Genomic DNA, 57671 nt, shown 5'->3' with positions numbered 1-57671 from the left:
AAATACGGCCGGGCCGCTTCAGCCGGAAGAGGAGAAACGGTCCGAAACGCCTGCTTTCGGCCAATTGCTGAAAGAGAAAATCGCAGAAATTCCCGATGACGGAAATCCGGCCCAGGTTGCGGACGGCGAAGCGTCCGCCGATAAAACCGGGGAACCGGCCTCATGGGTACCGCCCGTTGATCAGATCCGGGACAGCCTTGAGGAATCGCCCTTTTTTCAGGCTATGAAACTTCAGAAAAAAGGGTACACTGTCAATGAGATAGCCAAAAAAATGAACCGCGGGGCAGGGGAGATTGAGCTATTGTTAAAATTCGGCAATAAAGTGTCCCGCTGATCTTGTAACCCTATTCGGTTTGTGGTATAGTAACGATTGGTGTCAATCACACACGCAGACTGATTCATGTACGGGTGCTGAATAATTCAGCCGTACATGAAAAAGAGGCCGGCGGAGGAATAAAACCAACAGGAGGATTTAAAATGGCAGTTATTTCTATGAAACAGTTGCTGGAATCCGGTGTGCATTTCGGTCATCAGACACGGCGCTGGAATCCGAAAATGAAACCTTATATTTTTACGGAGAGAAACGGCATCTATATTATTGACCTGCAGAAGACGGTCAAAAAAGTTGAAGAAGCCTACCAGTTTGTCAGAAGTATTGCGGCGGACGGCGGAAAAATTCTTTTTGTCGGCACAAAGAAACAAGCGCAGGATTCGGTGAAGGCCGAAGCGGAACGCTCGGGCCAGTATTACATCAATCAGCGCTGGCTGGGCGGTACGCTGACCAACTTCGAAACGATCAGAAAGCGGATCAAGCGGCTGAAAGATATTGAGAAGATGCAGGAGGACGGTACATTTGATGTACTTCCTAAAAAAGAAGTCGTCGGCCTCAGAAAAGAATTGGCACGGCTTGAGAAATTCCTCGGAGGAATCAAGGAAATGGAAAGCCTGCCTCAGGCACTGTTCGTGATCGATCCCCGCAAGGAAAGAATCGCAATTACCGAAGCGCGCAAACTCAGCATCCCGATCATTGCGATTGTGGATACAAACTGTGATCCCGATGAAGTGGATGTTGTCATCCCGGGCAACGATGATGCGATCCGCGCTGTCAAGCTTCTGACAGGGAAAATGGCCGATGCGGTTCTCGAAGCAAACCAGGGCGAAGAGACCGAGGAAGCTGCGGCTGCGCCGGAACAGGCGCAGGCCCCTGCCGAAGAACCTGTAAAAGCAGAATAAGAAAAGACATGGAAAGATAACAGGGTGATAAGGGGAAAAGCCTTTTATCACTCTTTTAGTGAAAAAAGCAAAAGGATAAAATGATAGGAGGATGCGCATTGGCTGCAATTAGTGCAAAATTGGTTAAAGAACTGCGTGATCTTACCGGCGCCGGAATTATGGACTGCAAAAGGGCGCTCTCGGAAACGGAAGGCGACATTAAGAAAGCAATAGATGTACTGAGAGAAAAGGGAGTCGCCAAAGCAGCCAAAAAATCGGGGCGGATTGCTGCTGAAGGCCTGACGGAGATCAAGATCGCCGGCAACAAGGCGGTCGCACTCGAGGTCAACTCGGAAACGGATTTTGTTGCCAAGAACGCAGAGTTCAGACAGTTGATTGAAACGCTGGCCGGACATCTGCTTAATCACGAGCCGGCGGATGTTGAGGAAGCTTTGAAACAGCGCCTTGACACAGGGGAAACGGTTAATGAATATATTAACGCCGCTATCGCGAAAATCGGAGAGAAGCTGTCTCTGCGGCGTTTTACCGTTCTCCATAAAGCAGAGAATGAAATTTTCGGCGCGTATCTTCATATGGGAGGCCGCATCGCCGCGCTGACCAGGCTTTCCGGCGGGGATGCCGAAACGGCAAAAGATATCGCCATGCACGTTGCAGCCATTAAACCGCGTTATCTCACGGAGAAAGAGATTCCGGCAGACGTAGTCGCCCATGAAAAAGAAGTTTTGACTAAAGAAGCACTGGGAGAAGGGAAGCCGGCCAATATTGTCGAAAAAATGGTTGCCGGCCGCCTCAATAAATTTTTTAAGGAAATCTGTCTGGTCGATCAGCCGTTTGTTAAAGACGGCGACGTCACTGTTAAGAACTATTTGAAGAGCAAAAATGCTGAAATCGTCGCATTTGTCCGTTATGAAGTCGGCGAAGGCATCGAAAAGAAAGAAGAAAATTTTGCTGAAGAAGTCAAAGCTCAAATGAAACAATGATTGGCGCCCGCGGATGTGCTGCAGGAACGGAAGGCATAAGAAACAGTTCGCGTTCTGTTCAACAGCTTTGCAGCATCTCTGTGAGACATAGGATGAAAAAATGGGGCACGGATCACGTGTCCCATTTTTTAGAATTAAAATTAAATACGGCGAAGGGATAGATGAATGATGCCGGAGAAGGCAAAATATAAGCGGGTCATCCTTAAATTGAGCGGAGAAGCACTGGCAGGTGCAAGCGGATACGGGATCGATCCGAAAGTCATCCGTTCAATTACCGAGCAGGTAAAGGAAGTGGTCGACCTCGGCGTTGAAGTGGCGATCGTCGTCGGAGCCGGGAATATCTGGCGCGGGAAAACAGGCAGCGAAATGGGCATGGACCGTGCGCAGGCCGATTATATGGGGATGCTGGCAACCGTGCTCAACGCGCTTGCACTGCAGGACAGCCTGGAGGGGCTGGGCGTTGAAACAAGGGTGCAGACGTCAATCGATATGAGGCAGGTAGCGGAACCGTATATTCGCAGACGGGCAATCCGCCATCTTGAAAAGGGACGTGTCGTTATATTTGCCGCCGGAACGGGGAATCCATATTTTTCAACGGATACGACAGCGGCGCTGAGAGCGGCCGAGATCGAAGCCGACGTGATTTTAATGGCCAAAAACAATGTGGACGGTGTTTATTCGGCAGATCCGAAAGTCGATAAAAGTGCTAAGAAATATAAAGAAATTTCGTATCTGCGTGTTCTGAACGAAGGCCTTCAGGTAATGGATTCAACGGCCTCTTCACTGAGCATGGATAACGATATTCCGCTTGTCGTTTTCTCACTGGCCGCGGGAAATATTAAACGTGCCGTTCTGGGGGAAGACATCGGTACGGTTGTAAAGGGGAGATAATCAATGGCTCAGGACGATATTCTGAAAGAAACAAAGGAACGCATGGAGAAAGCGGTGAAATCGTTTCAGCGCGAATTGGTGACGATTCGTGCCGGACGCGCCAATCCCTCGATTTTAAATAAAGTGACCGTTGAGTATTACGGTGCGGAAACGCCGCTGAGACAAATTGCCGCCATTACTGCGCCGGAAGCCCGGCTGCTCGTTGTCCAGCCATACGATCGTACGGCCATGGCGGATATTGAACGGGGTATACTGAAATCGGACTTAGGTATTACGCCGACAAACGACGGGACGGTCATCCGCATTGCCATCCCTCTGCTTACGGAAGAAAGACGCGCGGAACTCGTAAAACTTGTTAAAAAGATTGCTGAAGAAGCCAAGGTTGCCGTCCGAAACGTGCGCCGCGATGCGAATGATCAATTGAAAAAGATGGAGAAGAACAATGAATTGACCAAGGACGATGTTCGTGACGCTGAAGAAAACGTTCAGAAGCTGACCGATGGGACAATAAAAAAAATCGACATGATTTCAGCCGATAAGGAAAAGGAAATAATGGATATTTAGACGGCGCTGCGAATCACGCGGATGTTCTCTTTCACACATCCGGGATTAGTGAAGAATCAGAATGATTGACTGCTGACTGATGCGCCGTAAGATCCTGCTGTCTTCATTCAGCATCGACAATGGGGGAAAGAGGATGTTTGAGAAATTTTCCTTAACTAGGACAGGGAAAGCGGGCAAACAGGAACAGCTTCCCGACAGCCTGCAAAAAATTCCGGCGCACGTTGCCATTATCATGGACGGAAACGGACGATGGGCTCAGAGAAGAGGCCTGCCGAGAATTGCCGGACACCGGGAAGCATTAAAAACTGTCAAGAAAGTGACAAATGAAGCGAACCGATTAGGCATTAAGGTGCTCACGCTTTTTGCTTTTTCCACTGAAAACTGGAAACGGCCGAAAACGGAAGTGGAATTTCTGATGAAGCTTCCCGAGCAATTTCTCAACTCTTACCTTGCTGAATTAGTTGAAAATAACGTACAGGTCCGCATGATGGGAGATATGTCGCGTATCCCGTCCCACACCATGAGAGCCGTCGACCGGGCTGTAAACGAGACAAGAAATAATGACGGGCTGATTTTGAACTTTGCTCTCAACTACGGCAGCCATTCGGAAATTGTCGGTGCAGTGAAGGCCCTGATTCGCGATGTTCAGCTGAACAAGCTGGATCGGGAAAATATCGACGAAGAAGTGCTGTCCGGCTATCTGCTGAGCCATTCTCTGCCCGACCCCGATCTGCTGATCCGAACGGGCGGCGAGGTCCGTCTCAGTAATTTCATGCTCTGGCAGCTTGCCTACACGGAGCTGTTTTTTACCGATGTTTATTGGCCGGATTTTGATGAAGAGAACCTCCAGGAAGCTGTTCGGGAATTTGCAACGAGACAGCGGCGATACGGGGGGATTGAGGAAAAAGGGAGCGAGAAGCGATGAAGCAGAGAGTGATTACGGCGATCCTGGGCGGTGGACTTTTTATTGCAATCCTGGCCGTCGGATCCGTCCCGTTTGCACTCCTGTCCGCTGTGATTGCCGTGATCTGCTATATGGAACTGGCGGCAATGGACAAGCTTTCCTTGTTCTCTCCGGAAGTCTTACTCGGAGCGGTTTGCGTGGCCGCGATCGTCCTTGCTACGTTTTTTCCCTCGGAAGATGCATTTAATCTTCTGCTCATTAAGTTACTGGCGGTTCTGATGCTGCTGCTGATCGGTGCAACTGTCTTTCTAAAAAATCGTTTTCATTTTCAACAGGCTGCCTATCTCCTGATGTCGGTTTTTTACATAGGATTTTCTTATCATTTGCTTGTCCGGGCGAGGCTCGGCAGCTTCGCCCTTTCTTTGTTTGTGCTGATCATCATCTGGGCATCGGACAGCGGCGCTTATTTTATCGGCAGAAAGTGGGGCAGGCGCAAGCTTGCTCCGGAAATCAGCCCGAACAAGACCAAAGAAGGAGCAGCCGGTGCGCTGATTACGGCTTTGATCGTCGCCGTCCTTTTCCGGCTCATCCTGCGTGAACCGATTTTTCCATCGTGGGGGTTATACCTTCTCGTCACTTTGCTTATATCGGCTTTCGGTCAGCTGGGCGATTTGGGAGAGTCCGCACTGAAACGCCATTTCGGCGTTAAAGATTCGGGAAAAATCCTTCCGGGCCATGGCGGATTGCTTGATCGATTCGACAGTCTGATTTTCGTTCTGCCGATTTTATATTTGATTGGAGTTATTAACTGAAAAGAGGGATCGGTGTTGAAGCGGATCAGTTTACTGGGGGCAACCGGATCGGTAGGGACGCAGACGCTTGCGGTGATTCGCGAGCATCCGGAACATTTTGCAGTGGCCGCCATGGCTTTTGGCGAGAATATTGAAAAAGCGCTGCCGCTGATCGATGAGTTCAAGCCCAGACTGGTTGCCGTGAAAAACAGGCAGATTGCCGAACGGCTGAAAGTTGAGCGCGGGGGCCGGGAAAAGATCGTTTACGGACCTGAAGGGATGATCGAGGCGGCGGCTTTCGCGGACAGCGACATGCTTGTCAATGCCGTGCTCGGCAGCATAGGACTTGAACCGACTCTCGCCGCAATCGAGGCGGGGAAAAAGATCGGGCTGGCCAATAAAGAGACACTGGTGACCGCGGGGCATCTTGTCATGGAGCAGGCTAAGAAAGCGGGTGTTTCCATCATTCCTATCGACAGTGAGCACTCCGCCATTTTCCAGTCGCTGCAGGGACAGGACCGTACGGCTCTTTCCCGGCTGATCCTGACAGCGTCGGGCGGCAGTTTCCGCGACAGGACGCGGGAAGAACTGAAGGACGTCACGGTCGCCGATGCACTAAAGCATCCGAACTGGTCGATGGGTGCAAAGATTACGGTCGATTCGGCGACGTTGCTGAATAAGGGCCTGGAAGTGATCGAGGCACACTGGCTTTTTCAAGTGCCGTACGATCGGATTGATATCGTCGTCCACAGAGAAAGTATTATTCATTCTCTGGTTGAATATGCTGATCACAGTGTCATTGCTCAGCTCGGGCTGCCGAGCATGCTCGTCCCGATCCAGTATGCGCTCACTTATCCTAAAAGACTTGAACTCAAACAGACAAAAAGGTTAAACTTATGGGAAATAGGAACGCTTCATTTTCAAAAGTTGGACAGACAAAGATTTCCCGCCGTTTCCCTGGCCTACGCCGCAGGAAAAGCCGGCGGAACGATGCCTGCCGTACTGAATGCAGCAAACGAAGTGGCCGTGCAGGCTTTCCTCAGCGGAGAAATTCCTTTTTTGGAGATTGAGCCGCTGGTTGAAGCGGCGCTTGAGCATCATCAGCCGGAGCGCGAGCCGGGTCTCGAAGCGATTGAAGAGGCAGACCGGCTTGCCCGCGCGTTTGTCCGTTCGCAGATCCGCAAAAAATAACCGCGAAAGAGGTGGAAGACATTGTGGAAACTTTGATCGTCGTTGTTCTGATTTTCGGACTGCTCGTTTCCATTCATGAACTCGGCCATTTGTTTGTTGCCAAGCGATCCGGCATTCTCTGCCGCGAATTTGCGATTGGTTTCGGGCCGAAAATTTTCGCGATAAAAAAGGGAGAAACGGTTTATACCGTGCGGCTTCTTCCGATCGGCGGCTATGTGCGGATGGCCGGAGAGGATCCCGAAATAGTTGAAATCAAGCCGGGACAAAGTGTCGGCCTGTTTTTTGATTCAAGGGGCCGGGTCACGAGAATCGTGACGAATCATCTTGAAAAATATGCAGACGCGCGATTTCTGACCGTGGAACATTGTGATCTGGAAAAGGATCTGTTTATTTCCGGTTACGAGGAAGAAGACGGACCGATCGTTCATTATGACCTGGATCGCCAGGCAACCTATGTAGTTGATGATCAGGATTTTCAGATTGCGCCGCTGGACAGACAGTTCGCCTCACAACCGCTTTTGGCACGCTTTCTTACCATTTTTGCCGGCCCGTTTATGAATCTTGTACTGGCCGTGATTATTTTCATTATCTACTTCAGCATTCAGGGGGTGCCTTCCAATTCCCCGCTTCTCGGGAATACGATTGCGGGCTATCCCGCACAAAAGGCCGGACTGCAGGCGAATGACCGGGTCCTTCAGATCAATCATCAGAAAATGGGCAGCTGGCAGTCGATCATGAACTACATCAGCGCCCACCCTAAAGAAAAGATGACATTTACCGTGGACCGGGCCGGGAAAATCCGCAACATCAGTGTTGTGTCCGATCAGCGTAAGGCGGAAAAGGGCATGGAAGGGTTTATCGGCGTATACGCGCCGACGCATCACTCCCTCGTTGCTTCTCTTGAGGGCGGCGTGACGCAGACGGTCTACTGGATCCAGATGGAACTGAGCGCGCTGAAAATGATGATCACCGGCGGATTTAATCTCAATCAGCTGGCCGGACCCGTCGGTATTTATAAAGCCACGGGGCAGGTCGTTTCCCAAGGGTTCCTTATCATTCTGAACTGGACGGCGTTTCTCAGCGTCAACCTGGCGGTTATTAACCTGCTGCCGCTTCCCGCTCTGGACGGCGGCCGGCTGCTGTTCCTGATCGTCGAGGCGCTTCGGGGGAAGCCGGTCGAACCGCAGAAAGAAGCGTTTGTTCACTTCATCGGTTTCGCTTTTTTAATGCTTTTGATGATACTTGTTACATGGAACGATATACAGAATTTATTTTTGCGTTAGACAGTTATCATACAGTATGGGGTGCGATACATGAGACAGAGCCGAATGTTTATCCCGACATTGAAGGAAGTGCCGGCAGATGCCGAATCCGCCAGCCATCGCCTGCTTTTGCGCGGCGGTTTCATCAGGCAGAATGCGGCGGGAGTCTATTCCTACCTGCCGCTCGGGTATAAAGTCATTAAAAAGATTGAGGCGATTGTCCGGGAAGAGATGGACCGGGCCGGCGCGCAGGAACTGCTGATGCCGGCGATGCAGCCTGCCGAACTCTGGCATGAATCCGGCCGCTGGGACGTCTACGGACCGGAACTGATGCGGCTGAAAGACCGGCACGGGCGTTATTTCGCTCTCGGGGCGACAGGAGAAGAGCTGATCACAAGCCTGGTGCGCGATACGCTTAATTCTTATAAGAAACTGCCTGTCATTCTTTATCAGATTCAGACAAAATACAGGGACGAAAAAAGGCCGCGCTTCGGTTTGCTGCGCGGAAGAGAATTTATTATGAAGGATGCCTATTCCTTTCATGCGACGGAAGAAAGCCTGGACGAAGCGTATCGGCTTATTTTCCAGGCCTACTGCCGCGTCTTTGACCGTTGCGGGCTGAAGTACAGAGCCGTCCTCGCCGATTCGGGAGCCATGGGCGGGAAGGACACGCATGAATTTCAGGCGCTCGCTGAAATCGGAGAGGACACCATTGCTTATTCGGACCGTTCGGATTACGCAGCCAATCTGGAAATGGCTCAAGTCGTCGACCGGGAGCAAAAAAGGGCTGCCGGCAGCCTGCCCCTTGAAAGAAAAGCGGGCAGGGCGGACGTAGACGACAATGATCGGATAAAGGCCGAATGGTTTAAGACCCGCTCGGCAACCGTTCTTGTTTTCTTGCGGATCGGCGATGAAGTCAACGATGTTAAGGTGAAGAATGCCCTGGGAACAGACTGGATCGAACCGCTCGATCCGCCGCACAAAGCGGACGCGCTTCATCCCGGAGCGAGCGTAAAAATTCTGGCCGACAATGGGCTGAAATCGCTGACTCGGGCTGTTTTGTACAGTGAAAAGGAAGATTGTTCCTATCTGCATATCGATCCCGAGCGCGACCTGAGCATTGAGAACTTTTTTGATCTCCGTTTCATTAAGGAGGGCGATCCTTCGCCGGACGGCAAAGGAACGATCAAATTCGCAAAGGGGATCGAAATCGGGCAGGTATTTAAACTCGGGACGAAATATTCCGAGTCGATGAATGCCCTGTTTCTTGATTCGGAAGGGAAGAATCAGCCGCTGATTATGGGATGCTACGGAATCGGCATTTCACGGACGCTTTCGGCGGTCTGCGAACAGTATCATGACGGGGACGGGCTGATCTGGCCGCAGTCGCTTGCCCCGTTTACGATCCACCTGATTACCGTTAATCCGAAGAACGGGGATCAGCTTTCCCTGTCGGACAAACTCTATCACGACCTTCAGGACAAAGGTTTTGACGTGCTCTGGGACGATCGGAAAGAGCGTGCGGGTGTCAAGTTTGCCGACAGCGATCTGATCGGCTGCCCTGTACAGGTCATTGTCGGCAAGAAAGCGGCTGACCGTATCGTCGAAGTTGCGGGCCGCAGGGAGAAGAAGCGGGTCGAAACAGACACGGACGGACTTGAACAGGCTGTTTCGGAGTTACTGAGTGAACGGAATTAATCGATGATTTATTTGGCAGAGGGAGCCCGGCAGCATACGCAGCTCCCTTTTCTTTTTTATGATTTCTCCGTTTCTGTCTCAAGTGGCCGATCAGCTGCGGCCGGATGTGCATTATAATAGAATCATAGCGAAAGGAGATCATGAAATGACTGAGTCTCTATCCAAATCGGCACGCTGGACCCTTCTGATGCAGCAAATCGAAGCTCCTGAAGACTGGATGAACAGCTATTTCAGCCGCGGGGAAATCGGAAAACTGACCGTATATAAGGAAGAACGCCGCTGGCACTTTGATTTCATTGTCGAGCGTGTGCTGCCCCGCCACATTTTTGAATGGCTCGGTACGCAGCTTGAAAAACATTTTCAATCTATCGTCAGCAGTGTCGGTTTTTCCGTACAGGCGCGGACTGAAGAAGGCATCGGGGAGTCGTTTGAAGAGTACTGGCCGGCGGTCTGCGCACATCTCCTGGCAGCTTTTCCTTCATTGAAGAGATGTCTCTCCGGACAAAACCCGCATTTAAACGGAAAGCAGCTCTGTTTTTCCGTTTCGAATGAAACGGAAGCGGGTTTGATCAAACGGAAATTGCCGCATGCGGTCAATGAACAGCTGCGCGGCTGCGGGTTTCCGCCGCTGACGCTTGACGCTAGAATCGATCAGGAGAATAAGGAAAAAACCTATGATTCTTTCGTGAAGAAGCGTGAAGAAGAAGACCGGCAGAAAGTCGTCCAGACAATGCTGGAAAGAAAAAAAGCGGAGGAAGCTGCGGACGACGGGCCGTCCGCGGGGCCGTTTAAGATCGGCTACGAGATACACGATGAGCCGGTTGCCATCGAGACGATACAGGATGAAGAGCGCCGGGTGACCATTCAAGGTTACATATTCGACGTAGAGACACGTGAACTGCGCAGCGGGCGAACGCTGCTGCTCTTTAAAATAACGGATTATACGGATTCGCTGATGATCAAAATCTTTTCCAGGGATAAAGAGGATGCCGGAAAATTTCAGGATCTGAAGAAAGGTATGTGGGTGAAGGTCAGAGGCGGCGTGCAGAATGACAGTTTTGCCCGCGATCTGGTCATGATTGCCAATGATGTAGAGGAAATTCCGCCTCATAAAAAGCTTGATACGGCGCCTGAAGGAAAGAAAAGAGTGGAACTTCACGCGCACACCGTGATGAGTCAGATGGATGCCGTGGTCACGGCCGGCTCACTGATCAAGCGGGCCGGGGAATGGGGCCATCGGGCTATCGCCATTACGGACCATGCCGTCGTCCAGTCTTTTCCAGAAGCATATTCCGCAGGGAAAAAGTACGGGATCAAAGTGCTGTACGGTGTCGAGGCCAACCTGATCGATGACGGCGTGCCGATTGCCTATAATACAGCACACCGGCTGCTGTCGGATGATACGTATGTCGTCTTCGATGTTGAAACAACGGGGCTGTCCGCCGTCTATGACACGATCATCGAATTTGCGGCGGTCAAGATGAAAAACGGTGAGGTACTTGAAAAATTCGATCAGTTCGCCAATCCGCATCATCCGCTCTCCAGAAAAATTACGGAACTGACGAGTATTACGGATGAGATGCTGAAAGACGCACCGGACGACGGTGAAGTGATCGAAGCCTTCCGAACGTTCGCGGGCGACAGCATCCTCGTTGCCCATAATGCGACTTTCGATATGGGATTTCTAAACAACGGCTATAAGAGACTCGGTCATGAAGAAGCGGCCAATCCGGTCATCGACACGCTTGAACTCGGGCGCTTCCTTTACCCGGGCTTTAAAAACCACAAACTGGACACGCTCTGCAAGGCATTCAACATTGAACTGACGCATCACCACCGGGCGATCTACGATACGGAGGCGACCGGCTATCTTGCATGGAAAATGCTTCGGGATGCCGCAGCAAAGGGCATGCTCTACCATGATCAGCTGAACGATAATCTGGGCAAGGGCAACATGGACCGCATTCGTCCGTCGCATGTCATCCTGCTCGTAAAAAACCAGACCGGACTGAAAAACCTTTATAAACTGGTTTCGCTGGCTCATGTGAAATATTTTTACCGTGTGCCGAGAATTCCCCGTTCGATTCTGGCCAAATACCGTGAAGGGCTGATCATCGGATCGGGCTGCGACAAGGGTGAATTGTTCGAAGCGATGATGCAGAAGTCGGCGGAGGCGGCCGAAAAAATCGCTGCATTTTATGACTACATCGAGATTCAGCCGCCCGCGAACTACATGCATCTTGTCGAGAAGGGGATCGTGCGCGACGAACTGGCCCTTAAAGACGTTATGATCAAGCTCGTGAAGCTTGGCGAAAAGATGAATAAACCGGTGGTAGCGACCGGTGATGTGCATTATCTGGATGAGCATGACAGAATCTACCGGAAAATCCTGATCGCTTCCCAGGCCGGCAATCCGCTCAATCGCCAGACACAGCCCGACGTCCATTTTCGGACGACCGATGAGATGCTTGAATGTATGAATTTTCTCGGCGAAGAGAACGCGAGAAAAGTTGTCGTCGACAATCCGAATGCGATTGCCGACGCGATCGGCGAGGTTATGCCGGTGAAGGACAAACTCTATACTCCGACAATCGACGGAGCGGAAGAGGAAGTCAAACAGAAGACTTACGGCCGGGCACATTTTCTGTACGGCGACCGGCTTCCCGAAATCGTCGAAAAAAGACTGGAGAAGGAATTGAAGAGTATCATCGGCCACGGATTTTCCGTTATCTATCTGATTGCCCATAAGCTCGTTAAAAAGTCGCTGTCCGACGGCTATCTGGTCGGTTCGAGAGGTTCGGTCGGATCGTCGCTTGTTGCGACGATGCTTGAGATTACCGAAGTGAACCCTTTGCCGCCCCACTATCTGTGCCCTAAATGCCATCATGTCGAATTTTTTACCGACGGATCGGTTGCCTGCGGGTTTGACCTTCCCGACCGGAATTGTCCCGAATGCGGAACGGCGATGAAAAAAGACGGGCACGACATTCCTTTTGAAACGTTTCTCGGGTTCAAGGGAGACAAAGTCCCGGACATTGACCTCAACTTTTCCGGAGATTACCAGCCGGTTGCCCATAATTATACAAAGGTGCTGTTTGGCGAAGATAAAGTCTATCGCGCCGGCACGATCGGCACGATCGCCGATAAAACGGCATACGGCTATGTTAAGGGCTACGAGGAGGAGACGGGCGACCGTTTCCGGGGGGCTGAACGCGACCGGCTCGCTGCGGGCTGTACCGGCGCCAAACGGACGACCGGCCAGCATCCGGGAGGCATTGTCGTCGTTCCCCGGGACATGGAAATCTATGATTTTACACCCGTTCAGTATCCGGCCGATGACCGGACGGCGGATTGGCAGACGACGCATTTTGATTTCCATTCGATTCATGATAATATTTTGAAACTGGACATTCTCGGTCATGATGATCCGACCGTCATCCGTATGCTGCAGGACCTGAGCGGCATCAATCCGAAAACAATTCCTACCGACGATCGGGAAGTCATGAAAATTTTCAGCACGACGGAATCACTCGGCGTGACGCCGGAGCAGATCCGCTGCAAAACCGGAACCCTCGGCATTCCCGAATTCGGCACCCGTTTTGTCCGGCAAATGCTTGAGGACACCAAACCGACAACGTTCGCCGAACTCGTCCAGATTTCCGGGCTGTCGCACGGGACCGATGTCTGGCTCGGCAATGCCCAGCCTCTGATCGATAACGGCACCTGCGTCCTTAAAGATGTCATCTCCTGCCGCGATGATATTATGATTGATCTGATGCATAAAGGGCTTGAACCGTCACATGCCTTTAAAATCATGGAATCCGTCCGCAAGGGCAAAGGCCTGAACGACGATTGGATCGCCGAAATGAAAGAAAATAACGTGCCGGACTGGTATATGGACTCTTGTCTGAAGATCAAATATATGTTTCCGAAGGCTCATGCGACAGCCTATGTATTGATGGCTTTTCGCATTGCCTACTTCAAGGTACATTATCCGATTCTCTTTTATGCGACCTATTTCTCCGTCAGAGCCGATGATTTTGATATCGATGTCATGAAACAGGGATCCGCGGCCATCAATGAAAAAATGGATGAAATCGGGAGGAAAGGAAACGATGCGCTGCCTAAAGAAAAAAGCCTGCTGACGGTTCTGGAAGTTGCACTTGAAATGTGCGAACGCGGATTCAGTTTTCAGTCTGTCGATCTTTACCGTTCGGATGCCACCCGTTTTCTCGTCGACGGCGGCACGCTGATCCCGCCTTTTAACGCGATTCCCGGCGTCGGAACAAACGCGGCAAAAGCAATTGCCAAAGCGCGCGATGAAGGGGAGTTTCTGTCGAAGGAAGACCTGCAGAAACGGGCTAAAATTTCAAAAACAGTATTGGAATATCTTGAAGGCCAGGGATGCCTTGAAGGGATGCCCGATGCCAATCAGCTCTCCCTCTTCTGAAAGCAATAACTGCCTCAGGACAACTTTTTCTGCTGTTCTTGCCTTAAAAAGACGGGTATGTTATAGTAGCTATGGAAATACTGGAAATAGTTCGTCTGCAAAGAGTGGGAATTTCCCACTCTTTCGTTTTCCAAAGGAGGCTGGACATGGCTGGTGCGATCGCGAAGATGACGGATGAATTGATCTCTCCGATTTTGCGTGAATTAGATCTTGAGCTCGTCGATATCGAGTACGTGAAAGAAGGGAAGAATCGGTTCCTGCGTGTCTTTATTGATTCTCCGCGAGGCGTCGATCTGGATACCTGCGCGGCTGTCAGCGAGAAATTAAGCCAGGCACTTGATGCGCGCGATCCGATCAAAGAGGCTTATTTCCTTGAAGTCTCGTCTGCCGGCGCAGAAAGACCGCTGAAAAAGTATGAGGATTATCTGAAATCCGTGGGCAAAGACGTGCATGTGACAACCTATGAGCCTCTGCATGGTTCAAAAGTCTTTGAGGGACGGCTGACAGAGGTAAACAGGGAATGCGTGACACTGATGATTAAAAATAAGACAAGAATGGATTCCATGACGCTTCCGTTTGACAAGATTGCGAGCGGCCGGCTTGCGATCATTTTTTAGACAGGTGATTTGCGGGTGTGAAAAGGGGGAGAAAAAATGAGCAGTGATTTGGTGGAAGCCATCACGGCACTGGAAAAAGATAAGGGTATCAGCAAAGAGGTCCTGCTTGAAGCGCTTGAGGCTGCACTCATTTCGGCGTATAAACGCAATTTCGATCAGGCTCAGAATGTCCGCGTCGACATTGATGAAGGACTCGGCCAGATCAAAGTATACGCACGAAAAGAAGTGGTCGAATCCGTAGAAAATAAAAATCTGCAGTTGTTGCTGGAGCAGGCGAAAAGTCTGAATCCGCACTATCAGCTCGGCGATACGGTGGAAATCGAAGTCACTCCGCGCAACTTCGGCAGGATTGCCGCACAGACGGCGAAGCAGGTTGTCACGCAGAGAGTGCGCGAAGCGGAGCGCGGTGTGATTTTTTCCGAGTTTATTGATCGCGAGGACGACATCATGACGGGCATTGTCCAGCGTCTTGATCATCGCTTCATTTATGTCGATCTGGGTCGCGTCGAAGCCCTTCTTCCCCAGTCGGAGCAGATGCCGAACGAAACCTACCGTCCGCACGATCGGATAAAAGTTTATATAACGAAAGTCGAAAATGCGAAAAAGGGCCCGATGATCACTGTATCGCGGACACATCCCGGTTTGCTGAAGCGCCTTTTTGAACTGGAAGTCCCGGAGATCTTTGACGGAACGGTTGAGATTAAATCAATCTCCCGCGAAGCGGGCGACCGCTCAAAAATTGCGGTCTATGCCGAAGATCCGACCGTTGATGCGGTCGGCGCCTGTGTCGGTCAGAAGGGCGCCAGGGTTCAGACGATCGTGAATGAACTGAAGGGTGAAAAGATCGATATTGTCCTCTGGTCCGAAGATCCGGTAACCTATGTTGCTAACGCGCTCAGCCCTTCTAAAGTCGTCAAAGTCATTGTGCATGAAGAAGAAAAAGCGACCACAGTTGTTGTGCCCGACTATCAGCTTTCCCTTGCAATCGGGAAAAAAGGGCAGAACGCGCGCCTTGCCGCGAAGCTGACCGGATGGAAAATCGATATAAAGAGCGAAACAGAAGCGGAAGAGGCCGGCCTTCTGGAGGACCTCGCGGACGAAAAGGCGGATGTTGATCCTGAGCATCCGGAAAGTGAGGCAGCAGGACAAGAAACAAAAAACGATGACGGTGAAACGCTGACAGAGGATCCTTCTGAAACGGAAGATAAATAAAGGGAGGGCTGATCAAATGCCGAAACAGCGGAAAATACCGATGCGAAAGTGCATTGCCTGCCAGGAATCGGCCGAAAAGAAAGGACTGTTCCGGATTGTGCGCTCGCCGGAAGGAACCGTCTTTCTCGATTCGACCGGAAAGAAAAACGGACGAGGCGCCTATCTGTCAAAGAAAGCGTCCTGCGTCAGCAAGGCAAAAGAGAAAAATCTTCTTTCCCGCCATTTGGGCGTGCCCGTTCCCGACACTGTTTTTGACGAAATGTTTGCTTATCTGGAGGATCATCCCGAGAATGCCGGAGAAGAATGATCCGTGGTACGCATTGCTGGGACTGGCAAAACGGGCGGGAAAGGTTGTTGCAGGGGAAGAAACGGTTCTGAAAGCAATCCGCGGGCACAAAGCCGGAGTCGTCATCATGTCGTCGGACGCCTCGGATCGCACCAAAAAGACCGTGAGCAATAAGTGCATTTTTTACAAAGTACCGATATTTGAAACATCGGAAAGGGTGACGCTCGGTCGGGCGATCGGTCAGCCGCCGCGTGTATTGATTGCGGTAACGGACAGCCGGTTTGCTGCAAGGCTGATTGAATGGCTCGGACCATCAACACGGGGGTGAATATATGACGAAAATGCGTGTTTATGAATATGCCAAGGAGCATAAACTAACGAGCAAGGAAATTATTTCGAATCTTGAAGGACTCGGCTATTCCGTCAAGAGCCACATGTCTATTATTGAAGATAATGCAATCAAACAATTGAATAAAAAATTAAAAATAAAAACAGTCACGGTCCATCAGGCAGAAACCGTAAAACCGAAAAAAAAGAATGAAGAGGGTCCAGTGAACCAAGCAAAGATCAAGAATACGCGAGCCAACCGTCCGACTAGGGAATTGAATGAAAAACAATCCGTTACGACAAAAGGAAGACAGGGAACCGGCCGGAAAAACACCGCTGCAAACGATGGCGGCGGCGAAGGAAATCATTTCGGCGGCAGACGAAGCGGCGGCAGACGAAACAGCCGTTTCAATTCGAAAAGGCGCGGGGGCCAGCAGCATGGGAACCGTCAGAGACAGGAAATCAAGCTTCCGGAAAAAATAATGCTGTCCGGAACGCTGACTGTCGGACAGTTTGCCGAAAAGCTCGGCCGTCCGTCGACCGACATTATTAAGAAGTTGATGGCGCTGGGCGTAATGGCGACGAAGAATCAGGATCTCGATAAAGATACAATCGGACTGCTCGCCGCTGATTACGGCGTTGCCGTTGAAGAAGAAGTTATCGTCGACGAAGCCAATTTTGAACAGGAAGGCCTCGGCATCGATGAAAAGACGGCCGTGGTCCGTCCTCCGGTTGTCACGATCATGGGCCATGTCGACCATGGGAAAACAACGTTGCTTGATTCGATACGCCATACGAAAATCACGGCCGGAGAAGCAGGCGGCATTACCCAGCATATCGGAGCTTACCAGGTTACACATGACGGGAAAAAGATTACTTTTCTGGATACGCCGGGCCACGCCGCTTTTACAACGATGCGGGCCAGAGGAGCGGAGATCACCGATATCACGGTGCTTGTGGTAGCGGCGGACGACGGAGTGATGCCGCAGACCATTGAGGCGATTCATCATGCCCGGGCGGCCAAAGTTCCGATCATCGTTGCCGTCAATAAAATCGACAAACCGAATGCCAATCCGGATCACGTCATGCAGGAACTGTCGGAACAGGGACTGGTGCCCGAAGATTGGGGCGGAGACACGATCTTCGTGAAGATATCCGCAAAAAAGGGTACGGGAATCGACGATCTCCTTGAAATGATCCTGCTTGTCGCGGAAATGGAAGAATGTAAAGCCAATCCTGAGAAAATGGCACGCGGCGCCGTCATCGAGGCACAGCTTGATAAAGGAAAAGGCCCGGTTGCCACGCTGCTCATTCAAAACGGGACATTGAAAATAGGCGACCCCATTGTGGTCGGCAATACGTTCGGACGGGTGCGGGCGATGGTCAACGATGTCGGCCGCCGCGTCAAGAAAGCCGGCCCCTCGATGCCGGTTGAAATCACCGGCCTGAATAATGTGCCTCAGGCGGGCGATCAGTTTATCGTTTTTGAAGATGAGAAAAAAGCGCGCCAGATCGGCGAAACCCGTGCCGAACGCGCACTGATCACGGAACGGAAGGAAACAACGAGCAAAGTCAGCCTGGATGATCTGTTTGAAAAGATAAAAGAAGGCGAAATGAAAGAAATCAATGTCGTCATTAAAGCAGACGTACAGGGATCTGTCGAAGCGCTTTCGGGATCGCTGAAGAAAATCGATGTGGACGGCGTAAAAATCAATATCATCCACGAGGGAGTCGGCGGCATCAGTGAATCGGATATTATCCTTGCCTCGGCTTCCAACGCGATCATCATCGGTTTTAATGTCCGTCCCGATAATCATGCGAAGAAAGTGGCGGAAGAGGAAAAGGTGGATATTCGCCTGTACCGTGTGATTTACGACGCGATCGATGAAATGGAAGCCGCCATGAAGGGAATGCTGGATCCGGAATATAAGGAAAAAGCGATCGGGCAGCTCGAAGTCCGTACAATTTTCAAAGTGTCGAAAATCGGCACTATAGCGGGATGCTATGTCACGGACGGAAAAATTGCCAAGGATGCCGGCATACGGCTCGTTCGAAACGGCGTCGTTATCTACGAGGGACATGTGGATACGCTGAAGCGTTTCAAAGATGATGCCAAAGAGGTCAAGTCAGGATTCGAATGCGGCGTAACGCTGGAGAATTTTAACGACATCAAGGAGGGCGATACAATGGAGGCTTATGTTATGGAGGAAGTTCAGCCGAAATGATGATCGGTCTTGTGCAGTGTGAATGCATACTGTACAGTGCACAGTCTTTGAAAGAAAAACGCACCGTGATCCTCAGTATCCTGCGTAAAGCAGTAAACGGGCACAATCTTGCGGCAAGCGAGACTGCGTATCAGGATAGCTGGCAACGCACCAAACTGGCATTCGTTTCCGTCGGGACTTCCAGAACTCATGTGGAACGCGAGTTGGCCCGGGCTCTGTCCCTCATTGACGGTCGCGTTGACATTGAACGCGCGGACACGGTTTATGAATGGCTTTGAGAAGGAGGGTGAACCCATGGCAAATTTACGGGTGCATCGCGTTGCCGAACAGATGAAGAAGGAAATGAGCGATATCATTGAACACCGGATCAAGGATCCCAGGGTCGGTTTTGTGACCGTGACGGGGGTTGACGTAACCGGCGATCTTCAGGATGCCACCGTATATATCAGCGTGCTCGGAGACGACCAAAAGAAAACCGCGACACTTGAAGGCCTGGCCAAAGCAAAGGGATTTATACGGAGTGAAATCGGCAAACGGATTCGTCTGAGAAAGACGCCGGAAATTCAATTCAAATTCGATCAATCGGTTGAATACGGAAATCATATCGATCAATTGATTGACGATCTGCACAGAAGAGAAAAAGAGTAAGGTGGACCTTTCATGAGCGAATATGACGGACTTCTGCCGCTCTACAAACCGCGCGGAATCACGTCTCACGATTGTGTTGCCCGTCTCCGGAGGCTTCTGGGCTTCAGAAAAATCGGGCACGCGGGGACGCTGGATCCGGATGTGGACGGCGTCCTGATTCTCTGCCTGGGAAGAGCTACAAAAGTGGCCCAGTACCTGCTTGAATACGGCAAAAGGTACAAGGGCGTGATCCGTCTCGGGACGGCGACAGCAACGGAGGACGCAGGCGGCGAAATCGTTGAAAGCAAAGAGATCGTTCGGCCGATTGCCCGATCGCGGATTGAACGGGTGTTCGGCTCTTTCAAAGGCGAGATCCGCCAGTGCCCGCCGATGTATTCTGCTGTGAAGGTAAACGGCAGAAAACTTTATGAGTATGCCAGAGAAGGGATAACGGTTGAACGTCCGGTCCGTCGTGTCCGTATTTTTAACTTAGTCATTGCCGGCGGCGAAGAGAACTTTTTGCCGGACATTCCCTTTGAAGTTTCATGCAGCAAGGGGACATACGTGAGGACGCTGGCGGCGGATATCGGGCGGGAGCTGGGCTATCCTGCCCATCTGCAGATGCTGACGCGGACAAAAGAGGGGCCTTTTGAATTAAAGGACTCTCTGACATTTGAACAAGTTGAAGATCTGATCGGCCATCGTCAATTTTCCGCATGTCTGAAGCCGCTGGAAGCAGGGCTCGGCATGCTGGACCGCTGGACCGTCGGCGACTTGCTGGAAAGAAAAATTATTCACGGAGCCGTTCTTCCCGCTCCTGAGGGATTCCGTAATCATGCTTATGCGGTTTATAATAACAAGGGAAACTGTTTGGCGGTTTACCGTCTCCACCCTGATAGACAGGGAATGGTCAAACCGGAAAAAGTGCTTGTGACCGGGGATTGCTGAATCAATGAGAAAGCGCCGACAGTATTTCAGTCTAGCGAGAGTAGAAGGTGCCTGCATTGGAAAGAATTTTTTTGGAAAAGATCCCTTTTATCGAAAAAATCGACAGCAATGAAAAAGTAATCGCATTGGGAAATTTTGACGGTGTACATCTAGGACACCAAAAAGTGATCCGAAAGGCCGTGGAAATTGCCCGGGAAAAGGGACTCGCATCCGCGGTCATGACTTTTTATCCTCATCCGTCGGTCGTTCTTAAACCGTCGGCCAAGCGGGCGGATTATCTTACGCCTCTGGAAATGAAAGCAGATTTAATTGAGAAACTAGGAGTCGATCTCCTTTTTTTCGTTCGCTTCGATATAGCGCTCAGCCGGCTGTCGCCGCAGGATTTCGTCGATAACTATCTGATCAGGCTGCACGCCAAACATGTGGTTGCCGGCTATGATTTTACATTCGGGCGTATGGCCGGCGGCAATATGGATAACATCGACGATTATTCGCGAAGCATGTTCAGCTATACGGTCGTCCCCAAAGTTGAGATGTTCGGCGAAAAAGTGAGCACTACCCATATCCGTGCTCTGGTCGCTGGAGGAGACGTTGATAATGCGTCACTGCTTCTCGGCCGGCCGTACCGGACGTCCGGCACGGTCGGACACGGAGACGGGCGGGGCCGGACGTTGGGCTTCCCGACGGCGAATGTTGAATCAAAAGACGTCTTTGTCATGCCGCCGAACGGTGTTTACGCCGTCCGGCTGATTGTTGACGGGGAAGCCATGGACAGCGTATGCAGCATCGGCACCCGTCCTACCTTCTATGATGAAACGGATGCGAAAACAACCGTTGAGGTCTATGTACTGAATTATGACGGTGATCTCTACGATAAAAAAGTGTCGATTGACTGGTATAAACGTCTCCGGACCGAGGAAAAGTTTCAGAGTGCGGATGCGCTGATTGACCAGATGGAAAAAGATAAAGCAGATGCCTTCGATTTTTTTGATTCGGAAAGAGCGAAAAGCAAATAAGACCGATGATCTGAATGATCTTGAATTTGCGGCGGAAAACGTGTATCATGATACGGTACGGATTTAATGTGTACAAGAACCTTTGCCCGGCTGCTCGTTCCACCGGCGGCGGCTGAGCTCGAGGGGATTCAGGACAGGGAGGTGAAAGCTGATGGCTTTAACGAAAGAACGCAAAACTCAGCTGATTCATGAGTACCAGACTCATGAGAACGACACCGGTTCACCGGAAGTTCAGGTTGCCGTTCTGACGGAGCAGATTAATGCACTGAACGAACATTTGAAGCTGCACAAGAAGGATCATCATTCTCGTCGCGGCCTCTTGAAAATGGTCGGGAAACGTCGTAATTTGCTGACTTATCTGCGCGGTGCGGATGTTAAAAGATACCGTGATTTAATTACCAGATTGGGACTGCGTCGATAAAAGAAGCGAAAAAGCGGGAGATTTCCCGCCTTTTTTATACTATACGGAAAGTACCAGATCCGGCGGCACCATGAACGCCTTAATAGAGTGTTGCGGCCTGTCCGGCAGCCGCAAATAACCGCCGGATCCACCGACCGGCAGATTTTCTTTATGGGCAGGGAGCCTGATCAAAGAGGAGGACAAAAAAGTCGGGAGGCGTTCCCCAGGCTTTTGTCCGGGCCGCCCGGCCTTCGCATAAAATTAGTTTTCGCTTATGGACGGAAAAACAGGTCCGCCGTTTCAAATAGGTGATGGGAGAAGCCCGGATCGGCGGGCTGTTTTGCTGTGTTTACAGAAAAGAGGTGTTACGGAGACATGGAGCAGTCGAAACGTGTTTTTGAAATGGAATGGGCCGGACGGCCGCTGCGTATCGAGATCGGAGAAATCGCCAAGCAGGCCAACGGTGCTGCACTTGTCTATTATGGCGATACGGCCGTTCTTTCTACGGCAACGGCATCGAAAGAGCCGAAAGAAGGATCTTTTTTTCCATTGACAGTCAATTATGAGGAACGGGCGTACGCGGTCGGCAAGATTCCGGGCGGCTTCATCAAAAGAGAAGGCCGGCCGAGCGATATGGCAACGCTTGCCGCCCGCCTGATTGACCGGCCGATCCGTCCGCTGTTCCCCGACGGGTTCCGCAATGAAGTACAGATTGTCAATATGGTGCTCAGCCTTGATCTGAACTGCAGCGCGCAGATGGCGGCCATGCTCGGATCGTCCGTCGCTTTATCGATTTCCGATATCCCCTTCGGCGGGCCGATCGCGGGCGTTGTCATTGGCCGGGTGGACGGAAAATTTGTCGTCAATCCGACTGTTGAACAGGCCGAAAAAAGTGATATGAGTCTGACCGTCGCAGGCACCAAAGAAGCCGTGAATATGGTCGAGGCGGGAGCGGATCAGATTCCGGAAGAAGTGATACTCGACGCGATTCTTCTGGCTCACGAACAGATCAGACAGCTGATTGCTTTTGAAGAACAGATTGTCGCTGCTGTCGGAAAAGACAAAATGGAGCCCGAGCTCTTCAGAGCGGACGCCGACTTGGAAATGCGTATTCGCGGCCTTGTAGGCGACCGTCTGGACAAAGCGATGCGGACGAAAGAAAAGCAGGCGCGTGACCGGGCAATCAATGCAGTGAAGCAATCAGTCATCTCGGTTTTTCAGGGAGAAAACGAAAATGGCGAAGAGCCGGTTGATCCGGCACTTGTGGAAGGGATTCTGCACGGTATCCTCAAAGAAGAAGTCAGACGGATGATCGTCGTTGAACATCTTCGTCCCGACGGACGGGCAATAGATGAAATCCGTCCGCTTGCCGCACGGGTCGGCCTTCTGCCGAGGGCACACGGTTCCGGGCTGTTCACCCGGGGACAGACACAGGCGCTCAGCGTCTGTACACTGGGACCGCTCAGTGATTTTCAGGCATTGGATGATTTTGCTGCCGAAGATTCCAAACGATTCATGCATCACTATAATTTTCCCGGGTTCTGCACCGGCGAAGCCCGGCCGATCCGATCGCCCGGCCGCCGGGAAATCGGACACGGAGCGCTCGGCGAACGCGCGCTGGCGCCGGTGATCCCTTCTGAAAAGGAATTCCCTTATACGATCCGCTGCGTCTCCGAAGTGCTGGAATCAAACGGATCGTCTTCTCAGGCAAGCATCTGCGGCAGCACGCTGGCGCTTATGGACGCCGGGGTTCCGATCAAGGCGCCGGTCGCGGGTATTGCCATGGGCCTCGTCAAACACGGCAACGATGTTGTTGTCCTGACGGATATCCAGGGCCTGGAAGATTCACTGGGGGATATGGATTTTAAATGTGCCGGAACGGAAAAAGGCGTGACAGCGCTTCAGATGGACATTAAGATTTCCGGGGTGACGCGCGATATCCTGTCCCGTGCTTTACGGCAGGCCAGGGAAGGCCGCATGAAGATCATGAAGACGATCCTGGCGGCAATACCCGGGCCGCGTCCGCATCTTTCCAAGTTTGCTCCGAAGATCCTGAAGATGTCGATCCATCCGGAAAAAATCCGCGATGTGATCGGAGCGGGAGGAAAAGTGATCAATAAGATCATTGATGAAACGGGTGTCAAGATCGACATCGAACAGGACGGCTCCGTTGTTATTTTCTCGGCCGATGAAACGGGAAGCCGTCGGGCAAAGCAGATGATTGAGGATCTGGTTCGCGAGGCGAAGGTCGGGGAAGTCTACATCGGAAAAGTCAAACGTATTGAGAAGTTCGGAGCATTTGTCGGCCTGTTCGGACATACAGACGGACTGATCCACATATCGGAATTGGACGACAAACGTGTCGATAAAGTGGAAGATGTCGTTAAAATCGGCGATGAAGTCCGGGTTAAGGTTATTGATATTGATCGTCAGGGCAGGATTAAACTTTCGCGCAAAGCGGCTCTTTCAGATTCGGGAGCCCGGAAGGAAACCAACGTGCGCTGAGAGCAGGAATCATAAATAATGGACAGGTCTTTTGGCTGAGTCGGTGCCGCAGGTCCGGCTTCTTTTTTTGGACCCTTTTGTTTTTTTATCCGATCCGCTGAGCGTTACTCATAATCTTAATGAAAAAGACATAAAAGAATATGAATCTATTTGTCTGCTATTTTTCATCGTGCTATAGTATATAGTAATTTAGAATGAGAATATCGAGTGAGAAGAAAAACGGGAGGATTTTTCGTGGTTATAAAACACAAATGTTCGAACGGCGTTCGCGTTTTACTGGAAAAGATGCCGTTTGTCCGTTCAGCGAGTATCGGTATCTGGATCGGAACAGGTTCAAGATACGAAAATGAATCAAACAACGGTATCTCGCATTTCATTGAACATATGCTGTTTAAGGGGACCGAGAAGCGAAGCGCGCGGGAGATTGCCGAGGCGTTTGACCGGATCGGGGGCCAGGTCAACGCGTTCACTTCAAAAGAGTGTACTTGTTTTTACGCCAAAGTCATGGACAGCGATGCATCCTACGCGGTTCATGTACTTGCCGATATGCTGTTTCACTCCCGCTTCGACAGTGCGGATCTTGAGAAGGAAAAGCAGGTCATCGGCGAAGAGATCAAGATGTACGAGGATACTCCGGACGATCTGGTCCATGATTTGCTCAGTGCCGCGAGTTTTGCCCATCATCCCCTCGGTTATCCGATTCTCGGAACCAAGCAGACGCTGGCGGATTTCAACCGGGACGATTTGAAATCGCATATGCATACGCATTATACGCCGGATAACATCGTCGTTTCTGCGGCCGGAAATCTTGACGAGTCGTTTACTGACGAGATCGACCGGATTTTTGCGGACTACAGAGTGCCGGAAAGCGAGGAACGCCAGCCGGCCCCTTCGTTCAGCCCCGGTAAAATAGCGCGTAAGAAGGAAACGGAACAGGCTCATATCTGTCTCGGCTATGCGGGGGTATCGAGCAGCGATGAGAAAATGGTGCCGCTGATGGTCATGAACAATGCCCTGGGCGGGAGCATGAGCAGCCGCCTTTTTCAGAACATCCGCGAGGATCGGGGCCTTGCCTATTCCGTCTTTTCATTTCACACGGCCTTTAAAGACAGCGGCCTTCTGACAGTGTACGCAGGCACGGGAGCCGATCAGATTGAAGAACTGGGACAGACAATCCTTGAAACAATCCGGACGATGACAAAAGAAGGCCTGACCAAGAAAGAACTGGACAGCAGCAAGGCACAGATCAAGGGGAATATCATCCTCGGGCTGGAAAGCACAAACAGCCGGATGAGCAGAAATGCAAAGAACGAGCTGATTCTCGGACACGACCGTCCGATCGATGAAATGATCAATCAGATTGATGCCGTGACTCTGGACGATGTGCACGATGTGGCGGAATCGATCTTTGATAAACCGTACTCCTGTTCCATCGTCAGCCCGACCGGAAAAATGCCGGCCGCCCTTTAATGCACTTCCGAGCCGGCAAATGTCGGAAAACTCGGCTTCACCCCAAATCTCCGGCAGATGAGGCCTTTGCTGCGGGGACTTGGGCGATTCATGCCGGACCGGCCGCAGGACACGGCGCCGATGTCCGGCCGCTTAAGAGATCATCCTGAAAAATTTTTGCTTCTTATTTGCAAAATAAAGTCCCGGAAAAATTCTGATCATTTTTCCGGGACTTTTTCTATGCTCTCAGCCCAATCATTTTCACAACAGCGGGCATTCGTCATACCATAAAGTGTTGAAAGAAAATCAGGCTATATAGTGAAAGACAGCCATGCGGAGGGAAAGTCGATGCTGACAAACAGGCACATCGTAATCTTGGGAGGGGACGCTCGGCAGATTGAAGTGATAAGCAAACTGACCGCACTGGATGCGCATCTGTCGCTGATCGGTTTTGATCAGCTGAACCGGAATTTCAACGGGGCCATTAAAAAAAATATGGAAGAGATCCGGGCGAAAGAAGTAGACAGCCTGATTCTTCCGGTCAGCGGAACGGATGAAGAAGGGAATGTCGAGACGACATTTTCCAACGAAACGATCAAATTGACCAAAGGCTGGCTTCAGGAAACTCCGACGCACTGCGCTATCTATTCGGGGATCTCGACGCCTTTTCTTGATAAAGTCTCACGCGAAACGGGACGTGAGGTCGTTAAATTATTTGAGCGTGACGATGTCGCTATCTATAACTCTATCCCGACGGTTGAGGGAACGATCATGATGGTGATCCAGCATACGGATATCACCATCCATCATGCGAATGTGATCATTCTCGGACTGGGCCGGACGGGAATGAGTCTGGCCAGGGCCTTTTCGGCGCTCGGCGCCCATGTCAAAGTGGGCGCCCGCCGTCCGGAACATATTGCCCGTGCGGTGGAGATGGGGCTCAAAGCATTTTACCTGAAGGATCTGGCGGATCAGGTGCAGGATAACGAAATATGCATCAATACGATTCCGGCCATGGTGCTGACCAGTAAAGTGCTGTCCCGCATGCCGGCCAGCAGTTTTATTATGGACATCGCTTCGCTTCCCGGGGGGACGGATTTCCGCTATGCAAAAAAGAGGGGCATCAAGGCCATTATTACACCGGGGCTTCCCGGACTTGTTGCTCCGAAAACAGCAGGCCAGATTATTGCCAATGTGCTGACGGAATTGTTGCTGGATAAATTTTCAGGGGAGGCGGAATAAGATGAGCCTTGAAGGGAAACATATCGGATTCGGAATCACCGGGTCGCACTGCACCTACAGCCAGGTCGTTCCGGAAGTTGAAAAACTGATGGAAGCGGGATGTAAAGTAACGGCTTTTGTCACCTATACGGTAAAGCAGACGGTGACTCGTTTTGGAAGCGGGGCAGACTGGGTCGGGAAAGTCGAGACGATTACAGGACATGAGGTTGTCGATTCAATTGTCAAGGCCGAACCCTACGGGCCGAAAAAACCGCTTGACTGTATGATCATCGCGCCTCTTACCGGAAACTCATTGAGCAAATTCGCCAATGCCCAGACAGACAGTCCCGTCCTGATGGCGGCCAAGGCGACATTAAGAAACGGCCGTCCTGTCGTGCTCGGTGTTTCAACAAACGACGGGCTCGGGCTTAATCTGCAGAATATTGCAAAATTAATCGTTGCAAAAAATATTTATTTTATTCCGTTCGGCCAGGATGATCCTGTGCACAAGCCGAATTCGCTGGTCGGCCGGATGGATTTGATGATTAATACGGTAGAATCGGCCCTGCTGGGGGAACAGCTTCAGCCGCTACTTGTCGATAAAACAAAGCAAGATTGACGTTTCATGTTTTTTCCCGGGCTGAATATGATAAAATAGAACTGGATTTCTAAGGGAGAGAGCTGTTTTCTGCAATTCTCCCTTTCTTTCGACTATCGGTAATTATATAATAGATGAAATGAGATGTCTATTGAACAGGAAGATCGGCCTGTCACAAACGGAGGACTGAACGCAGCTGTGGGGGACCGCGGGAGCCATTGCTCTGAAACGCTTGAAGGCTCACCGCTTCCGCTGAAAACCCGCTTCCGCCGATTGAAACCTGACGAAAAAGGCGAACGGATCGATTTGCAGCATTCTCCCAAGGTGGAAAGGATGATAGCGATTTGAAGATCATTGTACAGAAATTCGGCGGGACATCCGTCCAGACTCAGGAAATGAGAGATCATGCAGTTCAGCATGTGATGAAAGCCGTAAGCGAAGGCTATAAAGTGATTGTTGTCGTTTCCGCGATGGGCCGTGCGGGGGATCCTTATGCCACCGACACACTGCTCGGCCTCGTCGATGAATATGACAGCTCGGCGCGCGAGAGGGACATTCTGATGTCCTGCGGAGAAACGATTTCGATGGTTGTTTTTTCGAACATGCTGAAAAAGGCGGGCATCCGGTCCGAAGCCATGACAGGTGCACAGGCGGGCTTTCGGACAAACCGGACGTTTAACGAGGCGAAGATCATTGAGATGAAAGTCGGCCCTCTGCTCAAGAAGCTTGAAGGCCTTGATACGGTCGTCGTTGCCGGTTTTCAGGGACAGACAGCGGACGGCGAAATAACGACTCTCGGGCGCGGGGGCAGCGATACATCGGCCGCGGCGCTGGGGGCGGCTGTCGATGCGGAATGGATCGATATTTTTACGGATGTAAATGGTGTCATGACGGCAGATCCGCGCATTGTCAGCGATGCACGCAGACTTTCGGTCCTTACGTACAATGAGGTTTGCAACCTCGCTTATCAGGGGGCCAAAGTGATCCATCCGCGGGCGGTTGAAATTGCCATGACGGCGAAAATTCCGATACACATCCGGTCGACGATGTCGGAAGGGCTTGGCACGCTCGTCACGACGATGAACCGGGCGGGCCGCGGACAGGATATTCGGGAACGGCCGGTAACCGGGATCACCTATGTCAAGGGAGTCACGCAGATCCGCGTCCGCGCCGGCAAAGAAGAGTACGACCTTCAGGCGAAAGTGTTCAAAGCGATGGCGGAACAGGGAATCAGTGTCGATCTGATCAATATCAGTCCGAACGGCGTTGTTTACACAGTGATGGAAAAGGTGACTGATCTGGCCGTCGCAACGCTGAAAAAATTGGGCTACGCACCGGATGTGCTGAGCGGATGCGCTAAGGTTTCGGCTGTAGGAGCGGGAATGGCCGGTGTGCCCGGAGTTGCTTCGCGGATTGTGAACGCGCTTACGGAACAGGGAATCCGTATCCTGCAATCCGCCGATTCCCATAATACAATCTGGGTCCTGGTTGAACAGGCGAGGATGAAGGATGCCGTGAACGCACTGCACCATGCTTTCCACCTGGAAAGGGAACAGGAAGAAGCCGATTTGGAACAACCAAAACAGGAGTGAGAAAAATGGATTTTGGCAGATTATTGACTGCAATGGCCACACCGTTTGATGAAAACGGAGACCTCAGTCTGGAACGTACGACCGACCTTCTGGAGCATTTGATACAAAACGGTTCGGAAGGCGTTGTTGTTGCCGGGACAACAGGAGAATCGCCGACACTGACGAACGAAGAAAAACTGGTGCTTTTTGAACATGTTGTAAAAGTGGCAGACGGGCGTCTGAAAGTCATCGTAGGGACCGGAGGAAATAATACAAAACAGTCCGTTGCGTTTTCGGAAGAAGCTTCGAAGCTTGGCGTCGATGCCGTTATGGCTGTGGCACCCTATTATAACAAACCGAACCAGGAAGGACTTTACGAGCATTACAAGGCAATTGCCGAACATGTGGAGGTACCGGTTGTCATCTATAATATCCCCGGCCGTTCAAAAGTAAATATATCCGCCGGAACAATCATTCGGCTCTCTGAGATCGATAATATCGTTGCCGTCAAAGAAGCAAGCGGAGATCTGGATCAGATGGCGGCGATTATCGCCGGAACGGACGATGATTTTCATCTGTATAGCGGCGACGACGGCCTGACGCTGCCCGTTCTTGCGATCGGCGGCCAGGGTGTGATCTCTGTTTCGTCGCACGTCATCGGTCCTGAGATGAAAGACATGGTCGCGGCTTTTCTGGACGGAAACATCAAAAAGGCGGCATGTCTGCACCGGGCGATGCTTCCGCTCATGCGGGAGCTTTTTGCGGCACCCAGCCCTGCACCGATCAAGACGCTGCTTAATCACCTGGGCATTGCAGTCGGAGGCGTCCGTCTGCCGATGGTCGGATTGACGGATGAGGAGAAAGACTCGCTGTTCGATGTATATAATCGTTTTAAAAACTTTTCTGAACAGGAAATCAGAAACAGCTGAATAGGGAAATAAAGGGTGGATAGGGATGCGGGTTCCTTATTCACCCTTTTCATTCATCCAAAATAAATGATAGTCAGGGGGCGATCGGCATGAGAGTCTTGTTGAGCGGATTCGCGCCGTACGGCGAGGATCATATCAACCCTTCCTGGGAAGCGGTACGGCGGTTGGACGGCATGCGGGCTGTTGGTAATGTAACACTCTTTGCAACGAGGCTGCCTGTCGTTTATGGAGAAGCGATAGAAAGATTGATTTCATCGATCCATGTGATCAAGCCGGATGTGACGATCGCTGTCGGACAGGCCGGTGGAAGAATGCAAATCACTCCCGAACGCATTGCGATCAATGTGAGCGATGCAGCGGTACCTGATAACGCGGGCCGGATGCTGACCGATCAGGCGATCGTTTCAGACGGACCGGCCGCGTACTGGTCGACTCTGCCGATCCGTAAGATTGTTCATGCGATCAAAGGTCTCGGCATTCCCGCAGGGCTCTCCAATACGGCGGGCACTTTCGTCTGCAACCAGGTTTTCTATGGATTGATGCACGAGCTGAGCCATTCCGAGCAGACGAGAATCGGCGGCTTTATTCACGTTCCTTATATGCCTGAGCAGACTCTGGACAAACTGACGCCCTGTCTCTCGCTCGATATGATCACGAAGGCACTGAAGTGTGCCGCCGTTGTTTCTGCCAAAGCACTGATGCCGGATCACAAATTAACGGAAATTAATTAGGAAAGCATTCTTTTTCTTCGGACTCCCTGGGGCGAACATGTTTTTTATTTAAAATTGTACTTTGCATAAGGCTTTGGGTATAATAAAGTCAGTGATTAGTTCGGGTCAAAAGCGATGACTGCTCAATTTAATAGGAGGAATGCCCATTGACACATTCGAAGCAGGACAATGTGCGAATCTATGCAATGGGCGGCGTTGGCGAAATTGGAAATAATATGACAGTCATTGAGGTCAGTCATGACATTTATATTATTGATGCGGGACTGATGCACCCGCATGAAGATATGCTCGGAGTCGATACCGTGATTCCCGATGTGTCCTACCTGACTGAAAACAGGGAACGGATTAAAGCTGTGCTGTTGACGCACGGGCATCAGGCCAATATCGGCGCTCTCCCTTATTTGCTGAGGGAACTGGATGTGCCGGTTTACGGGACGGAGCTGACTCTGGCTCTTGTCAGAGAAAGCCTGAAGGAATCGGGTGAAAATGTACGCAAAGATGCTCTTGTTATCATCGATCCCGATAAGGATCTGAAAATCGGCCATTGCAATTTTTCTTTTTTTCGTACCTACCACAGCGTTCCCGATGCGATCGGCATTGCCATTCAGACGACGCAGGGAATGATTGTCCATACAGGCGACTATAAATTTGATTTTACGCCGGTCGGTGGAGTACGGACCGATGTCAGCAAGATTGCGGCGATCGGCGATAAAGGGGTGCTTTGTCTGCTTTCCGACAGCAAACATGCGGAAATCCCGGGAAAGGCGCCTTCAGATTCTGTGATCGGCGATCAATTCAGCCATTTGCTTTACTCAGCGTCCGGCCGGGTCATTATGACGGTCCACGCGACCAATATTCACCGCATCCAGCAATTTGTTGATGCCTGCATGCAGCATCACCGGAAAGTGACCATTGACGGGCGCCTTCTGGAAAGAATTATTTCAATAGCCGTTAAAGAAGGATTCCTTAATGTCCCCAGGAATACTTTCCTTTCCTGGGAAAAGGCACTGAAGTGTCCGAAGGAAGAACTGGCCGTCATTACGAGCGGTCCTGACGGTGATCCGCTTACTTCTCTGACCGGCATGGCTAATCATTTGCACAAAAAATTGAAGCTGCAGGAAAACGATCTGATTATTTACGCGGCGTCATTGACCCCGAGCAATGAAAAAACGGTCACGAATGCCATCGACCAGTTAATGAGTGAAGGAGCCCAGGTAATCTTCGGAAAGAGCGTGCACGTTTCCGGGCATGGTTCCGCCGAAGATATAAAGCTGATGCTTCAGCTGACCCGTCCGAAATATTTAATTCCGATTGACGGAGAATTTAAAATGATGAAGGCTCATCAGGCAATTGCCGAATCGATGGGGCTTCCGCCGCATCATGTCTTTCTCCTCGACAAGGGGGATGTGGTCGAATTTACAGACGGGGAAGCCAAACAGGCCGAAGCGGTGCCTGCGGGCCGGCTGCTCGTTGACGGACTTGGGGTCGGCGATGTCGGAAACATTGTATTAAGGGACCGGCGGATGCTTTCACAGGACGGCACAGTCATTGTTGTTGTCACCCTGGGGAGGCGGACGAAACGGATCCTCGCCGGGCCGGAACTCATTACACGCGGTTTTGTGTACGTCCGAGAATCAGAAGATCTACTGGAAGAAGCTAATCATATTGTTTCCGAAGTGCTTTCAAAGGCACTCACGCAGCATGTATCCGAGTGGTCATCGCTTAAAAGCGGAATACGTGACGCCTTAAGCCGTTACTTTTTTGACAAAACCAAACGCCGTCCAATGATATTGCCAATTATCATGGAATATTAAAAGGGTGAGCCGTGACCGCGGCTCACCCTTTTAAATAAGACGATGCCCAATTGCGCTGCCGCCATCGGCTCAATTGATGACTCGCAACATTCGAAAATCATATGGCTGACAGCTGCTTTTTCGATAAGTGCCCGTCACAAATAGAAAATATCAAGCCCCATTGAAAACTTTGCGAAATACGGATTAATAGAGTAAATTAAGGACAGTGGCTTACTGAAGCCTTCTGAAGAGCCGTCAGGAATTCCTGACCGATACATTTGTGGCAAGCCTTATCATTAAAGAGACGGCTGCCTTCATTTTTTTCATTGAATCGAGGTAGAATTATGGCCAATAAAAAGCGGAAGAGGGTCCGGACCAGGAAGGGATGGAAAGAAACGCTGATCTATGAAGTCGGCGGTCTTGCCATGTTTGCAATGACCTGCATCGGGATCAGCAGCCTTGGGGCGGCAGGAGAGGTGCTTAAAGAAGCCTGCCGCTTTTTAGCCGGAGACTGGTGGAACATTCTTCTTCTTTTTTCTCTGGCTCTGTCAATCTATTATATTGTGATGCGGAAGCAGCCCGTCTTTTTTACAAGAAAACTGACTGGTATGTATTTGCTCACTTTTTCGGTGCTTCTTTTCAGTCATGTGAGACTGTTTGAGATACTCTCCGCAACGAATGTGTGGCAGAACCGATCCGTTATATTCAACACGTTTGTTTTATTTCAGGGCGATTTATCGGGAAACGTTCCGAGCCAGGGGCTGGGGGGAGGCATGATCGGTGCAGTCGGCTTTGCGTTTTTCCATTATCTTTTTTCAACCACGGGAACGTTATTCATGGCCGCCTTTCTCTCTCTTGTTTCTCTGATCCTGATTACGGGCCTTTCTCTCCGGGACACCGCGAAGAAATTATTCGGAGGCCTGTTCGCCGGGGCGGCAAAAAACCTTAAAGAAGGTGCCGGCCGCCTGAAACCCCTTCTGAAAAGGAAAGAAAAGAAGAAGGAACGGCCGGATTCCGCCGATCTGAACGGAAAGCAGGAGAATATTTCTGCGGTGAGCCCGGTTCAGGAACCGGAGATTCATGATTTTAATGAACGGGTGACTGCGCCCGCCGACTCGGCGGCCGATCTGTCCAAAATAGAAGCGAAACGCGAACCTGAAGAAGAGCGGGCTGCCGGAGGGCCGGATTTTGCACAGGAAGCGCCTGAAAATGAAGATTATCAGCTGCCTCAGCTCGATCTGCTTCATCATCCGAGAAAGAATGCGCAAAATAACGAACGGAAACATATCGCTGAAAACGTGCGCACGCTTGAGCGAACATTTGAAAGCTTCGGAGTGAGGGCCGCCGTCCGCGAAGTGCATCTCGGCCCTGCCGTGACGCGTTACGAAGTTTATCCCGAAGCCGGCGTCAAGGTCAGCCGCATCCTCGGTTTAAGCGATGATCTTGCTCTCGCGCTCGCCGCCAAGGATATTCGCATAGAGGCGCCGATACCGGGAAAATCGGCCGTCGGCATTGAAGTGCCTAACCGCGAAGTGGCTATGGTCGGACTCCGGGAGGTCCTGGAGTCAAAAAATGCCAAACGTGCGACTTCGAAACTGACCGTCGGCCTCGGCCGCGATATTTCGGGCGAGCCGATTCTGGCCGATCTGAATAAAATGCCCCACCTGCTTGTCGCCGGAGCAACAGGCAGCGGGAAAAGCGTCTGCATCAACAGTATTATTATCACGCTGCTGATGCGCACCAAGCCGAGCGAAGTGAAACTTTTCATGATTGACCCTAAAATGGTTGAACTGAATGTGTATAACGGCATTCCCCATCTGCTGACGCCGGTCGTCACCGATCCGGCAAAAGCGGCTCAGGGGCTGAAAAATGTCGTCGGCGAAATGGAAAGACGCTACGAACTTTTCTCGGAAAGCGGCACGCGGAACCTCGAGAGCTACAATGAAACGGTCAGAAAGTTTAATGAAAAGCATGAAGAAAAGCAACCGCTGATGCCTTATATTGTCGTCATTATCGATGAGCTCGCCGATCTGATGATGGTCGCCTCCAAGGATGTCGAAGAGACGGTTACGCGTCTGGCACAGATGGCGAGAGCGGCCGGCATTCATTTAATCATTGCGACTCAGCGCCCTTCGGTCGATATTATCACCGGAGTGATTAAGGCGAATATCCCGTCCAGAATCGCTTTCAGTGTTTCGTCAATGATGGACTCGCGGACGATTCTCGATTCCGGAGGCGCCGAAAAGCTTCTTGGAAAAGGGGACATGCTGTTTCTGCCGATCGGAGCCTCCAAACCGACACGTATACAGGGCGCTTTTCTTTCAGATGATGAAGTTGAAAATGTGGTTCAGTATGTAATCGGACAGCAAAAGGCCAACTACAGAAAAGATATGATGCCGGCCGACCAGCCGGAAAGCGGCCGGGAAAAAGTGGATGACGAACTGTTCGACGATGCTGTGCAGCTGGTGGTCGGCATGCAGACCGCCAGTGTTTCGATGCTGCAGCGCCGGTTCCGCATCGGCTATACGCGTGCCGCCCGTCTGATTGATGCGATGGAGGAGCGCCATATTGTCGGCCCTTATGAAGGAAGCAAGCCCAGGGCCGTGCTGATTACGAAACAGGACGACGAAGCTTCGACACGCTGACGGCCGAGTATCCGGCTGCCGGCCTGCCGGGTATAATAAATACAGAACAAAAAAGGAAGGACAGCAGGTGATGCATGTGGGCAGAACGCTGATTACCGGGGCAAGCGGAGCCATAGGAAGGGCAACGGCGAAAAAACTGGCCGCTGCCGGGAAATCTTTGTTTCTCCACTACAATAAGGGAGAGGAAGCGGCTTTCCGGCTTGCAGCCGAACTTGCGGAAAACCATCCGGATCAGATATTTTCGTGTGTCCGGGCGGATCTTGCGAAAGAATCGGGGCCTGACGAACTGCTTGCACGCCTCGACGGTCCGGTCGACGCCGTCGTTTATAACTGCGGGAAAAGCCAGGTCGGGCTGTTTCAGGACGTTGCCTCGGAAACCGTCAAGGAGTTTGTTCAGCTTCAGCTCGTCAGCCCATTCCGGCTGCTTCAGCAGCTGATCCGTCCGATGATCCGCGGGCAGAGAGGGAACATTGTTTTTGTCTCCTCTATTTGGGGACTGACCGGCGCTTCGACGGAAGTACTGTATTCGATGGTCAAGGGAGGACAGAATACATTGGTCAAGGCGCTGGCCAAGGAGCTGGCACCGAGCGGCATCCCCGTTAATGCGGTTGCTCCCGGAGCGGTGGACACGCCGATGATGAATGATTTTAATAAAGAGGACATCGACCTGATCAAAGAAGCAATTCCGATGGGAAGGCTCGGACGCCCCGAGGAAATTGCCGCATTGATCGCTTTTCTGATCGGCTCCGATGCTGCTTATATCAGCGGCCAGATTATCTCCGTGAACGGTGCGTGGTACTGCTGAATGGATGAGTTTTCCTGCATAAGCCGGATCTGTTGAGACACGCTATGAAAAGCAACACAAAAGTATCTCAGGGAGGCGAGTGGATGTCTGTTTTGGACAATTGGGATCATTGGAAAGATTTTCTGGGCGATCGGATTCAGCAGGCCAAGAGTCTGGGCGTTGATCAGGAGGCGTTGTCCGGTTTCGCTAAAAAAATCGGGGATTATCTGAATGAAAATGTAGATCCGAAGACTGAACAGGAACGTGTTCTGTCTGACTTATGGAATGTGGCGGACGAACATGAACGACTCGTTCTGGCGAGTCTGATGATTAAATTGGTCACTTCGGATACTGATGCCGCAGAGCGATCTGTTTAAACAGATGCCTGCAAAAAAGAGATGCCTGACGGTGTCTCTTTTTTTGAAAAACGGTGTCGTTAAACAGGAAAAATTATGATAGAATTATGACTGATGGTTCATGAAGAAAAACCTGTCTCCGTTTTCCAATGGACGGATTGAATAGAAAAACTCATCCATTTTTCCTATAGGGCACAAGGAAATACCTCTTGAAAACCTGTATATTTTAAGATAAATTGAACTGGATTGTTTTTTATGGGGAGGATCTCCATGGCAGACGGTAAGGAATGGTATCTGGAATACGAAATACATAGAAACAGGCCTGGTCTGCTGGGAGATGTGTCATCGCTGCTTGGCATGCTTGGAGTCAATATATTAACAATAAACGGTGTAGATCATGAGCGAAGAGGGCTGCTCGTCGCTGCCCGCGATGATAAGCAAATCGAACGTTTTCTTTCCATTGCTGAAACGATGGAGACCATTCATCTGACAAAAGTGCGCCCGCCGACTTTAAGCGACCGTCTGGCGGTCCGCCACGGGCGTTATATTGAGAGGGACACGGGGGATCGCAAGACGTTTCGGTTTACAAGGGATGAAATCGGTCTGCTTGTTGATTTTATGGCCGAATTGTTTAAGATGTCCGGGCATCCTCTGCTTGGTATAAGGGGGCTTCCCCGGGTCGGCAAATCCGAATCAGTTATTGCCGCAAGTGTTTCCGCAAATAAACGATGGATATTTGTTTCTTCGACATTGCTCAAGCAGACCGTCCGTACCCGGTTGTCTGACGATGAGCGTTCAACGGATCACATTTACGTGATTGACGGTGTTGTTTCCAAAAGAAGAGGCTCGGAGAGTCACTGGGATTTGATACGACAGCTTATGCGGGCCCCTGTGACTAAAGTCATCGAACATCCTGATGATTTTGTAAGGGAAACAGAGTATACATTGGAAGATTTTGACTACCTTCTGGAATTGCGCAATCATCAGGACGAGCAGATCAGGAGCAGCGACGATTCCATTCATTCGGATTTTCCCCGGTCTGATTTTAATTAACAATGACAATGGCAGGTGTTATTAGTGAGTGAACTAGGTCAAACATTGAAGGAGGCCCGTGAAGCGAAGGGACTCTCTCTGGACGATCTGCAGGAGGAAACAAAGATCCAGAAACGCTATCTTCAGGCAATAGAAGACGGCGATTTCAAGCAGTTGCCCGGAGATTTTTACACAAGGGCATTTATCAAAAGCTACGCGGAAGCCGTAGGAGTGGATTTCGGCGAGTTGTCCGAGCAAAATGCCAGTGAACTTCCCCAAGTGCATCGGGAGCCTGCCGAAATCCGCACGCTTCCGCCCGACGGAAGTGAAGAGATGCCTGCTTCAAGAACCGTCCGGCATCAGGCGGCGCGTTCCGGCACAAAAGGCTGGTCTTCTTTTCTGAGTAAGGCAATTATTGCTGTTTTTGTTCTGATTGCGATTATGATTGTTTATATTCTGGCCACTAATTTGATGGGCGGGCATTCGAGCCAGGCTCCCAAGGGCAGCCAGGGAGGTGCTTCTTCTGTTTCCTTCAAGGGGAGCAGTTCCTCAACGGCAAAATCCGGAAATTCAGGTGCTCAATCGAATTCTTCGGCGCAGAAAAACAATTCGGCTTCTTCATCGGTACAGCAGAGCCTGAAAATGGACGGGTCACAGGGGTCGACGACGACCTACACGCTTTCCGGAACGACTAAATTTGCCGTATCTCTTTCCGCAGCGAAGGGGAAAAGCTCATGGATCAGCGCCACGGATGTCAAAAGCGGCCATCAGCTTGTTCAGGGAATCGCGTCGGGATCCAAGGCTTTTAACTTTGATGCATCCAATGTCCAGTCTCTGCGCATCGATGTCGGCAACGCACCGAATACCGTGCTGAAGATCAACGGCAAGAATTTCACATTTCCCAGCCAGACAATCGTTCAGACGATTATTATTAATTTTAATAAATAAGCAGACCCTTGAGTTGGAGTCAGCCGGATCCGGCGGCTCCTTTTTTCATGCGGCCGGCAAAGTGTGAAAGTTATGTGTCTGTAAAAAGAGAATGGATATTTTTTTCTCTTAAAAAGGAGGATTCTGTCATGAATATCGCCAATAAATTAACTGTATCCCGCATGATTATGATCCCCGTTTTTCTTGTTTTTTTGCTTGCCCCGATCGATCTTGGCACTGCAGGTTCAGGGGGCTTTGCGCTTCCGGTTTCCCAAATGCTTGCCGGCTTCATCTTCATTATTGCTTCCATAACTGACCTGCTTGACGGCCGGATTGCGAGAAAACGCCGCCTTGTGACAAACTTTGGAAAATTTTCCGATCCTCTGGCCGATAAGCTGCTGGTGATGAGTGCCTTTGTGTCGTTTGCCGGTATGGAAAGGATAGCCTCATGGATTGTCATCGTCATTCTTGCCCGCGAGTTCGCAGTTACCGGCCTGCGTCTGGTGGCTGCGGGCGAAGGCGATGTGATTGCCGCAGGACAGATGGGAAAATGGAAGACACTCTTTCAGATGCTGACCGTCATCTCCTTTTTATTCAACAACATTCCTTTCGGCCTGAGCGGATTCCCTTTAGATCAGTTCCTTCTTTGGATCGCCCTGCTGCTGACGATCCTGTCCGGCATCGATTATTTCTATAAGAACCGTGAAGTCTTGCTTCGTTCGAAGTGAATCTTGGCGGTTGCACTTCGTGCCGGACTGCCAGATAATAAAATAAGAAAAGGCAAGTCTGGAAAATAGGAAGGGAGAATTCTGATTTTATGAATGCGGAAATTATTGCAGTAGGTTCAGAATTGCTGCTTGGACAGATCGCCAATACAAACGCCCGGTTTATTTCCGAGCGGCTGGCTTTGCTGGGCATTGATGTTTACTTTCATACCGTGTGCGGCGATAACAGAGGGCGTCTTCTCGATGTGATAAAAAACGCTGAATCGCGTGCAGATCTGCTGATCTTTACCGGAGGCCTCGGGCCGACGAAAGACGATCTTACAAAAGAAACGGTTGCGCAGGCGCTTGGCAGATCCCTTGTGACGGATCAGGAAGCAATGGACAGCATGCTCGACTATTTTCGAGTGACCGGACGGGAGATGACGGAGAATAACCGGAAGCAGGCTCTTGTCATTGAAGGCAGCCATGTACTTCCGAATCGTCAGGGGATGGCACCCGGGATGATTGTCGAGCAGGACGGCCGTCTGTATCTGCTGATGCCCGGAGTCCCTTCCGAAATGAAACCGATGTTTCTCGACTTTGCCGGCGACTATCTGGCGCATCGCCATCCGCAGCACATTCAATCGCGTGTTCTCCGTTTCTTCGGGATCGGAGAGTCTCAGCTGGAAACCAAAATTATCGATCTGATCGATGCCCAGTCCAATCCGACGATTGCGCCGCTGGCCAAGGAAAGCGAAGTGACGCTCAGACTGACGGCAAAACATGAAAGCCTGGATGAAGCTGTTAAAATGCTTGACCGGATTGAACGGCGGATCAATGAGAGGGTAGGCCGATATCTCTACGGATACGGAGAAGAAACACTGGCGGAGGTCGTATTCAAGCTTCTGACCAATCAGCAGAAGACGATTGCCTTTGCGGAAAGCTTGACCGGCGGTATGGCCGCAGAATGGCTGACCGGGTTTTCCGGCGCTTCCTCTGTACTGAACGGCGCTGTCGTCTGCTACACGAACCCGGTAAAAGAACAGGTGCTGAAGGTGCCCTTGGCTGTATTGAACGGGGAAGGCGCCGTGAGCGGAAGGTGTGCCGAAATAATGGCTGCCTCCGTCAGGAATTTATGCGGTTCGGATCTCGGCGTCGGCTTTACCGGTGTCGCCGGACCTGATAAAAGCGAAGGCAAAGAAGTCGGCACGGTCTACATCGGTTTCGCGGATGCGGAAGGTGCGAAAAGCTATTTGTTCCATTTCAACGGGTCGCGCCGGAAAATCAGGACGCAGTCCGTCAAAACCGGGTATGATCTGATCAGGCGCCATCTCTGCCATCTGCCGATCCTTGAGAAATAAAATCTGTCCGGAAAGGCCAGACAGACAAATACGAACAAATATTCCCAGAACGCTTGTGCTGATTCTGGAAAAAGGTTATGATGATAGAAGGATGTCTTAAGGAGATGAATCGAAACAATGGCTGAAAAGAATGAAAGAAAAGCGGCACTTGACAATGCCCTGCGTCAGATTGAAAAACAATTTGGCAAAGGTTCGATTATGAGGCTGGGGGAACAGCCGGAACAACGTGTTTCCACCGTATCGAGCGGTTCGCTGGCCCTGGATATTGCGATGGGTGTCGGCGGCTACCCGCGCGGCCGCATTATTGAAATTTACGGGCCTGAATCTTCAGGGAAAACGACCGTGGCGCTCCATGCGATCGCCGAAGCGCAGAAAGGCGGCGGCCAGGCGGCCTTTATCGATGCCGAACATGCACTGGATCCCGTATACGCGGAACATCTCGGCGTGAACATCGACGAATTGCTGCTGTCGCAGCCGGACACCGGCGAACAGGCGCTTGAAATTGCCGAAGCCCTGGTCCGGAGCGGCGCGATTGATATCATTGTCGTCGATTCCGTGGCCGCTCTTGTTCCCAAGGCGGAAATTGAAGGAGAAATGGGCGACGCGCATGTCGGGCTGCAGGCGCGGCTGATGTCGCAGGCCTTGCGGAAATTGTCCGGCGTCATCAGCAAATCAAAGACAACAGCCATTTTCATCAATCAGATCCGTGAGAAGATCGGCGTGATGTTCGGCAATCCGGAGACCACCCCGGGCGGACGGGCCCTGAAATTCTATGCGTCGGTCCGTCTTGAAGTGCGCCGTGCCGAAGCACTTAAGGTCGGCAATGACATTGTCGGCAACCGCACAAGAATTAAAGTAGCCAAGAATAAGGTTGCTCCCCCGTTCAAACAGGCAGAGGTCGATATTATGTACGGCCATGGGATTTCTCAGGAAGGAGAAATTCTGGATATTGGAGCAGAGCTTGATATCGTCGAGAAAAGCGGCGCGTGGTATTCATATAATAAAGAACGGCTCGGTCAGGGCCGTGAAAATGCCAAATTGTTTTTAAAAGAAAATGAGCCGATAAAGGACGAGATCAGGAAACAAATCCGTGCTCATTATCACCTGGACGACGGACCGGCCGATGAGACGGCTTCGGAAGATGCGGAACAGCCCGCGGGCAAAGAATCGAATTAAGCTTTACGGAAATTGCTCAGCGGGCGGGCGCCTTTGGAAATTGATGAAGTGAATAGATGAATATGATTAGATAAAGGGATTGTGCTGGAAAAAGGACGTAAGGGTTCCGTGAACAGTACAGTTCTTTTAGACTAAATTCGCAGAATATTCGTAAAAAAATGCTCGGCATTTGTAACTTGCTTTCATTATTATGCGTCAATTATGCCGCAAGGTTGACAACCCAAAATCTCAACTATAAAATTAAACTGTAACTTCCATGTAATTGATTTGTGAATATGTAAACTTTTCTAAAAGTATGTGCTTAAAAAGCGGCGATTGAGGATATCAGGGAGAGCGGATCGTTTCACGGCAAGCGGAGACGCCTTTTCTTCACATGAGAAGAAACAAAACCGCGATGCAATTTCCGGTTTCTTATATTGTTTCTTTATTAAGCTCATCCGAAAGTAAAAGTGAATGATTTTACTTCTTGACGATATGGGAAGGCAAGGAGGTGAAAAGATGACTAGTCTTATTGTTACAATCATCTCCATTGCGCTTATCTCTGTAGTTTGTCTGTTTGTTGGGTATACGATCCGAAAAAAAATTGCCGAGGCTAAGATTACTTCTGCGGAGACTGCTGCGCATCAAATCATTGACGATGCCCATCGTGATGCGGAAGCGTTGAAGAAAGAAACCCTTCTTGAAGCAAAGGATGAAATTCATACTTTCAGGTCACAAGCTGAAAATGAAGCCCGGGAACGCAGAAATGAACTTCAAAAGCAAGAAAATCGCCTGGCACAGAAAGAGGATCTGCTGGATCGGAAAAGCGAATCTCTTGATAATAAGGAAAGTTCATTGGGAAAAAAGGAGGAAGCACTTAGCAAGAAACATCGACAAATTGAAGAGATGGAGAGCAAAGTGGAGGAATTGCTGCAAAAACAGCAGTCGGAGCTGGAGCGCATTTCCGGACTGACGAACGAAGAAGCCAAAGAGCTGATTCTGAATCAGGTAAAACAGGAAACAGCTCATGAGGCTGCTCAAGTTGCCAAGGATATTGAGACCCGGGCAAAAGAAGATGCCGAAAAGAAAGCGAAAAGCATTCTTTCGCTGGCGATTCAGCGCTGTGCGGCGGACCACGTTGCCGAGACAACCGTATCGGTTGTTAATCTGCCCAATGATGAGATGAAAGGGCGGATCATCGGAAGGGAAGGACGGAACATCCGCACACTGGAGACGCTGACGGGAATTGATCTGATCATCGACGATACTCCGGAGGCTGTGATCCTGTCCGGTTTTGATCCGATCCGGCGCGAAGTCGCGAGGATTGCTTTGGAAAAGCTCGTTCAGGACGGACGGATTCATCCGGCGCGCATTGAAGAAATGGTTGAAAAGGCGCGCCATGAAGTAGATGAAAAAATCCGGGATTACGGCGAACAAACCACTTTTGAGGTCGGCATTCACAGCCTGCATCCGGATCTGATCAAGATTTTAGGCCGCCTGCATTTCAGAACGAGCTACGGCCAGAATGTTCTTAAGCACTCTGTGGAAGTTGCTTTTCTATGCGGCATGATGGCCGCGGAGCTCGGCGAGGATGAGATGCTGGCCAGACGTGCCGGATTGCTTCATGACATTGGAAAAGCAATCGATCATGAAGTAGAGGGAAGTCACGTCGAGATCGGTGTCGAACTGGCGACAAAATATAAAGAACATCCTGTTGTAATTAACAGTATTGCTTCTCATCATGGAGATACAGAAGCTACATCTGTCATATCCGTACTGGTTGCGGCGGCGGATGCACTGTCGGCGGCCAGGCCGGGTGCCCGGCGCGAAACGCTGGAGACGTATATTCACCGTCTTGAAAAACTGGAAGAAATATCCGAGTCTTTCGAAGGCGTCGAAAAGTCGTATGCGATCCAGGCGGGACGCGAAATTCGTATTATCGTCCAGCCGGATGTTATTGATGACGCAAAGTCTTATCAGCTGGCGCATGATATTACCCGGAAGATTGAGAATGAGCTTGATTATCCCGGAAATATCAAGGTTACCGTCATCCGTGAGACACGGGCAGTGGAGTATGCAAAATAAAAAAAGCGGCTGATTGCCGCTTTTTTTATTCGTTTTTTCTTTGCCGTCCATCAGGCTATTTTGAGAATCCTTAATCGAATCGTTGTTTGCCGGCAGCGTTTGTCGTCAATTTCTCGAATCGGTTCAGTTAAAAGAAAAGAGTGTGTGTCATATGAGAATTTTATTTATAGGGGACGTTTACGGAAAGACCGGGCGCGAGATGGTCGAACAATATTTGCCGAAACTGAAAGACTCTTATCATCCGGATGCAATAATTATCAATGCCGAAAATGCCGCTCACGGAAAAGGCATTACGAAAAAAATATACAATCGGCTGACAGAACTTGGAGCGGACATGCTCACAATGGGCAACCATACGTGGGATAACCGTGAAATTTTCGAATTTATTGACGATGCAAAACGAATGGTCCGTCCGGCGAACTTTCCCGAAGGAACGCCCGGCACCGGACTGCGCATCATTCCGATCAATAAAGTCCGCATGGCGGTAATTAACATTCAGGGCCGCGTTTTTCTGCCGGCAATCGACGATCCGTTCCGTACGGCCGATCGGCTGGTTGCGGATGCACGAGAAAAGACGCCGATTATTTTTGTAGATATTCATGCAGAGACGACCAGCGAAAAACTGGCTCTGGGCCGCTATCTCGACGGCCGCGTCTCGGCGGTCATCGGGACGCACACACATGTGCAGACGGCGGATGAACGGATTTTTCCGGGAGGGACGGCTTACTTGTCCGATGCAGGAATGACGGGACCGTACAACGGCATCATCGGAGTAGAGCGGACGGCGGTCGTAAGAAGATTTCTGACCTCAATGCCGGTCCGCTTCGAGAGCGAAGAAGGGCCGGGTCAGCTGAGCGCAGTCATCGTCGACATCGATGAGCAGAACGGGAAGGCGACGCACATAGAACGGCTGCTGATTAATGATGATCATCCTTTTTTTGAGTGAGCCGCGTCCGGCCGGTTAAAAGGCAGGAATAGTCATCCTTAAGGGGAATATAGTAAATTATGGGCAATCCTCATAAGGAGATGACAAACGGAAATGGATGTATTAAAAGTTTCAGCAAAATCTATACCTAACTCTGTTGCCGGTGCCCTTGCCCACGCGATGAGGGAACAAAAAACGGCAGAAATTCAGGCAATCGGAGCGGGTGCACTCAACCAGGCCGTCAAGGCTGTTGCGATTGCCAGAGGTTTTGTCGCTCCGAGCGGACTCGATCTGATCTGCATTCCTGCTTTTACGGATATTGTGATCGACGGCGAAGAACGGACGGCGATCAAACTGATCGTCGAGCCCAGGTGATTTTTTACCTTATTACGGGGATTTTTTATATGCAAGCGAACGAGAATAACGAAAAAGTGACGAACTCACAGTATTTCATCAAAAAGGCTGTTTCAAAAGCCTCTTATTAAGACTCAGGAACCGGAGAGAAGTTTGTAAAAACACCTCTCCGGTTCTTCTTTTCTATCCTTAGTCGGGCGGATAATGGGAGGATGGCGGAAATCCGCTAAAAGAACACAGCAAACGAGACCTGACGAGGTGAATTTTTATACGAGAATGAAAACCTCCTTATCGGGTGGAAATCCTTTAACGCTCCTATCGGCTGAGCGTTTTTCTCTTTCCCATTAGGGTCTTGCATCCGGTCGCACTTTGACAGGCTGTTTCCGCTCGGGTCCAATTTCTTCGATTAATAAAAAATCAGCCTTTTCTGCAAAAATAGTAAAAAACAGGAAATTATGATATCATATTAATATGATTATAAAAGAATAAGGATATAAGGGAGGGGTTTATTTTGAAAGAAACAAAAGCCTGGAAAATGAATGGTTTCGTCGGCCTGCTGGTCATACTGGTTTTGCTTGGTGCGGGGATTGCCGCAGAGATATCGGCTATTTTGTGGGCCGCCGTATTATTGTGGCTCGCTGCTCTTGTGCTGATGACCGGCATGACCGTCATCCCACCGAATAAAACGAAAGTCGTCACTTTTTTCGGACGTTATGCAGGCAGTGTTCAGGACAATGGAATCTTCCTGACGGTTCCCTTATCCGTCAGAAGGACTGTTTCACTCCGTGTCCGCAACTTCAACAGCCAGAAGCTGAAAGTCAACGACGTGGAAGGCAATCCGATCGAAATCGCTGCCGTGGTCGTATTTAAAGTGGTGGACTCGGCAAAGGCGCTGTTTGATGTCGATAATTACACTCAATTCGTTGAGATTCAAAGCGAGACGGCCGTTCGTCATATTGCCTCCAAGTATCCGTATGATAATTTTGAAGAGCAGGGGCTGTCGCTGAGAAGCAATGCGGCGGAGATCTCCGATGTACTGAAGGAAGAGCTTCAGAACCGGCTTACCCTTGCCGGAGTCGCTGTTGTCGAAACGAGGCTGACACATCTTGCCTACTCGACGGAAGTAGCGCAGGCGATGCTTCAGCGCCAGCAGGCGGCAGCGATCATTTCTGCCAGGCAGAAAATTGTTGAGGGGGCCGTAGGCATGGCTCAGATGGCCATCCAGCGTCTTGAAAAGGATCATGTGATCGAACTGGACGAGGAACGAAAAGTGAACATGATTAATAATCTGATGGTCGCCATTGTTTCGGAAAAGGGGACGCAGCCGGTGATCAATACGGGAAGTCTTTACTGAGGAACGGAGTTTTTGCATGGCACAGAAAAAAAGTTTTTTGTTGAGAATGGATCGCGACCTTTACGAGATTCTGCAGAGATGGGCGGCCGACGAATTTCGAAGTGTAAACGGCCAGATCGAATTTTTGCTGCGCGAAGCCGTGAAACGCTCGGGAAAAACGGATAAAAAGGAAAAGTAAATACGGTTCTGCGTTTTCGGCAGCCCTTCTGCCGGCAGCCTCTTTTTTCTCAGTAGCAAGCGGCTGTCTTGTAAAATCACCGTGCCGATTGGCGATGCTTTAATTGATTTACCGGAAGAAAACGTTTTCAATCCGGGCGGGATATTGTAAAATTGAGTCGGAAGGGATAGCGCCACAGGGGGTGATGCTGATGCTTGTAGAAGATCTGATGATTAAAGACGTGATTTCCGTGCATGAGAATGATTCGATTGAAGCGCTGATCAGGACATTGATTGTACACAAGATTGGCAGCGTACCCGTTTTGAATGATCAGGACAAACTGGCCGGCTTTGTGACTGACGGGGATATACTTCGCGCTGTTTCCCCGATGCAGCAGACGATTTATGATTTTTATGTGATGATCGTCGCTGTTGAAGCTGAAACCCCGCGTGATAAAGTCAGGGATCTCCTAAATGAGAAGGTAAAAGACATTATGAAAAAAAGGAACATCCAGACCGTTTATGTGAATAAGGATGTGGACGCCGTGTTGAAAATCCTTTCCCATCACCATTTTAAAAAATTGCCGGTTATTGACGGTGAGCGGCATGTTGTGGGAATAATCAGCCGGAGCAACCTCATACGTTATATCGGAGAGCTGGCAATCAGTAAAAAGTAACGCGTGCCATCAGGCTGCAGGATCCGGCGGGCACTCCGGCCTTTGCAGCGGGCGGATATGCTGCGGACAGACAAAACAGGACAGATCTCCTGAAGCCGAATCGCTCGATTGGTTTTGGGAGATTTTTGATTGAATGAGTTTTCTAACATTTTAAATGAAACAAGCCGGCGTTTTTTTATCAGTGCGGATGTGCAGTCGAACGAGACTCATTTTAGGAAGATGAAAGGGCATGCTCGATTTTGGGGCTGAAGAAATCCGGGTGCGCATGCTTGAAAAAGGAAGACGCGGAACGGAGTTTTAAGAAACATCTTCCTTTACAGATTATTCATGAAAGCGATATCATAAAATGGTATGGATAAACTTTTTAAATAATCGGAAACAAATGATGACAGGGGCGAGTATATGTCGATTCCAAGAAACGCTTATCAGCAAATCAAAATGATCATACGCGATCAGAGCCGGGTGCTGACAAGCGAAGAAGATCTGGTCAGTTATGGTTATGATGCGTCATTCGGATTTTATCTGCCGGATCTGGTGGTTCAGGTCACCTCTGTCGAAGAAACGGCCGGGATTTTAAAATTGGCCAACCGATTTAAAATTCCCGTAACGCCGAGAGGACAGGCGTCGAGCCTGAGCGGCGGGCCGCTTCCCGTAAAGGGGGGCATTGTTCTCGACGTCTCGCAGTGGAATCGGAAGCTGATCGTGGACAGTGAGGATCTGGTCGCCGTTGTCTCGCCGGGGGTTGTCACGGCGCGGATCGATAAAGAGGCGGCAAAATACGGTCTGATGTATCCTCCTGATCCGGGAAGCTCGCAGATGTCGACGATTGCCGGCAATCTGGCCGAAAATTCCGGCGGACCGAGATGCCTGAAATACGGGGTGACGAAGGATTATGTAATCGGGCTCGAAGTCGTGACGCCGCAGGGCGAAGTCATGCGGACCGGAGGACGTACCGTAAAAAACGTCAGCGGTTATGATCTGACAAAACTGATTGTCGGGTCGGAGGGAACGCTGGGTGTGATTACGGAAGCGACCTTGCGTCTCGTTCCGAGGCCGCCGTCGTCGCGGACGCTGATGATCATTTTCAATCATTTTATCGATTCAGGGAGAATGGTAACCCAAATACTGACATCCGGCATTTTACCGGCCAAAATTGAAATGATGGATCAGGCGTCGATCCGGGCAGTTGAAGCCTATAAACCTCTCGGGCTGCCGACCGATGCCGAAGCTATTCTGCTTGTCGCCCTCGACGGTCATCCCGCCGCTGTGAAAGATGAGTCGGAAAAAATAGCTGAAATAGCGAAAGGTGTCGGCGCTAGAGAAATAAAAGCCGCCGAAACGGATCGGGAGGCCGGCGAGTTATGGCAGGCACGCAGGCTTGTTTCGCCGGCGATTGTTCGCACAAAACCGACCAAAATTTCGGAAGATGCAACGGTTCCAAGAAGTAAGATTCCTGAGTTCTGTGCCCGTCTTCAGGAAATCAAAATGAAATACCGGATTGACCTGGTCGTGTTCGGCCATGCGGGCGACGGCAATCTTCATCCGAATATTATCTGCGACAAAAGGGATAAAGAAGAGATGAAGAGAGTCGAAAAGGCGATTGAGGCAATCTTTCACACGGCGCTCAACTTGGGCGGAACCTTATCGGGAGAACACGGCATAGGCACAATGAAAAGCGCATACATGCCCTGGGAGTTCTCGCCGGAGGCACTTGATATGATGAAACGGATCAAGACAGCGTGGGATCCTAATAATATTCTGAATCCGTCGAAAATTTTCCCGGTTCCGGGGCAGAGGCTGGTGCTGTCGGAATGAGCGGCGATCCGAGAGAAAAACTGGCCTACGATGAAACGTTTGACTGCATTCAATGCGGCAGCTGTCTTCCGGCGTGCCCGACCTATAAAACAATGGGCAAAGAGACGCAGTCGCCGCGCGGGCGGATCAATCTCGTAAAAATGGCGGCGGAAGGGAAAATTGCGCTCGATAAACTAAGAGAACCGATTAGTCTCTGCCTGGGCTGCCGCGCCTGCGAACGTGTCTGTCCGACAAACGTCAAGTACGGCAAAATTCTTGAATCCGCCAAAGAGGCGCTCTATGAACGGGAAACAGAGACTGGTTCACCGGTCAAGCGATTTGAGGAGGACCTGTTCTACAAACAGATTTTTCCAAATAGGCATATGCTGCATACCGCAAGCAATATCCTGTGGTTTTATCAGAAATCGGGATTAAAAACGGTGGCTCATTTAACCGGCATGAACAAGCTGCTTCCTCATAATCTGGAAACTTTTGAACAGGCAACGCCGAGAATTTCCAGCCCGGGCCACCGGCATCAGCGGCCGAAAAAATTATCTCCGGAGGGCAGGCCGTTATTCAAAGTCGGCTTTTTCACCGGCTGTGTCATGGATGCCGTGTTTGACAGAATTAACGACCTGAGCATGAAACTGCTTGCGGCTTCCGGCTGCGAGGTGGTCGCGGTGGAGGGTCAGACGTGCTGCGGAGCGCTTCACGATCACGGCGGCCGGACGGATCTGACCAGAGAACTGGCTAAACAGAATATTGAAGTATTCGAACAGGGGTCGTTTGATTATATTGTTAATAATGCCGGAGGATGCGGCGCAATGCTTGGCGAGTATGCTCATCTGTTTGCGGATGATGAAACATGGCGGCAGCGTGCCGAACGTTTCGCAGAAAAATCGGTGGATATCAGTGTGCTTTTAGCACGGCTGACGCTGCCGATTAAGCGGGATATTCACCGCCGGATCACTTTTCAGCCGTCCTGTCATATGACCAATGTCCAGAAAGTCATTGACGAGCCGCTGCAGCTGATCCGCCGTGTGAAGGGCATTGATTTTCATCCATTGGACGATCCGGACTTTTGCTGCGGGTCCGCCGGCGTCTACAACATCGTCAATTATGAAGAGTCGATGAAAATTCTTGATGTGAAAATGGCGGATGTGAAGGATAAGAATCCAGACCTCATCGTCACCACCAATCCCGGCTGTCTGCTGCAGATGAAAGCCGGGATCGAGCGCGAAAACTTAAGCGATCACATCAGAGCCGTGCATCTCGTTGAACTGCTTGCGGCAGCGTGCGACCTGAATTAATCAATTTTTAAAGCAGAACCGCCGGCAGGCCCTGCCGGCGGTTCTGCTTTCTTCCCTGCATTCGATTGAAAAAGGAATGATTGCGTGCGGCCCGTTTCAGGTGAACGAACTGCCTGCGCATTTTACCTCTGCCGGCCGAAAAAGCGCACGTGATGACCGATAAACGAGAGTTAGTTTAAATAGTGGACACGTCAAAATGGGATTCCGCATGATTAAACTATCCTAGAAAGGGCGTGTTCGAACATGGCCTTCTCGCAACGAAAGTCAGACCCAGCGCCGCGTGGTAGGTTTTAGAGGACCAGCCTCTTTCTTTTTAAGTGTCCACTTTATTGACAGAACTCCATAACAACCGATAGATCAATTGACGATCGATATATATCCAATAAAACTGATCAAACGTTATGTATGGAAACAGCCAGGGAAAAGGTTGCTAAGATTAAATAGGACGAGGGGAATTGTTTTAAAACACAGCTGACATTGGGAAAGGAGCTTTCGATCGCTATGCGTAAATGGCAATCTGTCGCTGTTCTGCTAGTCTCTATGCTTTTATTTAATGTGACTCTTTTGTTAGAAGCTACTCATCCGATAAATTCTTATGCCAATTCTTACCGCAACAACAGCATTTGGATTTCTGTAGGTATTATGGCTTTCTTTTATTTAATATTCCTGCTTCTGACTCCTTTCAAGAATAGGACGATTAGTATTGTTCTTGGTGTTTTTCATCTTTTGATGTTCACTATTTTTATAGCACCCTTCATAACGGCAATAAATAGTTATCCAGCTAATCCCTTCACTTTACTGGCACTTCCTGTTTCATTTATTGGTTTAATTGCATCGTTTTATTGGGGTTATAAACTTATAAGATTTGGAATAAAATGATTCCAATACTTTGAATTCTGAATTTGTTGTGTCAATAGGACACGCTGATGCAGAAGGTTTTTGCACAAGTGATATTTTATATTTTTTACTCTTACGGGAGTAAGGAAAGAAGGAGCGGCAGACTTGGAGCTTCCGATCGAGAAAGCCATTATTATTGAAAGAAAAATACGATACGACGGCACGATTGCCGAATATTATTGCCGACGGGTGAAAATCGGAAAAGAGGATGCGGTTCTTTGCTATAGACTGGAAAATTCTGTTTCGCTGCATGGCAGCGAGACAGAGTTGACGATTCCCGAAGGCAGCCGCACCGTTTCTTATTATTGGACAGACAGACCCTATAACGTTTATATCTGGACAGATCAGAACGGGCGCTATATCGGTTCTTACCTTAACATTGTCGGGAATACACGGATTTCAGACCGTGTTGTTTCCTATGAAGATCTGATTCTGGATGTTTTGGTACTTCCCGACGGGAGTTACAGTGTTTTGGACGAAGATGAGCTACCGGAACCGCTGGAACAATTTAAACAGGGATATGTGAGCCGTATCCTCCGTTCCCTGCTCCGGTCGCTTGATTCTCTGCTTCCGCCATTGATCGAGCAGGCGAAAAATCTTAAATAAAAAAGGCCCGCGGACGGTGAACGGATCCCCCCGAGAACTAAAAAAGCCATAAACACGGTCATCATAGCCCCGTACTTACAGCTTTTTCCTTGATCATCTCTTTGAAGCTCCGATCGGAAAGACAGGATTTGAACCTGCGACCACATGGCCCCCAGCCATGTGCTCTACCAAGCTGAGCTACTTTCCGACGATTGATAAAATCCGGGTCATCCGGAATTCATCCAAACATAAACAGTCAGTGTATATATTATAATGCGCCTGCACCGCACGGTCAAGGTATTTTTTCAAGCCGGGCCAACTACGGGTTCTTTCTATATAATTCATGTTTTTGTATTCTAAACATATCCATCTAATGTATTAAGACAGAGAATGAGGGCGGACGATGAACGAAAGAATTTTAATTTCTGATCCGGCAGTTCCCGATGCATGGCTTTGAACGCTGCGCCTGCAGTCTGTTCGGCTGACAGGGAGAGCTGTTATCTGGATAACCCGCGTTGAGAAACTTTTTGGGGGCGTGGGACTCCACCAGTTGTTTTCACACACTGACCGTGCGAAACGGTTGTATAATTGATGTAACCTCTTTGTTGCCGGTTTCAAGTCCTGGGAAATAGACTCATTTCCAGCTGAATGAGTAAATGAAAGGATGTTGTTTCATGAGCAAAGATGATAACTTATCCAACGGACAGAAAGCCACGGACAAAGTGCAGCTTGCAGGCGGGAGATCCCCGCTTCCAAGAGCTCAAAGAGTAGGCCCGGTCAATCCTGAAGAAGAAATAACGGTCACTGTTCTTCTGCATCGGCCGCCCATTGAAGCACTGCTTGCGAAAACGGAAACTCCTTCATTGAAAAAAAAGAACTATCTCAGCCGTGAAAAGTTCGCGGCAACCTATGGCGCGAAGCAAGAGGATATAAAAAAAGTGGAACAGTTTGCAAGGACCCGCAAATTGAGCGTTTCGGAAGTGAACGCGGCTGCCGGGACTGTGCAGCTGAAGGGGACGGCCGCTTCTCTTAATCAGGCTTTCGGTGTCGAACTTGAAAAATATAAGCATCCCGATTTTACTTATCGGGGACATCGCGGACCGGTTATGATTCCGTCTGAGCTGGACGGAGTTGTTGAGGCGGTTTTCGGCTTGGATAACCGGCCTCAGGTTAGAACGCATTTTCAGATTTTTCAGCAAGGCAAGTATTCGGTACGCAGCGAACAGAAGGGTACGTCCTATACCCCGCCGCAGGTGGCACAGCTCTACCGCTTTCCGTCGGATATCGATTGCAGTAAGCAATGTATCGGCATCATTGAGCTGGGCGGAGGCTATACGGACGCGGAACTGCAGCAATATTTTTCTTCTCTCGGCATCACGGAGCCGTCGGTCAAGAGTGTTTCAGTCAATGGCGGAAGCAATCAGCCGACCGGCGATCCGGGCGGAGCCGACGGGGAAGTTGTCCTTGATATTGAGGTCGCTGCCGCCGTTGCTCCAGGGGTAAACATCGTTGTCTATTTTGCTCCCAACACCGATGCGGGATTTCTGAATGCCATCAATACGGCGATACATGATACCGGAAACAAGCCCTCCGTTGTTTCGATCAGCTGGGGGGCCGCGGAAAGCGAGTGGACACAACAGGCGATGGCAGCCATGGATCGGGCTGCACAGGATGCCGCGGCTGTAGGCGTGACGATCTGCTGTGCCGCGGGAGATCGCGGCTCAGCAGACGGAGTCGGCGACGGCCTCGTTCATGTCGATTTTCCGGCATCCAGTCCGCACATGCTCGCCTGCGGCGGCACAAGGCTTGAAGGGAGCGGGGCCACCATAACCAACGAAACGGTTTGGGACGACGGTCCCGACAGCAGTACCGGCGGCGGGGTCAGTGACTCTTTCAAGCTTCCTGCCTGGCAGAATTCAGCCAATGTCCCGTCTTCCGCGAATCCCGGGGGGAAATCGGGCCGCGGCGTTCCCGACGTTGCCGGCAATGCCGATCCGGGAACGGGCTATCAGATATTAGTAGACGGGCAGCAGACGGTGATCGGCGGGACCAGTGCAGTGGCTCCGCTCTGGTCCGGGCTGATTGCCCTGATCAATCAGCAGCTCGGCCATGCGATCGGGTTCATCCAGCCCGTTCTTTATAATGCGTCCGCACGCTCTGCTTTGCGCGATATCACGCAGGGCAATAATGATTCCAGCCGAATAAAAGGAGCCTATGCCGCCGGGCCGGGCTGGGATGCCTGCACAGGGCTGGGAAGCCCGGTCGGAAGCCAGCTGTCCGGCGTATTTCAGAATCAGTAAAAAATGAATAAAACGCATCAAGCGGGGACGGCCGGTTCCCGCTTTTATTTTGGATGCTGAATGCGCGGACAGCGGTACTGATCTTCAGCGGGAAATAACGGTCGATGCCGGTGCTTTATCGATTGTCAGTGAAAATAACAGTTGACACTGTCGCTTTATCGGTTTATCAGCAGGGTAATAACGGTCGATGCCGATGCTTTAGGTCATCAACAGGTCATCGACACCGTCGCTTTATCGGTTTATCAGCAGGGCAATAACGGTCGATGCCGTTGCTTTATCGGTCGTCAGCAAAATATATCGGCCATTGTCAGCGATCTGCTCATCTTCCGCATCAGGGGCCAGGCTGTCTTCAATGGGCGGTTTCGGTGCAACGCCTGTTTTGTCGAGCTCAGCCATCATCTTGGTGCCGTCAGAACGCGGAAACGAAACTTTGTACTATAATGAATCAAACAGAAGCTTTCGCTTCAGTCACTGAATGCGGTAAGCTGGGGCAGTGCACAACTTTAAAGGAGGAGGATGATCACGCGCCTTCAAATTGCCGAAGTATCGGACGCAGCGTTTATTCATGAGATCATGATCCAGGCTTTTATTGAATATAAGCAGACTGCCGCGCCTTCAAGTGCCCTTGAAGAGTCCGTATCATCTGTTTCGGACGCTTTAAAAGACGGGGAGCAGGCGCTGATTGCTTTTGATGATCGGGATGAAGCAGCCGGAATGGTCCGTTTTCGCTTAAAAGAGACTGCCGTTTATTTTTTCCGGCTGTCGGTTGTACCGGAAAAAAGGGGCTGCGGCATTGCCAAACGGCTTCTAAAAGCACTTGAGGACTATGCCGGGCAGAATAATAAATATGAATTGATATGCCGGGTCCGCGAAAAAGCAGCTAAAAATCTGAACTTATATCGTTCATTGGGCTATAGCATTTTTGACAGGGAGGTTGTATATAAACCAAACGGTGTCCAGATAGCGGTCGTTTTTATGAGAAAACGGCTTGAAAGACAGGTTTAAGGATGTTCCTTCGGTCCGTCTTTTTAAGGCAGGACTGAGAGAGAGCCTGCTCATACTGAACAGCCGGTCAGCGCGCGGCTCAATTGTAAGCTCTGCAGATAAGAAGCCTCCTTTAAGACGGATACAAATTCATACGGGATGGCCCGATAGGGAAAAATTAAGATCCGTTCGTTTTTCGATAAACGCGCACAGCAGGGCAGAGGTTATCCAACCGTTTATGAACTCTCCGATCCATCGGCTATTGAAAGCCGTTTAAGTTTCTGAAAATCCAGTAGGAATAGATATAGGAAAAGGCAATTGTAAGGACAAGAACGGCGACCAGGATAACGGCCGGCCACCTGCCGGGCAGAAATCCTCCGGCTCCGAGACAGGCGCCGGATACAATAAACACTCTCGATCCCATCCGATGCGTTTTCCTCCAGACCGTTTCGTTGCTCAAAGTCCACGGCGTTCTGATTCCGATGAAAAAGTTCGGTTTCAGGGACTGCATGTAATTTCCGAGCAGGATAAACAGACAGCCGACCATAAGATACGTGATATAAGGGACCGTAAGGCGGGGATTGAGGCTGCTGAAAAGCGTCAGACAACTAATGATAAAGAAAAAAAAGAACGAAATATTACGTATGCGCTCGTAGCTTTTTAAAAAGTACTGATAATTTTTCCTTCTCGGGTCAATCATCGGTATGAGAAGAAACAGGGCGTAACCGACGATCATGATTCCTAAAGAGAGGATCACGGCTTGGAGCTTCGGTGCATAGCGATTGGCGTATCCGTTTATTCCCCAGTGAATCGGCACCCGAGCGGGAATTTTCGGATAAAAATAGATCCACAGGCCTAGAGCAATCAAGAACAAAAGAATAGGAAACAGATGTTTTTTCATGACCTTTTTTCTCCTCCGTCCACAAAATGCAGCAGCCAGCTAATGAATTCCTGAAAAACCGTTGTATTTAACGAATAAACAATAAATTGCCCCTTTTTTATGTCATTGACCAATCCCGCGTTTTTTAATAAGTTGAGATGCCGTGAAATACTGGGCTTTGACATCTCAAAACGGCTTGAGATCTCTCCGGCCGTCAAATCGCTCTTTTTCAGCAAATCAAGAATTTTTCTTCGCGTCGGATCGGCCAGTGCCTTAAACACGGCGCTGCTGTTCAACTGCGGCCACTTCTTTCTATAGAATTACACATTTAACTAATTAGCTAATTATCTAATTTGGATTATACCAGAAAAACGGCAGGTGACAAGATTGTGGGAACGGTATATGGAACATCTTTATGAGTCCGGCAGATTTTCGCGGGAAAATACGGGTTCAGGAGAGGGATATTCGCGGAAACCGAACCTTCTGCGGATCTGGCTGAGCAGTTTATTTTTTGAATCGGATTCTTTATTGTATCCAAAGATTGAATCCATGTTGCGGCGGACTGTCCGGATTCGGCATTATCAATCGGCGGCAGGCTGTGAAACGATTGGCTGCATAGAACGCAGGCGGTAAAAAAACTATGCTGAGAGTGGTGAATCCTGCCGAACAATAATCGGACTGCCTGACGTGCTTTCAAGCAGATCGCCGATCAGTGTCCCGGCAGGATACGGATTCGGTGTAGCTTGGCCTTTGACGCAGTCGGAGCCAACGTTGCTCTTATACCGTAATCCTTATAAATTTTTATAATAAAATAAGATCCAGGCATCTTCCGGGTCGAATGTGCCTGAATCTTTTTTTCCCAAAGCTGTTCAATCTACGGATATGGAAGAAACGGCGGGGGCGCTGTGTTTCTGAATATAGACCATCTGACCGCCGTAATGCCCTGTGAGAGCGAGCGTGATTGACCCTAAGATGCAGAAGGCCAGAACAAGCGGCATGAAAATACGGCTTTTAATAAAGTGAAGCAGTATTCTTGCGCCCAAAGCTGCAGCGAACAGGAGCATCGTCACAGCTGCGTATATTTTATGAATGCGAACGACGCTTAGATAGCCGTTTCCCCAGTGCGTGCTGGCAAATTGCTCGGCTCCGTCCCCGCTCAGGGAGGCGACGATACCTGACAGAAAACCGACGACAAGCAAATATAAGGCCGCTTTATCAAAGAAGTCTTTCTTCCAGATAACGGCAATGATCTGCGTCACGGTTGCCAGAAGCAGCAGGGCGATAGGAAAATGGACGAGCAAGGGGTGAAGCGGTGATCCGAACATATGAATCCTCTCCTTTGTAAACAGGACAAGCATACATAAAAAAACTGAAAAAGAACTGAATGAATCGATACGGGTATCCCTTTAGCTCATTTTCCAGCTGTGCCGTCAACTGATGTCGATTCCTCCTGAAACCATCTGTCTCTTGAAAGGCGAAGAGCGTTTCCATGATTAACAGACTTCTGCAGCAGTTGATAAACTTCTGTCGCGGTTGATAAACCGGGTGTAATAGCTGAAGACCGATTAAGCACCGTCGACGACCGATAAACTGCTCCGAACGGTCGATAAACCGGGTGTAACGACCGATAAACTGCCTGCCGCGGCCGATAATGGATAAAATCCGAGCCATACAGCCAGGCCACCGATCAGTATCGGTCCGAGAATTCTCGGACCGAAAAATTGCTAATCGACCTGAAACAGCGATCTATCGCTCCGAAATGGGTTCAATTCGCCCTGTTTTGGTCAAGTATCGCCCCGTCAAGAGTTTATCGCCCTGAAAAAAGAATGAATCGCCCTAAAGCAATAGACAATCGCCCTGAAATGGTTGCGATTCGCCCTGTTTTGGCCAAGTATCGCCCCGTCAAGAGCTTATCGCCCTGAAAAAAGAATGAATCGCCCTAAAGCAATAGACAATCGCCCTGAAATGGTTGCGATTCGCCCTGTTT

At 50.3% G+C, this 57671-nt stretch carries 54 protein-coding genes and 1 tRNA gene (1 of these 55 running past the window's edge); 50 read left to right on the top strand and 5 right to left on the bottom strand.

Features of this window, described 5'->3' with window-relative positions; translation table 11 throughout:
- The 48 genes from Q6A92_RS06390 to Q6A92_RS06155 all read left to right on the top strand — a co-directional run.
- Positions 1–334: the 3' portion of a hypothetical protein gene (locus tag Q6A92_RS06390; RefSeq protein WP_274397390.1), read on the top strand. The gene continues 248 nt to the left of window position 1, outside the view; 334 of the gene's 582 nt are visible here — the last part of the coding sequence; the start codon falls outside the window, past its left edge; its stop codon occupies positions 332–334.
- A 143-nt stretch (positions 335–477) separates the two neighbouring features.
- A complete protein-coding gene (gene rpsB, locus Q6A92_RS06385) occupies positions 478–1233 on the top strand; it encodes a 30S ribosomal protein S2 (RefSeq protein WP_274397389.1) in 756 nt (251 codons plus the stop codon).
- 98 nt (positions 1234–1331) lie between these two features.
- The gene (tsf, locus tag Q6A92_RS06380) at positions 1332–2213 is read left to right on the top strand and encodes a translation elongation factor Ts (RefSeq protein ID WP_332237430.1); all 882 of its coding nucleotides are present in this window, start codon (positions 1332–1334) and stop codon (positions 2211–2213) included.
- A 168-nt stretch (positions 2214–2381) separates the two neighbouring features.
- The gene (pyrH, locus tag Q6A92_RS06375) at positions 2382–3104 is read left to right on the top strand and encodes a UMP kinase (RefSeq protein ID WP_274397387.1); all 723 of its coding nucleotides are present in this window, start codon (positions 2382–2384) and stop codon (positions 3102–3104) included.
- Between the two features lie 3 nt (positions 3105–3107).
- Positions 3108–3668 (top strand): ribosome recycling factor, encoded by a 561-nt coding sequence (gene frr, locus Q6A92_RS06370; RefSeq protein WP_274397386.1) that lies wholly within the window; start codon positions 3108–3110, stop codon positions 3666–3668.
- Positions 3669–3801: 133 nt separating this feature from the next.
- Positions 3802–4593, top strand: coding sequence for an isoprenyl transferase (locus Q6A92_RS06365; protein WP_274397385.1), 792 nt, complete (start codon positions 3802–3804; stop codon positions 4591–4593).
- Positions 4590–5384, top strand: coding sequence for a phosphatidate cytidylyltransferase (locus Q6A92_RS06360; RefSeq protein WP_274397384.1), 795 nt, complete (start codon positions 4590–4592; stop codon positions 5382–5384). Before Q6A92_RS06365 ends, Q6A92_RS06360 begins: the two co-directional genes overlap by 4 nt.
- A gap of 15 nt (positions 5385–5399) precedes the next feature.
- A complete protein-coding gene (locus Q6A92_RS06355) occupies positions 5400–6554 on the top strand; it encodes a 1-deoxy-D-xylulose-5-phosphate reductoisomerase (protein WP_274397383.1) in 1155 nt (384 codons plus the stop codon).
- Between the two features lie 23 nt (positions 6555–6577).
- Positions 6578–7837, top strand: a complete 1260-nt coding sequence (gene rseP / locus Q6A92_RS06350; RefSeq protein WP_274397382.1) for an RIP metalloprotease RseP — start codon at positions 6578–6580, stop codon at positions 7835–7837.
- 30 nt (positions 7838–7867) lie between these two features.
- Positions 7868–9514 carry a proline--tRNA ligase gene (locus Q6A92_RS06345; protein WP_332237429.1) on the top strand — a complete coding sequence of 549 codons (1647 nt, stop codon included), beginning with the start codon at positions 7868–7870 and terminating at the stop codon, positions 9512–9514.
- A 145-nt stretch (positions 9515–9659) separates the two neighbouring features.
- Entirely contained in the window at positions 9660–13964 is a 4305-nt protein-coding gene (locus Q6A92_RS06340; protein WP_332237428.1) for a PolC-type DNA polymerase III, read from the top strand.
- A gap of 146 nt (positions 13965–14110) precedes the next feature.
- Positions 14111–14581, top strand: a complete 471-nt coding sequence (gene rimP, locus Q6A92_RS06335; RefSeq protein WP_332237427.1) for a ribosome maturation factor RimP — start codon at positions 14111–14113, stop codon at positions 14579–14581.
- Between the two features lie 36 nt (positions 14582–14617).
- Positions 14618–15793, top strand: a complete 1176-nt coding sequence (gene nusA / locus Q6A92_RS06330) for a transcription termination factor NusA (RefSeq protein WP_332237426.1) — start codon at positions 14618–14620, stop codon at positions 15791–15793.
- A gap of 16 nt (positions 15794–15809) precedes the next feature.
- Complete coding sequence (gene rnpM / locus Q6A92_RS06325; protein ID WP_274397377.1) at positions 15810–16100, top strand: RNase P modulator RnpM; 291 nt, start codon at positions 15810–15812, stop codon at positions 16098–16100.
- A complete protein-coding gene (locus Q6A92_RS06320; RefSeq protein ID WP_332237425.1) occupies positions 16084–16407 on the top strand; it encodes a ribosomal L7Ae/L30e/S12e/Gadd45 family protein in 324 nt (107 codons plus the stop codon). The genes rnpM and Q6A92_RS06320 overlap by 17 nt, the downstream gene beginning before the upstream one ends.
- A gap of 4 nt (positions 16408–16411) precedes the next feature.
- Complete coding sequence (gene infB, locus Q6A92_RS06315; protein ID WP_332237424.1) at positions 16412–18631, top strand: translation initiation factor IF-2; 2220 nt, start codon at positions 16412–16414, stop codon at positions 18629–18631.
- Positions 18628–18909 carry a DUF503 domain-containing protein gene (locus Q6A92_RS06310; protein WP_274397374.1) on the top strand — a complete coding sequence of 94 codons (282 nt, stop codon included), beginning with the start codon at positions 18628–18630 and terminating at the stop codon, positions 18907–18909. Before infB ends, Q6A92_RS06310 begins: the two co-directional genes overlap by 4 nt.
- Positions 18910–18925: 16 nt before the next feature.
- A complete protein-coding gene (gene rbfA / locus Q6A92_RS06305; RefSeq protein WP_274397373.1) occupies positions 18926–19279 on the top strand; it encodes a 30S ribosome-binding factor RbfA in 354 nt (117 codons plus the stop codon).
- A 12-nt stretch (positions 19280–19291) separates the two neighbouring features.
- Positions 19292–20206, top strand: coding sequence for a tRNA pseudouridine(55) synthase TruB (gene truB, locus Q6A92_RS06300; RefSeq protein ID WP_332237423.1), 915 nt, complete (start codon positions 19292–19294; stop codon positions 20204–20206).
- Positions 20207–20262: 56 nt separating this feature from the next.
- Positions 20263–21222, top strand: coding sequence for a bifunctional riboflavin kinase/FAD synthetase (locus tag Q6A92_RS06295; protein WP_274397371.1), 960 nt, complete (start codon positions 20263–20265; stop codon positions 21220–21222).
- A gap of 151 nt (positions 21223–21373) precedes the next feature.
- Positions 21374–21643 (top strand): 30S ribosomal protein S15, encoded by a 270-nt coding sequence (gene rpsO, locus Q6A92_RS06290; protein WP_274397370.1) that lies wholly within the window; start codon positions 21374–21376, stop codon positions 21641–21643.
- A 354-nt stretch (positions 21644–21997) separates the two neighbouring features.
- Positions 21998–24127 carry a polyribonucleotide nucleotidyltransferase gene (gene pnp / locus Q6A92_RS06285; RefSeq protein ID WP_332237422.1) on the top strand — a complete coding sequence of 710 codons (2130 nt, stop codon included), beginning with the start codon at positions 21998–22000 and terminating at the stop codon, positions 24125–24127.
- A gap of 234 nt (positions 24128–24361) precedes the next feature.
- Positions 24362–25597 (top strand): M16 family metallopeptidase, encoded by a 1236-nt coding sequence (locus tag Q6A92_RS06280; protein WP_332237421.1) that lies wholly within the window; start codon positions 24362–24364, stop codon positions 25595–25597.
- A 327-nt stretch (positions 25598–25924) separates the two neighbouring features.
- Positions 25925–26818 carry a dipicolinic acid synthetase subunit A gene (gene dpaA / locus Q6A92_RS06275; RefSeq protein WP_274397368.1) on the top strand — a complete coding sequence of 298 codons (894 nt, stop codon included), beginning with the start codon at positions 25925–25927 and terminating at the stop codon, positions 26816–26818.
- A 1-nt stretch (position 26819) separates the two neighbouring features.
- A complete protein-coding gene (locus Q6A92_RS06270; RefSeq protein WP_274397367.1) occupies positions 26820–27416 on the top strand; it encodes a dipicolinate synthase subunit B in 597 nt (198 codons plus the stop codon).
- A gap of 123 nt (positions 27417–27539) precedes the next feature.
- Positions 27540–27743, top strand: a complete 204-nt coding sequence (locus Q6A92_RS06265) for a hypothetical protein (RefSeq protein WP_274397366.1) — start codon at positions 27540–27542, stop codon at positions 27741–27743.
- Positions 27740–28987: an aspartate kinase gene (gene dapG / locus Q6A92_RS06260; protein WP_332237420.1), complete on the top strand. Its 1248-nt coding sequence runs from the start codon at positions 27740–27742 to the stop codon at positions 28985–28987. Before Q6A92_RS06265 ends, dapG begins: the two co-directional genes overlap by 4 nt.
- 5 nt (positions 28988–28992) lie before the next feature.
- The gene (dapA, locus tag Q6A92_RS06255; protein WP_332237419.1) at positions 28993–29895 is read left to right on the top strand and encodes a 4-hydroxy-tetrahydrodipicolinate synthase; all 903 of its coding nucleotides are present in this window, start codon (positions 28993–28995) and stop codon (positions 29893–29895) included.
- Between the two features lie 83 nt (positions 29896–29978).
- Positions 29979–30626 (top strand): pyroglutamyl-peptidase I, encoded by a 648-nt coding sequence (gene pcp, locus Q6A92_RS06250; RefSeq protein WP_274397861.1) that lies wholly within the window; start codon positions 29979–29981, stop codon positions 30624–30626.
- Between the two features lie 146 nt (positions 30627–30772).
- On the top strand, positions 30773–32440 hold the full coding sequence (locus Q6A92_RS06245) for a ribonuclease J (RefSeq protein ID WP_274397363.1): 1668 nt from the start codon (positions 30773–30775) through the stop codon (positions 32438–32440).
- A 323-nt stretch (positions 32441–32763) separates the two neighbouring features.
- Entirely contained in the window at positions 32764–35064 is a 2301-nt protein-coding gene (locus Q6A92_RS06240) for a DNA translocase FtsK (RefSeq protein WP_332237418.1), read from the top strand.
- 70 nt (positions 35065–35134) lie between these two features.
- Positions 35135–35869, top strand: coding sequence for an elongation factor P 5-aminopentanone reductase (ymfI, locus tag Q6A92_RS06235; RefSeq protein ID WP_274397361.1), 735 nt, complete (start codon positions 35135–35137; stop codon positions 35867–35869).
- Between the two features lie 83 nt (positions 35870–35952).
- Positions 35953–36225, top strand: a complete 273-nt coding sequence (locus tag Q6A92_RS06230) for a DUF3243 domain-containing protein (protein ID WP_274397360.1) — start codon at positions 35953–35955, stop codon at positions 36223–36225.
- Between the two features lie 249 nt (positions 36226–36474).
- Positions 36475–37257, top strand: coding sequence for a DUF3388 domain-containing protein (locus tag Q6A92_RS06225; RefSeq protein ID WP_274397359.1), 783 nt, complete (start codon positions 36475–36477; stop codon positions 37255–37257).
- Between the two features lie 24 nt (positions 37258–37281).
- Positions 37282–38184: a helix-turn-helix domain-containing protein gene (locus Q6A92_RS06220; RefSeq protein ID WP_332237417.1), complete on the top strand. Its 903-nt coding sequence runs from the start codon at positions 37282–37284 to the stop codon at positions 38182–38184.
- Positions 38185–38312: 128 nt separating this feature from the next.
- Positions 38313–38891 carry a CDP-diacylglycerol--glycerol-3-phosphate 3-phosphatidyltransferase gene (gene pgsA / locus Q6A92_RS06215; RefSeq protein WP_274397357.1) on the top strand — a complete coding sequence of 193 codons (579 nt, stop codon included), beginning with the start codon at positions 38313–38315 and terminating at the stop codon, positions 38889–38891.
- A gap of 89 nt (positions 38892–38980) precedes the next feature.
- Positions 38981–40228, top strand: coding sequence for a competence/damage-inducible protein A (locus Q6A92_RS06210; RefSeq protein ID WP_332237416.1), 1248 nt, complete (start codon positions 38981–38983; stop codon positions 40226–40228).
- Positions 40229–40345: 117 nt separating this feature from the next.
- Positions 40346–41404 (top strand): recombinase RecA, encoded by a 1059-nt coding sequence (gene recA, locus Q6A92_RS06205; protein WP_274397355.1) that lies wholly within the window; start codon positions 40346–40348, stop codon positions 41402–41404.
- A 498-nt stretch (positions 41405–41902) separates the two neighbouring features.
- A complete protein-coding gene (rny, locus tag Q6A92_RS06200) occupies positions 41903–43468 on the top strand; it encodes a ribonuclease Y (RefSeq protein ID WP_274397354.1) in 1566 nt (521 codons plus the stop codon).
- 151 nt (positions 43469–43619) lie between these two features.
- The gene (locus Q6A92_RS06195) at positions 43620–44414 is read left to right on the top strand and encodes a TIGR00282 family metallophosphoesterase (RefSeq protein WP_274397353.1); all 795 of its coding nucleotides are present in this window, start codon (positions 43620–43622) and stop codon (positions 44412–44414) included.
- A gap of 93 nt (positions 44415–44507) precedes the next feature.
- Positions 44508–44768: a stage V sporulation protein S gene (locus Q6A92_RS06190; RefSeq protein WP_274397352.1), complete on the top strand. Its 261-nt coding sequence runs from the start codon at positions 44508–44510 to the stop codon at positions 44766–44768.
- A 490-nt stretch (positions 44769–45258) separates the two neighbouring features.
- Positions 45259–46101 (top strand): SPFH domain-containing protein, encoded by an 843-nt coding sequence (locus Q6A92_RS06185; protein ID WP_274397351.1) that lies wholly within the window; start codon positions 45259–45261, stop codon positions 46099–46101.
- A gap of 16 nt (positions 46102–46117) precedes the next feature.
- Positions 46118–46279 (top strand): ribbon-helix-helix domain-containing protein, encoded by a 162-nt coding sequence (locus Q6A92_RS06180; protein WP_274397350.1) that lies wholly within the window; start codon positions 46118–46120, stop codon positions 46277–46279.
- A 190-nt stretch (positions 46280–46469) separates the two neighbouring features.
- Entirely contained in the window at positions 46470–46934 is a 465-nt protein-coding gene (locus tag Q6A92_RS06175; RefSeq protein ID WP_274397349.1) for a CBS domain-containing protein, read from the top strand.
- Positions 46935–47336: 402 nt separating this feature from the next.
- Positions 47337–48749, top strand: a complete 1413-nt coding sequence (locus Q6A92_RS06170; RefSeq protein WP_332237415.1) for an FAD-binding oxidoreductase — start codon at positions 47337–47339, stop codon at positions 48747–48749.
- The gene (locus Q6A92_RS06165; protein ID WP_274397347.1) at positions 48746–50038 is read left to right on the top strand and encodes a (Fe-S)-binding protein; all 1293 of its coding nucleotides are present in this window, start codon (positions 48746–48748) and stop codon (positions 50036–50038) included. Before Q6A92_RS06170 ends, Q6A92_RS06165 begins: the two co-directional genes overlap by 4 nt.
- Before the next feature lie 501 nt (positions 50039–50539).
- Positions 50540–50917: a hypothetical protein gene (locus tag Q6A92_RS06160; RefSeq protein WP_332237414.1), complete on the top strand. Its 378-nt coding sequence runs from the start codon at positions 50540–50542 to the stop codon at positions 50915–50917.
- 123 nt (positions 50918–51040) lie between these two features.
- Complete coding sequence (locus Q6A92_RS06155; RefSeq protein WP_274397345.1) at positions 51041–51541, top strand: DUF402 domain-containing protein; 501 nt, start codon at positions 51041–51043, stop codon at positions 51539–51541.
- A gap of 113 nt (positions 51542–51654) precedes the next feature.
- On the opposite strand, the gene Q6A92_RS06150 is transcribed toward Q6A92_RS06155, so the two are convergent.
- Positions 51655–51728 (bottom strand) — tRNA-Pro (locus tag Q6A92_RS06150).
- 466 nt (positions 51729–52194) lie between these two features.
- Here Q6A92_RS06150 and Q6A92_RS06145 point away from each other — a divergent pair.
- Complete coding sequence (locus Q6A92_RS06145) at positions 52195–53820, top strand: S53 family peptidase (protein ID WP_274397344.1); 1626 nt, start codon at positions 52195–52197, stop codon at positions 53818–53820.
- A 231-nt stretch (positions 53821–54051) separates the two neighbouring features.
- On the opposite strand, the gene Q6A92_RS06140 is transcribed toward Q6A92_RS06145, so the two are convergent.
- Positions 54052–54219, bottom strand: a complete 168-nt coding sequence (locus tag Q6A92_RS06140; protein WP_332237413.1) for a hypothetical protein — start codon at positions 54217–54219, stop codon at positions 54052–54054.
- Between the two features lie 117 nt (positions 54220–54336).
- Here Q6A92_RS06140 and Q6A92_RS06135 point away from each other — a divergent pair, with 117 nt between their 5' ends.
- Positions 54337–54825: a GNAT family N-acetyltransferase gene (locus Q6A92_RS06135; RefSeq protein ID WP_274397342.1), complete on the top strand. Its 489-nt coding sequence runs from the start codon at positions 54337–54339 to the stop codon at positions 54823–54825.
- A gap of 238 nt (positions 54826–55063) precedes the next feature.
- Here Q6A92_RS06135 and Q6A92_RS06130 read toward each other — a convergent pair whose 3' ends face one another.
- From Q6A92_RS06130 to Q6A92_RS06120, 3 genes are all read right to left on the bottom strand, one after another.
- Positions 55064–55705 carry an SdpI family protein gene (locus Q6A92_RS06130; protein WP_274397341.1) on the bottom strand — a complete coding sequence of 214 codons (642 nt, stop codon included), beginning with the start codon at positions 55703–55705 and terminating at the stop codon, positions 55064–55066.
- Positions 55702–55980, bottom strand: coding sequence for an autorepressor SdpR family transcription factor (locus Q6A92_RS06125; protein WP_274397340.1), 279 nt, complete (start codon positions 55978–55980; stop codon positions 55702–55704). Before Q6A92_RS06125 ends, Q6A92_RS06130 begins: the two co-directional genes overlap by 4 nt.
- A 573-nt stretch (positions 55981–56553) precedes the next feature.
- Positions 56554–57009, bottom strand: coding sequence for a DUF2231 domain-containing protein (locus Q6A92_RS06120; RefSeq protein WP_274397339.1), 456 nt, complete (start codon positions 57007–57009; stop codon positions 56554–56556).
- Between the last annotated feature and the right edge of the window lie 662 nt (positions 57010–57671).

The sequence above is a fragment of the Sporolactobacillus sp. KGMB 08714 genome (assembly GCF_036598985.1).
In the GTDB taxonomy this organism is placed as follows: domain Bacteria; phylum Bacillota; class Bacilli; order Bacillales; family Sporolactobacillaceae; genus Sporolactobacillus.
The sequence above is the reverse complement of the archived record's forward strand: the minus strand, read 5'-3'. Positions and strand labels throughout refer to the sequence as shown.

Excerpts from the sequence above, each read along its gene's own strand:
- rpsB (WP_274397389.1), top strand. The coding sequence starts at position 478 with ATGGCAGTTATTTCTATGAAACAGTTGCTGGAATCCGGTGTGCATTTC.
- pyrH (WP_274397387.1), top strand. The coding sequence starts at position 2,382 with ATGCCGGAGAAGGCAAAATATAAGCGGGTCATCCTTAAATTGAGCGGA.
- frr (WP_274397386.1), top strand. The coding sequence starts at position 3,108 with ATGGCTCAGGACGATATTCTGAAAGAAACAAAGGAACGCATGGAGAAA.
- Q6A92_RS06365 (WP_274397385.1), top strand. The coding sequence starts at position 3,802 with ATGTTTGAGAAATTTTCCTTAACTAGGACAGGGAAAGCGGGCAAACAG.
- Q6A92_RS06360 (WP_274397384.1), top strand. The coding sequence starts at position 4,590 with ATGAAGCAGAGAGTGATTACGGCGATCCTGGGCGGTGGACTTTTTATT.
- Q6A92_RS06345 (WP_332237429.1), top strand. The coding sequence starts at position 7,868 with ATGAGACAGAGCCGAATGTTTATCCCGACATTGAAGGAAGTGCCGGCA.
- Q6A92_RS06340 (WP_332237428.1), top strand. The coding sequence starts at position 9,660 with ATGACTGAGTCTCTATCCAAATCGGCACGCTGGACCCTTCTGATGCAG.
- rimP (WP_332237427.1), top strand. The coding sequence starts at position 14,111 with ATGGCTGGTGCGATCGCGAAGATGACGGATGAATTGATCTCTCCGATT.
- nusA (WP_332237426.1), top strand. The coding sequence starts at position 14,618 with ATGAGCAGTGATTTGGTGGAAGCCATCACGGCACTGGAAAAAGATAAG.
- rnpM (WP_274397377.1), top strand. The coding sequence starts at position 15,810 with ATGCCGAAACAGCGGAAAATACCGATGCGAAAGTGCATTGCCTGCCAG.
- Q6A92_RS06320 (WP_332237425.1), top strand. The coding sequence starts at position 16,084 with ATGCCGGAGAAGAATGATCCGTGGTACGCATTGCTGGGACTGGCAAAA.
- infB (WP_332237424.1), top strand. The coding sequence starts at position 16,412 with ATGACGAAAATGCGTGTTTATGAATATGCCAAGGAGCATAAACTAACG.
- Q6A92_RS06310 (WP_274397374.1), top strand. The coding sequence starts at position 18,628 with ATGATGATCGGTCTTGTGCAGTGTGAATGCATACTGTACAGTGCACAG.
- rbfA (WP_274397373.1), top strand. The coding sequence starts at position 18,926 with ATGGCAAATTTACGGGTGCATCGCGTTGCCGAACAGATGAAGAAGGAA.
- truB (WP_332237423.1), top strand. The coding sequence starts at position 19,292 with ATGAGCGAATATGACGGACTTCTGCCGCTCTACAAACCGCGCGGAATC.
- rpsO (WP_274397370.1), top strand. The coding sequence starts at position 21,374 with ATGGCTTTAACGAAAGAACGCAAAACTCAGCTGATTCATGAGTACCAG.
- pnp (WP_332237422.1), top strand. The coding sequence starts at position 21,998 with ATGGAGCAGTCGAAACGTGTTTTTGAAATGGAATGGGCCGGACGGCCG.
- dpaA (WP_274397368.1), top strand. The coding sequence starts at position 25,925 with ATGCTGACAAACAGGCACATCGTAATCTTGGGAGGGGACGCTCGGCAG.
- Q6A92_RS06270 (WP_274397367.1), top strand. The coding sequence starts at position 26,820 with ATGAGCCTTGAAGGGAAACATATCGGATTCGGAATCACCGGGTCGCAC.
- Q6A92_RS06265 (WP_274397366.1), top strand. The coding sequence starts at position 27,540 with ATGTCTATTGAACAGGAAGATCGGCCTGTCACAAACGGAGGACTGAAC.
- dapA (WP_332237419.1), top strand. The coding sequence starts at position 28,993 with ATGGATTTTGGCAGATTATTGACTGCAATGGCCACACCGTTTGATGAA.
- Q6A92_RS06240 (WP_332237418.1), top strand. The coding sequence starts at position 32,764 with ATGGCCAATAAAAAGCGGAAGAGGGTCCGGACCAGGAAGGGATGGAAA.
- ymfI (WP_274397361.1), top strand. The coding sequence starts at position 35,135 with ATGCATGTGGGCAGAACGCTGATTACCGGGGCAAGCGGAGCCATAGGA.
- Q6A92_RS06230 (WP_274397360.1), top strand. The coding sequence starts at position 35,953 with ATGTCTGTTTTGGACAATTGGGATCATTGGAAAGATTTTCTGGGCGAT.
- Q6A92_RS06225 (WP_274397359.1), top strand. The coding sequence starts at position 36,475 with ATGGCAGACGGTAAGGAATGGTATCTGGAATACGAAATACATAGAAAC.
- pgsA (WP_274397357.1), top strand. The coding sequence starts at position 38,313 with ATGAATATCGCCAATAAATTAACTGTATCCCGCATGATTATGATCCCC.
- Q6A92_RS06210 (WP_332237416.1), top strand. The coding sequence starts at position 38,981 with ATGAATGCGGAAATTATTGCAGTAGGTTCAGAATTGCTGCTTGGACAG.
- recA (WP_274397355.1), top strand. The coding sequence starts at position 40,346 with ATGGCTGAAAAGAATGAAAGAAAAGCGGCACTTGACAATGCCCTGCGT.
- rny (WP_274397354.1), top strand. The coding sequence starts at position 41,903 with ATGACTAGTCTTATTGTTACAATCATCTCCATTGCGCTTATCTCTGTA.
- Q6A92_RS06195 (WP_274397353.1), top strand. The coding sequence starts at position 43,620 with ATGAGAATTTTATTTATAGGGGACGTTTACGGAAAGACCGGGCGCGAG.
- Q6A92_RS06190 (WP_274397352.1), top strand. The coding sequence starts at position 44,508 with ATGGATGTATTAAAAGTTTCAGCAAAATCTATACCTAACTCTGTTGCC.
- Q6A92_RS06180 (WP_274397350.1), top strand. The coding sequence starts at position 46,118 with ATGGCACAGAAAAAAAGTTTTTTGTTGAGAATGGATCGCGACCTTTAC.
- Q6A92_RS06175 (WP_274397349.1), top strand. The coding sequence starts at position 46,470 with ATGCTTGTAGAAGATCTGATGATTAAAGACGTGATTTCCGTGCATGAG.
- Q6A92_RS06170 (WP_332237415.1), top strand. The coding sequence starts at position 47,337 with ATGTCGATTCCAAGAAACGCTTATCAGCAAATCAAAATGATCATACGC.
- Q6A92_RS06165 (WP_274397347.1), top strand. The coding sequence starts at position 48,746 with ATGAGCGGCGATCCGAGAGAAAAACTGGCCTACGATGAAACGTTTGAC.
- Q6A92_RS06160 (WP_332237414.1), top strand. The coding sequence starts at position 50,540 with ATGCGTAAATGGCAATCTGTCGCTGTTCTGCTAGTCTCTATGCTTTTA.
- Q6A92_RS06145 (WP_274397344.1), top strand. The coding sequence starts at position 52,195 with ATGAGCAAAGATGATAACTTATCCAACGGACAGAAAGCCACGGACAAA.
- Q6A92_RS06140 (WP_332237413.1), bottom strand. The coding sequence starts at position 54,219 with ATGATGGCTGAGCTCGACAAAACAGGCGTTGCACCGAAACCGCCCATT.
- Q6A92_RS06135 (WP_274397342.1), top strand. The coding sequence starts at position 54,337 with ATGATCACGCGCCTTCAAATTGCCGAAGTATCGGACGCAGCGTTTATT.
- Q6A92_RS06130 (WP_274397341.1), bottom strand. The coding sequence starts at position 55,705 with ATGAAAAAACATCTGTTTCCTATTCTTTTGTTCTTGATTGCTCTAGGC.
- Q6A92_RS06120 (WP_274397339.1), bottom strand. The coding sequence starts at position 57,009 with ATGTTCGGATCACCGCTTCACCCCTTGCTCGTCCATTTTCCTATCGCC.